We start from the raw sequence: 41,300 nt of genomic DNA, 5'->3' as shown, positions 1-41,300 counted from the left end.
TGATTTTAAATCACCCTAACCTTCCTTCAGTCTTGTCTTATGGTACTCTGGCTGCTTAAAAACTGTCCGGAGTATTGTTAGTAAATGCACATAAATAAAGTCTCTTATTCATAGTAGGCAATCTTCCCTAGAGTTTATGGAGGATTAAGGGCTAAAGCCCTACTACAAAGTAGGCATTAGATAAAATTTAACCTTAAAAGACATTCCCCTGACCAATAGCCTTATAAACTTCACGAATCATGTTATAATCACTGTCGTTAGCGGGCATCAGTTTAGCTCCTTGATACTTATCATTATCTTTCCCAACTAAAATTGCTTCAATTAGCTGATTTTGATTTTCTACCAGGCGATCGCGAATTTTTTCAACAAGAGTATTAGGCAGGTTACTACTAGCAACAAACAAATCACTAGGTAAGGGTTGCCCTGTGGCAATAATCCGAAAATTATTGGTTGATAAACCGTCTGTTTTGAGTAAATCTTTGTATCTATTCACACCAATTGCTAAGGCATCAACTTGGTCTTGTTTGAGAGCCTGCAAGCCCTTTCTTTCCAACATTGAGATTTTGAAGTCGGATTGGGGATTTAAGCCAGCATCCAGGAGAATTTTAATCGGGCCTAGATGACCACCAGTTGCACCTATTTTCCACATAGCTATTGTTTTACCTTTCAATTGTGCTGCTGACTTAATCTCACTATTGGCACGAACAACAATAATTGAGTGATAGTCCGGGCGGGTGATGGCAATGATGGGAACAGCATTTGTCCGGGCCCGCATAATCACATATTCAGATGGCCCTGTTAGAGCTAATTTTAGGCGATCCGACTGGAGAGCTACGGCTGCTGCTATATAGTTATCTACGGGGAACAATTCAATTTTTTTCTCCAAAACTTCCCCAAGAACAGTCCGAAAGGTTTGATAATTTTGCTGCAAATCTTCTGCACCCTGAACATCAGTTACAGCAAATTCAAGGGTTTCAGGTTCACTTACGACCAAACTGGAAGAACTGCGATTAGATTGATTTACTGTTGTAGAACAGCTTGCTACAGACAATAGCGATAACCCAACAAAATGCCGCCGCTTCATGATTTTTAAGAGTTTGAGTGGCAGTTGAAAATTGCATAACTATTATAAGCTATTTGGAAGAAACTGTCATTAAAATAGATTATCCGTTGGTTAAGCTTCAGTCAACTGTTGTGACCAAATTATTAAGAAATTTTTTATCTATAGGTTTTATGGTTGGGAGGATAAGGCAGCGGATCTTGTAAACCTAACTCCTTAAACGCTGGCAGACTTAACTCACAGGAATCGCAAACGCCACCAGCAACTTCATTGCCGTAACAAAACCAAGTTTTTTTCGCAAGGCACTCCCCCATTATTGCCTAATTGATTTAATTATTTATGTCTTCTTTAGCTCAATCAGAAGTATTAAGATAGAGAGTGCATCACGTTCTTTCCCCTATTGTGTCCCTATCCGAAATACTTCTTGAATGGCTTAAATATAATGGGGGTGACAGTCCCGATAGCCGGAATAATCTCAAGTGTTGATAATAATGTAAACGCGCTCGGCGTTGAGAGTTTCGGCCCCGGCGATGCCAAAAGTTAGAAACATTGTATTGCGATCGAGAACGTAGGTGATGGGGAGGCTTTAGGACATTCGATCGAGGGTACAATCCCGTATCACCAGGACGCCTCAAGAGGACTTTGATTGTCTAATTTTTACAAGTTTCGTTTTTTAAGAAGCGACACAAAATTTGTCAAAAGTTTAAATAGCGACAACAAACCTGTTAAAGTCACTGCTGTACTTTGGTGGTCAAAAAAGCTGTTAGAATCTTTATAGAGCGAGCGCTTCAGTTAATGTTATGGAGACGAGATTAATTTTTAAAAGCGACGAATAATATGTTATTCGGCACTAATCGCCATCTCATGTCCGGTAAAAAAACCATGATGTCTGTAGGCGCTGGTTCACCAATATCTGTAATATAAGAATATAAGTTATATATCCCGTAAACCGGCCTAATCGAGACTTCACAACCTTGACTCCCGACACACAAAAACGAAGTCGCCCCGCGTGATATTACGCAGCAACTGGCAAAGTAATCACAAATTCCGTACCCTGTCCTATTTGAGAATTTACCTCAATTTTGCCTTGATGCTTGGCAAGGATTTGATAGGAAATAGCCAATCCTAATCCAGTACCTTTACCGATCGACTTTGTAGTAAAAAATGGGTCAAATATCTGTTGGGTACTTGCGGACGCAATTCCCGGCCCGTTATCCCGAATCTTGACTATGACAGTATTGTCTGCCGTGATTTCCGTGCTAATCCAAATGGTTGGCGAATAGCATTTGTCTGCCTTTTTCACTTCCTCCAGCGCATCTATTGCATTGCTAATAATATTCATAAATACTTGATTCAGTTGCGCGGGATAGCACTCAACCGCAGGCAACTTGCCGTATTGTTTAATAACTTGAATACCTTGTTTGAGTCGGTGATTGAGAATGACGAGGGTGCTATCTATTCCTTCGTGAATGTCGGCTGATTTCATTTTTCCGTCGTCGCATCGCGAAAAATTACGCATGGATACGACAATTTCGCGAATGCGATCGGCTCCCATTTTCATCGAAGATAGGGTTTTTGGTAAATCTTCTCTGAGAAATTCGAGTTCAATGTCTTCAATGCGCTCTACAATGGCATCTGGTGGGTTAGGATAATATTCTTGATAGAGAGTTACCAAACCTGCCAAATCTTCGATGTATTGGTTGGCATAGTCAATGTTTCCGCCGATGAAGTTGACGGGATTGTTGATTTCGTGGGCTATCCCTGCCACCATTTGACCGAGAGATGACATTTTTTCGGTTTGAATTAATTGGGATTGAGTTTCTTTGAGTTCTTTTGTATACTCGCTAACTCGCTGAATTAATTGATTGAAAGAGGCAGCTAAAACTCCGATTTCGTCGTCGGTTGTGACTGGTACTTGCAGGTTAAAATTCGATTCGCGAGCGACTTGCTGAGCGACATTAGTGACGGTTTCGAGGGGTTGGGCGATCGCGCGGCTGGTTTTGTCCGCTAGGGCGGCGGCGATGAGTGCTGAAATTAGCATACTTCCGAGAATAATTCGGTTTCGCAATTTTTCAGATTCTTCTAATGCTTGAGTTCCTTCCTGTTTATGAATTTCTACGGTAGAAATTAGGTCAGTTAAACTTTGAGCAAGGTTATCTAGTACGATCGCCTCTTGACCGCTGCTAGTCCTCAACATTTGTAGCTGTGCGGACTCGATGCTGTTGGGCTGCAAATTCCAAACTTCCGCTTCTTTTAACTGCAATTTAATTAGCTGACCGTAGTAATCAATGACGAGGGCAGATTTCTTCAAGATAGCCTGCAATGTGGCCTCTTCTGTTGCTAGTCGATCGGGATGTTCTCGTGCGAAAGATTCAATTTCTGCAATCAGAATTTTTGCTTGATTGATTTGCCCGAAAAAGCGATCGTGTTCGTATTGCAGCCATACGGCATTTCCCAAAACGACTGGCAATCTCGCCGCGTGCGATCGGGCTTCAAATACGGTATTTTGCAAATTTTGCAGCAGTTGCTGCTGCTGTTGCGCCACATTTACCTGAACTAAAGCTTGCTTGCGAAAGTAGTCTCCGAATCTCATTCCCGCACCAGTTCCCAAAATCGCTATGCCGATAGCTAAAGCATAGCCATAGCTAATCTTTTGACCGATCCGCAAATGCTTGCATTCTGCCTTTAGCCCAGTTATATTAATAGTTGAAGTTTGTAACAAATCTTTTTGAGCATAGTGCTTTTGCTCTACTTTGCTATTCTTGGACTGACTGTGGGTAAATAATAACATTGGAAGTTCCTCCCAAACTAATCAGGAGTAATTGAGCGAAGAAAAGCAGAATGCACTTATGCTGAAGGTCGAAAGCAGTTTTGAGTGTTGAACTTTGAATTTTGAATTATTTCACTCAAAACTCAACGCTTCCCCTAGTATCTCTCTTTTTAGACTAGAGTGTTTGTGATCTCAATCAACAATCTATGTGATTATACGCAAATTTAGAAAACTTAGGGCTACAGCGATTAGTATTTTTAGTCGGTTGGGAAACAAGGCCCAACTACCGCTTCTCCCCGTTTTTCTTTTTTGGCCAGTTCTAGGTTTAATTCCAGCACTTTTGCTAAAATATCGTCGCTGTCAGTAAATCCGTAAGCTTGCATTACATTCGCGATCGAGCTTAGCGTGGAGTTTAAAGAGCTGACTTGTTGGTTCTTCAAAAAAATTATTGTAAAGTTGACTAATTACCCACTTTTTTGCTAACATTTGTTGAGTGGGGTACAGTGAAGTAGCAAGATAGAAGCGCCCTTGCCTTTCTCATTTATAAACATTTTCCATTTTAATACTGTAGCAGGTTCAATCATGGTAAAGTCTCAGTATGAAGAATATTCCATCGGCAAGAAACACACTGTCGCACTCAAAGAAAACTTCGGAAGTTCTAAAGTGTATGCACAAAATGCACAGTCAGTGCTTAACAAAGCTACTGGATTTATCAGTGCTTACGATTTCACGCTAAATCCTTATCGCGGCTGTCAGTACGGATGCAGCTATTGTTATGCTGCTGCTTTTAGCCCTAATTCGCAGATGCGTCAGGATTGGGGAAATTGGGTTATCATCAAAGAAAATGCCACCGATATTTTAAAGAAAGAGTTGCATAGTTGGTACAAGAAAAACCCGGATCGACCACCTAGCATTTACATGAGTAGTGTCACCGATCCGTATCAGCCCATTGAAACTAAAAAACTATTAACTAGGTACTTGTTACAAGTAATGCTTTCCTATCAACCGACGCTAGTTATCCAAACTCGCAGTCCTATGATAACTAGAGATATCGATATTTTACAGAAATTTCAGCGGTTGCGAATTAACATGAGCATTCCCACTGGTAGCGAAAAAGTAAGGAAAGATTTTGAACCAAAGTCGCCGAGTATTCCTGCGAGACTCAAAGCTATGGCAAAACTGAAATACAGCTTTCCTTACCAAGAAAATTGCGAAGTCAGATTTTCTATAACTGTGACGCCACTACTCCCTACCTTACCGGAAGATGAAGCGGATTTTATTAGCAAGCTGGCAGTTGTAGATAGAGTGGTGATTCAGGATTTTCATGCCAGCAACGGGCGATCGCTAATTGCGTCAACTCGCGAGGAAGCATTAGCTCTTAAACACAAGTACGCTTGGTGGTACAATAGCGAACAACAGAGTTATCGCAAGTTTAAAAATAAATTAATTGCGATGCTCCCCGATGTTGAAATTATGGAAGGCAAAGAGGGATTTGGCTATGAATAACTCGCTAGCTAACTGGTGGCGTTCCCATCAGTTTAACGAAGCCGTTAAGAGTCAAAATAATCGACTTGCCAAACAACTGTTAAAACAAATAGAAAATTCCGGGGCAAAACTCTCATGGCAGCAGAAGCTATTTAAAGAGCGCCTACAGCTTGAGAAGTTATTACAGAAAAAAAATGACCGCATCAAAGAAGCCGAGCGGCATTTAGAAGAATTAGAAATGCAACTAAGCTTCGGGCAACTTGACGATTCGCTGGCGCGGATTGATCAATTAACATTGTTTCCCGACACAAAGTTCATTGAACATATTTCAAAATCTTTCAAATTGATAGACTGCGATGAGAGTATGATTCAATGCACTGGCATTGACGACAAAACATTTAATAATTTTGAACAACATTTGGCTGGATTTATTAAGAATGAGCTTAATAAGTTGAGCAGGGAAAAAAACAATATTGATTATTTACTTGAACAAGCTATTGACGATATACAGAAACTGAAAGAAGGACAAGATCCTAAATACAATTTTGAGCTAAGTCCTCACGTCTATTTAATTAGGTATTTCCTAGATAACGTCTACTGTACATATCTAGCTTGGTTCCTGATTTACAAGGCTGGATTATTACCGACTAAAGTTAATATCCTCGATATTGCTGCTGGGCCGGGTACTGTTGCTTACGGACTCGGTTTGTTGCTGCAAAGCAGTAGCGACTTTTTTTCAATGCCACCAATGCACATATCATACTACTCTCTGGAACAGCAAAAAGCTTTTCAATATCGCGGACTCCAGTTTTGGCGGCAGTACATGGAACCCCAGGCGATGAATGCTTACTTTCGTTTTGACACTTCTAGTATATTTGATGGGAAAAATCAATCTCAAAGACTGCCTCAAAAATTCTTTGATTTTATAGTGATTTCTCACTGTTTTTTTAACGATGAGGAGAGAAGAGAAAAATCCCTTCTAATTTACAAGGATATATTTACAAACAGCCTGAATGATTCGGGTTACGCTTTGCTAATTATTCAAGATAAGAAGTTGCTGATCCCATACAATGTTCGTCGAGTTGATGATTGCCAACATGAGCTAAGTGTAGTAAGACAATTTGTTGATGAACTGGGCTTAAACTTAGTTTGGTATAAATATTTAAATTCAATCGGTAGCAGGACATCCCATCCTAATTTTGGCAAGTTTGCTAGAGAAAATCTACCTGTACAGAAATTCATCAGTCCACTTTTCCGCCAGCACCTTAAATTACCTTACGAGCCGCATTATGGGCTTGATGACTATGTAATATTAGCAAAAAAATAATAAGTATACATCTCGAAAGAAATGAAAAAAGTTTCCAATTCAACATTTAATCGTAAAAATCTGTGATTCAAAAATCGACTGAAACACCTACCAAGAACATTCAAACTGGATGGCACGGCAGCCTGAATTTAGCCTACGCTAACCGATCCGGTGCAACTCAAATCATTCACAATCAAATGCAAGCACCCCTAAAGGTGCAGCGCCCGTTTTATCCTGAAGGGAAAGAGATTTGTCACAGCGTCATCTTGCACACGGCTGGGGGAGTTGTCGGGGGCGATCGACTTTCCAGCCATTTTCACCTCCAACCCAAGGCGAAAGCCTTGATTACCAGCGCCGCTGCTAGTAAAATCTATCGCAGCAGCGGACTAGAATCACAACAAAATATTGACATTCAGCTAGATACTGGTGCTAATTTAGAATGGCTGCCACAAGAAACTATAGTTTTTGACGGCGCAATATATCGGCAAAATTTGCGGGTAGAATTAGCACCAACAGCGAGGATTTTACTGTGGGAAATTACCAGATTTGGACGCAGTGCTAGGGGCGAAAAGTTCTTGTCTGGAGAATGGATCTCGCACACCGAAATTTGGCAACAAAACAGCCCTTTATGGATTGACAGACAATTGCTCAAAGGAGGAGAAAAAATGCTCGAAAGTCCTCACGGCCTCGCAGGAAAACCAGTAGTCGCCACCCTCGCTTGGGTAGGCGAACCCGTTACAGCCGAACTCGTGGAAAAAGTGCGAGATTTGCCATCTGAGGCAACAATTTCTCCTGGTAATTCCACCGTCGGCGTGACTCGTATTCCTAACGGTTTGCTGTGCCGATATCGCGGTACATCCACAGCCGCAGCGAGAGACTGGTTTGTCAGCATTTGGCACTTGCTGCGCTTATCTTTTTCAGAACGCCCTTGCTGTTTACCCAGAGTTTGGATAAAATAGGATGATCTTTGAGTTTCAATGTAGAGTTGCCCTGCTAACAAGATTATTCCTGTCTCTCTTTTCTGACTCTGCGCCCTCTGCGCCCTTTGCGGTTTAATCATTCAGAAACAACCGTAAACGATATCATCACCAAATAATGCGATCGCACTTACAAGAATAAAAATGCAACTCACCCCCCAAGAAAAAGACAAACTGCTGATTTTCACCGCCGCCCTGGTAGCAGAACGCCGCAAACAAAGAGGTTTAAAATTAAACTATCCAGAAGCACTCGCCTACATTTCCGCCGCCATTTTAGAAGGAGCGAGAGATGGCCTCACAGTCGCCGATTTAATGAGTTATGGAACAACTCTCCTGACGCGGGAAGATGTGATGGAAGGGATAGCAGAAATGGTGCATGAAGTCCAGGTTGAGGCGACTTTCCCCGACGGAACAAAGTTGGTAACAGTGCACGATCCTATTCGTTAAAAAATCAACCACAGAGACTCAGAGGAGGAAAAGATGATTCCAGGAGAAATGATTGTTTCAGCAGGCGAAATAGAACTAAATGCCGATCGCCCAACGGTGCGGTTGCTTATAGGAAATAAAGGGGATCGGCCAATTCAAATTGGTTCACACTATCACTTTTATGAGGCAAACGAAGCCTTAGAATTCAATCGAGAACAAGCAAAAGGAATGCGGTTGGATATCCCCGCAGGTACAGCAGTCAGGTTTGAACCAGGAGATGAAAGGGAAGTTCAATTAGTGCCGTTTGTTGGTAGTCGTCAAGTCTACGGCTTTAATGGAAAAGTGAACGGTCATCTGGATGCTGAAGTATGAAGCCAGATGACCGTTCACGATTGTTGATTTGGGAATTTGAAAGTTTTTAAATTCAAAGTTCTGCCAGTTTCCAAAAAGAATGCAACTGTAGGAAATATCCACACCATGATAGTAATAAGTCATCCGCAATCCCCAATCTAACATGGTATTACTTGCAGTCCTATGCCTGGAGAGAGACAAAGCCATCTCACAACTTTTTCTCTGCCTTCTGTATAAGTCCTTTCTGTCTTTCTTTTGTTAGTTCAATCTCCGACTTTTGAGCGAGTTACAATCGGCTGTTTGGGATCTACTGTGGTTATTATAACTGCAAAGATAGACAGCAAAAGTGCGTGATGAACCCAAAATTACTTGACCAGATCAAACAGGCATTGAAGCAGAGCTTGCTAGCAACCTCAAGGCGTGTCTGGAGAACCCCGTTAGACCGACGCACCAGCATCAAATTGTTAGATGACAGCATCGTTTATAAAAAGCAGCACCAACCCATCAATATACCTGCATTAACCTCGGTAAAAAAAGTGCCTTCTCGGTTTTTTGCCACGGAAAAAACAGTGTCTTTTGACCCAGATTATGTTTGGAAAATTTCCCTGAATCAAAAAATAAATTCTCTAACTATTTGTACGTCTGGCAACACGCTGCTGAATAACAAGTTGCTTTTAGACTTAGATTTTCGGATTAGCGGTGCGGGCATTCTGGAATGGCCTTACAAACCTAACCAAATTACCTATCCGCTGGTAGTTGCTCCTTGGTCGCATTTGTGGTGCAGTTATTATGATTATGTGATTTTTGTGCTGGCTAAACTTTGTCGAATTGAGGAGGCTTTAGGTAAGGAAATTTGGCAAGAAGCCAAAATTTGTTATCCTTTACGACATACAGATTTTGAGTTGGGCTTTATGACCAAACTCGGTATTCCTGAAAGTTCACTAATCGACACTCAGGCTAGAGATACGGGATATCATGCAGAAAGTGTGGTGGTGGGAAACAATCAAGACTGGTATTTTCCCAGTCCTTACGATATAGAGCTTTTGCGGAAAAAATTCTGTCTTAAGGAAAAGGTAAAGCCTTATAGAAAACTTTATCTGTCGAGAAGCGGCCGGCGCAAGGTTAAAAATGAATTACAAGTGCGAGAGGTTTTGAAAGAATTTGATTTTGAAATTTTGGAAGATATCTCGCGCAGTGTTGATGAACAAATTCGTCTGTTTGCAGAAGCGGCGGTGGTTGTCGGCCCTCACGGGGCAGGTTTTACAAATTTGCTGTGGTGTCAGCCGGGAACGAAAGTATTGGAATTCTTTTATGGAGGGTACACTCCGCCATATTTCTATTACATTTGCCAGCTATTGGGATTAGAATACTCTCGTATGGTTGATGACAACAATGTAGCGGAAGATTGGAGTTTCATTGGCATGGATATGACGGTGGATGTGGAGATTTTGAAAAGGCAAATCCCTAAAATGCTGGAGGAAAGTTGCCCCTTGATAGCCTGTTAGATTTTCGATTGGCAAGAATTGATGCCTATCGGGATTTTAAAGCTTGTCTAATGTTATATTTTTTTTTACGGTTTCAGATTGAGGAACTTGTTACATACTATAATTCAAGTGGGTCTCAACTGCTAACTAAAAATTTATTAATATTAGGAGCGAGCATGAGTTACAGAATGGATCGTCGCGCCTACGCGGAAACCTTCGGGCCGACTGTGGGCGATCGCGTCCGGTTAGCCGATACAGAATTATTCATAGAAGTTGAAAAAGACTTCACAACCTACGGGGATGAAGTTAAATTTGGCGGCGGCAAAGTCATTCGCGACGGCATGGGACAATCGCCGATTTCTAATGCAGACGGCGCTGTTGACACGGTGATTACTAATGCTTTAATATTAGACTGGTGGGGAATTATTAAAGCAGATATCGGCATTAAAGACGGCAAAATTTACAAAATTGGTAAAGCGGGAAATCCTTATATTCAAGATAGGGTAGATATTATTATCGGGCCTGGTACTGAAGTAATTGCCGGTGAAGGAATGATTCTCACCGCTGGGGGAATTGACACTCACATTCATTTTATTTGTCCGCAGCAAATTGAAGTGGCGATCGCCTCTGGAATCACTACAATGATTGGCGGTGGCACAGGCCCTGCAACGGGTACAAACGCCACAACTTGCACTCCGGGGCCTTGGCATATGTACCGAATGCTGCAAGCAGCCGACGCTTTCCCGGTAAACCTAGGATTTTTAGGTAAAGGAAATAGCAGTCAACCCCAAGGATTAATTGAACAAATCTTGGCCGGTGCAATGGGTTTGAAACTCCACGAAGATTGGGGAACTACACCAGCAACGATCGACACTTGTTTGAGTGTAGCTGACGAGTACGATGTGCAAGTTGCAATTCACACGGATACTCTCAATGAAGCGGGATTTGTGGAAGCTACAATTGCTGCTTTCAAAAATCGAGCTATTCATACTTACCATACTGAAGGTGCTGGCGGCGGACACGCACCTGATATTATCAAAGTTTGCGGCCAAGCTAATGTTTTGCCTTCGTCAACTAACCCGACTCGCCCTTACACTGTCAATACTTTAGAAGAACATTTAGATATGTTGATGGTTTGCCACCATTTGGATCGAGGTATTCCTGAAGATGTCGCTTTTGCTGAATCGAGAATTAGAAGGGAAACTATTGCTGCTGAGGATATTTTGCACGATTTAGGTGCGTTTAGTATGATTTCTTCTGACTCGCAGGCGATGGGAAGAGTGGGAGAGGTGATTATTCGGACTTGGCAAACGGCTCATAAAATGAAAGTGCAGCGGGGACATTTACCCCCCCTAACCCCCCCTTACCAAGGGGGGGAACCAGAGGGAGAAAATGATAATTTTCGGGTGAAGCGGTACATTGCCAAATATACAATTAATCCGGCGATTACTCACGGAATTAGTCAGTATGTGGGTTCGGTGGAAGAGGGGAAATTGGCGGATTTGTGTTTGTGGCGGCCGGCTTTTTTTGGGGTGAAACCGGAACTGGTAATTAAAGGAGGGGCGATCGCCTATGGGCAGATGGGAGATGCTAACGCCAGCATTCCCACGCCGCAACCGGTGCATATGCGGCCGATGTTTGGCAGTTTTGGCGGGGCGATTGGGGCGACTTGTCTGACGTTTGTTTCCCAAGCTGCGCGCGATCGAGATATTGCCGCACAGCTCGGTTTGCAAAAGCCCACTGTAGCAGTTTCCGGGACGCGACAAATTAGTAAAAGAGATATGAAACTCAACGATTATTTGCCACAAATGGAAGTCGATCCAGAAACTTATGAAGTTAGGGCGGATGGGGAATTGTTAACTTGCGAACCGGCAACTGTTTTGCCAATGGCGCAGCGATACTTTTTGTTTTAACTGATATCTTGCACCATTTTCAGCAACAGGCAAGATGCCTGTTCCACAATAAAATTTATATTTTGTGGAACAGGCATCTTGACTGTTCATAAAAGGCTAACTAACAATTGTGCAATATCTCAGTTTTAACCGATTATACAATCATGTAGTGGCGGGTTTTACAAACAATATTTGTCAATAATAGATAATCTCAAAAACTCGCCCCCACCCAACAGCAAATCTTCATCTTAGTTCCATTCTGTATTTGAGTTCGTGTTAGAAAAATTGAACGATCGCACTATCAAACCCTGACACACAAACCAAAAATAAAGTGCAATATTAATCCCGCTCAACAGCTTCGGTATTCCCTCCAGCAAGCTCGACACAATCTCGTTTTTTAAGGGCAGCGCTTCTGCAAAAAAGGCAACAAATAACAAACCTACGCCACTCAGCAGTAAAGCATAGGGAGTCGAGGGAATATGCCTCCGAAAAGTTAATCCGTATGCAATTGCGAGCACGGCGTAAAATATGACAATTGTCACTTTCGGAAAACCCGCACGTCCCAGATGAACATGGGTGCGAAAAACTTCATTGAACAGAAAGCAACCTGCAAACAGTGCCGAATATAAAAGAAATCGATTTTCTGGGCGATCTGGTTGAATAATTCTCAGCAATCCAAAGGTAAAAGCGCACACCATTACCGATAAATAAAATAACATTTGAAACGCCAAGAAAAAGAAACCTGCACCCGGATACGTGGCAGAGCAAGGCGGCAAAAATAACCCTTTTACCGAAGAACCGAATAAATTCAGACAAGCCGTCACTATCCCAACTAGCACTAAAGTTAGACTATTGAACAACAATACAGTTCTGTAATTTACCATAATTAATAACTAAAAACTAACAACAGTATATTGCGCGTCAAACCATTTTTTGCTAGGGCTTGTGCATGGGGGTTCAGAAACCGGGTTTTTTACGAAAATACTGGGTTGTGACCCGCAGATTCGCAAAATAACCCGGTTTCTCTGTCGGAGTGCGTAATTCCCGATCGTGTTCTTTGAGTAAAGGTGAGATATTCGGTGAAAGGACAAAGCATTGCTGTGTTTCTACAGCAGGCAATTGAGAATCTACAGATATTTAAACAGAGACGAAATCTTCAGGACCGATGAGATTGGGAGCAACACCTGTCAAAGCAGCTAAAATTTCACCGCTGCTAGCTAATCCAATTAATGTGCCGTTAGTTCCAGCGGAAATTGATAGTTGTCCGAAAGTCAAGCCGTTGATTAATTGAATGGTATCTTGAGCGTTGCCGAAATCAGAGATTGTATCAACTCCCAACCCCGCACCTAAAACAAATACATCGTTGCCCGCGCCGCCGACTAGAATATCGTTTCCCAAACCGCCGTTGAGGGTGTCAAAACCTTTGCCACCAAACAGGTTGTCGCTGCCGCCGCCCCCGACAAGGATATCGTTGCCTTGTCTGCCGATAAGTGCGTCATCGCCGTCAAAACCGTTGATATTATCGCTGCTGGGAGTGCCTATCAGGTTGTCGTTGCCGTTTGTGCCGTTGATGTTGTTACTAGAAGTATTGATGACGCCTGGAGTGTTGGTTAAGTCAACAATAAAGAGGTCTGAGCCATTGTTGGTATCTCCCGGCACGAGGTTGGAGGCCTTAGATGAAAACGCCACTTTCTGCCCGTTGGCGGAGATGGAGGGGCTGTAGGATTCGCCGTTCCCCTGATTGCCCGCCCCTGAAACAGAGACGCGAGTGGTGGTATTGGTTGACAAGTCGCGCACGAAGATGTCAGTGCTATTGTTAGTGTCCCCCCGCACGAGGTTGGAGGCATCAGATTCAAACACCACAAACCGTCCGTCGGCGGAGATCGAACTATAGAGGGAGGAGTCGTTCCCCGGATTGCCTGCTGAGTCAACAGAGACGCAGGTAGTGGTATTGGTTAACAAGTCGCGCACGAAGATGTCGCCGCGATTGTTAGTTTCTCCCGGTACTAGGTTGGTGGCACTAGATACAAACGCCACAAACCGCCCGTCGGCGGAGATGGAGGGAATGCGGGAGGAGTCGTTTCCCTGAATGCCTGCTGAATCTACAGAGACGCGGGTAGTGGTATTCGTTAACAAGTCGCGCACGAAGGTGTCGTTACTATTGTTAGTGTCTCCCGGCACGAGGTTGGAGGCATTCGACGCAAACGCCACAAACCGCCCGTCGGAGATGGAGGGGAACTCGGAAATGCCGTTCCCCTGATTGCCTGCTGAATCTACAGAGACGCGGGTGGTAGTGTTTGTTAACAAGTCACGCACGAAGATATCACGGGTATCGTTAGTGTCTCCCGCCACAAGGTTGGTGGAATCCGATGCAAACGTCACAAACCGCCCGTCGGCGGAGATGGAGGTCAACAAGGAATAGGAAATGCCGTTCCCCTGATTGCCTGCTGAGTCAACAGAGACGCGGGTAGTGATATTCGTTAACAAGTCGCGGACGAAGATGTCGGCTCTACCGTTAGTGTCCCCCGGCACGAGGTTGGAAGCATTCGATGCAAACGCCACAAACCGCCCGTTACCGGAAATGGAGGGGAGGACGGACAAGGCGTTCCCCTGATTGCCTGCTGAGTTAACTGAGACGCGGGTGATGATATTCGTTAACAAGTCGCGCACGAAGATGTCCTTGCTATTGTTAGTGTCCCCCGGCACGAGGTTGGTGGCGTTAGATAAAAACGTCACAAACCGCCCATCGGCAGAGATGGAGGGGATCTCGGAGTCGCCGATCGCCTGATTGCCTGCTGAGTCAACTGAGACGCGATTAATAGTCATACGTCCTCACATTAAAATTGCAAATTTGGTAAATAGACGAGTGTTCGATCGCCCGAAGCTTCTGACAAAACAGATTCGCGCGCTTGTAAGGCGATCGACTAATGTTTCTGAATAGTTGCTGCCTATTTTTTCTAGGCTATTATCTCATTTTGGTTGGCTGTTGCAGTCAAAATTTGCTCAACCTGAGCCGGAGTTAGATTCGGATTGGCATTCAAAACTAAAGCCGCTACACCCGCTACGTGAGGGGCTGCCATCGATGTGCCGCTGTAGGTTTCGTAGGTGTTGTAGGGAGTTGTAGAATAGATGTCTACTCCCGGTGCAACTACGTAATCCAAAGGTCGGCCACCTGCACGGTTAAAGAATTGATCCATCCTGCCATTTATATCAATTCCTCCCACAGCAATTCCGAAGCGATCGGCATATCTAGCTGGATAGTCTGGTTCAGAAAAACCATCATTTCCTGCTGACATGACGACAACAACTCCTTTGTTAGTGGCGTACTGAATTGCCTCATCAACCTCCATGCTAGGCGACCAGCCACCAATACTAACGTTAATTACATTAGCTCCATTATCAGCAGCATAACGAATTCCAGCAGCAAAATTATTAAAGTTCCCAGAGCCAAATGCCGGCAAAACTCTCACAGGCATAATCTTTGCATTGTAGGCAACTCCAGTTATGCCAAAATCATTTCGTTCGGCCGCAATCGCGCCTGCTACGTGAGTCCCATGACCGTCCCAATCCATTGGGTTGTTGTCGTTCCACACAAAATCCCAACCCCGAATATCATCAATATATCCGTTGCGGTCGTCGTCAATTCCGTTATTGGGAATTTCACCCGCATTCTGCCAAATATTGGCATCTAAATCGGGATGGGTGTAGTCAACACCGCTATCGACGACAGCTACAACAATCCCATTTCCGGTAATTCCCCCCTGCCAAACTTCCGGCGCATTTACCATGTCTCTTGCCCAATCATTCCCGCCCAAATTAGGAACTTCGGGGAATTTAACGGGACTGTTAAAAGTGCCGGCTACTGCTGCATTTGCATCTACTAAACCGTATCCGTAATTGCTGCTAAAACCAGTAGCAGGCGTTGCAGCTAGATTCAGGTTGTAATTCTTATAGTCAAAGTAACTATAAACTGCGACATAGTAATCTCCAGGAGTCAGGTTGAAGAAATTTATCTCGCCGGATGCACCGGGCGAGGCATAATCGCTGCCAAGAAGTTCATCATAATCAGCCTCGCCGTTGCGATTCTTATCTTGAATCAACTCGATTCCTGCTCCATTCAAAACATCGATACGCAAGCTTACATCGCTATTGTTGTTAATAGTAAAGCGATAATAATCCTCGTTATCGTCAACTCCGACAAAATCATTGAAGATGAGGGGATTGTTATCAGCAACACCCATGTTGCGTGCAGTGGCTAAGGAGTTGTCTGGGTCTGATAAATTCAACTGATTAGCCGTTCTCGTTCCTGTGAGGGGATCTGTGCCGACAGCGATCGCATCTGAGTTCGATTTTTGTTGAGCAAGAGATGTAATGCTAGCGACTTGATTGTTGGCTGAGTAACTGAGGCTCTCGCTGCTTTGGGTTACTACAAAATCTGCTATTTGTCCTTGTTCGCCGATCGCGCTCGCTGTCAAATTATCAATGTCAAGGCCGTTGCTAGGGATGCTACCGTTAAATTGACTGGATGCAGTGAAAAAATTAAGCTGACCGCTGTTACCAAAGGTTGTTAATGCTGCTGTGAGCTGCTGTTCGCGATCGATTGCAAATATACCGAGCGTACTTTCCATAAATTCACTCCTGATAATTTGAGATTCACTGGTGTTTAGGGGAGACAATGCGTGATTTTAAATTAATTAACATTCTTCCATCGGCGAGATGATAAGTCAATTCATAAATTCATTGCTTGAGTTCATAAAAGTCATAACCCTAATTTCATAAAAGTCATATTTTTCGGCAAGTTATGCCGTTTCAAGCTGAAGCTGTTGTTTTTGCGTCAAAACCATCGCTATGTGTTTTTCGTAATAGGCTGCTTCGTTAATGAATACAGGGAAAACAGTAGATTCTCCTTTATAGTGGAGCGATTCTCCCGTAAATGTGAGAAACATCGGTTCACCGGGATGTAAGGGTTCATAGTCTTTGAACTGAAGTTGGGGATGGATCGCGGCTTGCAGTTCACCTAGTGAATTTCTGGGATAGTCTACTGAGCCGATCGCCTGATATACAGTTAAATATGATGGTATAGGAAGCGGCTTTCCCCGATTTTGTGCGTCGAGATAATCCAGAATGGCGTGGACTAGCATTTCGGTTTGCTGAAGCTGACGGGCGTTAATGACTCCCTGGGCGATGGGCCCAACTTCTATGGTGCCACCGAAAGCAGAGAGCGATCGAAGCATTGGGGCATCCTCACCAGAATGCTCTCCGAAACAAACTCGCAGTGAGGGTTCGATCTCACTCAAATAAGCTAATAATTGCAAATTGAATGGATGTTTGCTAGATGGTAAAATTGTCAGCCCCATGTTGGCCGTTGTGCTGTGAAGGTCAACGATCACATCAGCCCCATGTTCGTCTTTCGGACATAGTTGGGCGGAGATTTCCTTAGCACGTCTGTTCTCGTAACCCATCAAATCTGGGTTAGACAAATCTTCCTCGGCAAAGCAACGGTTCAAATCGCGATCGACATAACGCCGATTGGACTTTACCGCTTGAGGATTAGCTAATAGAGTAACCACCTCAAAGCTCGATCGTTTCAGTAAGTCTGGGAATTGTTGAAACTTCTTAATCAGATAAACCCCAGTCAACTCGTTTCCGTGGGTTCCTCCCACAACTGCAACTCGTCGAATTACTTGCGAAATCATGAATAATCCTCATTAAGCAATACTTAAATAGGTATTTTGTGCCGAAATTTATAACTATTACTTTCAAAATAAAGAAGTTATAGCTATATGTCAAATACTTTTTTATATATAACAATATACTTAAAAAATATAGTATTTAATCCCCGTTACAAAAGAGAATATAACTGTAGGCTCGTGCTCCAAACCATGATAGTAATCATTCATTCCCAATCATTCAATTCTCAAATCTAAAATCGTATAACCTATGGAACTTCGCCATCTTCGTTACTTCATTGCAGTGGCAGACGAACTGAGCTTTAGTCGCGCGGCAAAGCGATTGCACATTGCCCAACCGCCCCTAAGTCAACAAATTAAAGATTTAGAGGCTGAACTGGGTGTGAAGCTATTCGATCGCAAAAGTCACCCGATTCAGCTAACCCCAGCAGGACAGGCGTTTTTAGAAGAAGCTCGCGCAACTTTGGTACAGTTAGAACAAGCGGTACATAAAACCCAGCGCATTCATCAGGGTGAATTGGGTTATTTGACGGTGGGTTTTCCCAGTTCGATCGCGAATGGTGTCTTTCCAGAGATGCTGCGAACTTTTCGACAGCGATATCCAGAGGTAAAACTGATTTTGCAGGAAGAACATAGTGCTTCCCTAATTCAGAGGTTGCGCGATCGCCAGACTGATATCATTTTTCTCTATCTCTACCACGATATTTCTGAAGCCAATGATTTAGAAACGATGTCTCTCACGCAAGAACCACTTGTCGTCGTTTTACCCAAAAACCATCCGCTTACAGCCCAATCCAAAATTTCGCTTTCCGACCTAAAGGATCAAGAATTTGTAATGCCCCTTCATCAGATTGTGGCTGGCTTATCTGAGGAAATTTACCATGTATGTTCGCAAGCAGGGTTTGTTCCTAAAGTTGCTCAAACAGCCGTCTTTATGGTCACAATTTTGGGATTAGTCGCAGGGGAAACAGGTATCAGCATTCTGCCATCTCACGTACAGAATCTTCAACGCGAAGGAGTGGTCTATCGTCAGATTCAGGAACAAACGACAACCACTCAATTAACTGCTGTTTGGCGGCATAATCATTCGTCCACCATTTTGCAGCAATTCCTCAATATTATTAAAACCCTCTCAATTTATAGCAATCCTAAATGATTGGTGAGAAACAGGCCTAGGTAAAAAGCTTTGAAAAGTCAAGCAAGTAAGGTGCGTCGCCATCAACACTCTGCAAGTTTTATCCAAAATCTCGCAGATCCGCACCCTACAGATTAACACCACACAATATAGCTGCTACTGTAGTTCATGAACCAGGAATATGCTGTATTAACTGTTACTTGCCGCAATTGGCGAAAGTAGAAAATCGGTTAAATTTTGTAACTTTCCACGCTTGTCATATCTGCGCGCCAGCAAAAAGACAGTACCTAGTTATGCTTTTATCGCTGTCAACATAACTTTGCCAACTTCATGCAGCAACTGTTGGATACTCCCCTGGTATAGGGATTACTTGCGAGCTCATGTTCCATCCTACTTGCTTGCTAAAATTTTGAATTTGACCTTCACAAGTTCGACAAGTATAAGCGCCGACTTTCTGCCAAATTTCTAACTGCGAAGTCAATCCATATTTGCCATCCATTGCTGGATTGCATCCACATCCCATCCGCGCTGAGGTTCGGACAAAACAGATTCGCGCGGGTGTATGGCGATCGATTAATATTTCTGAATAGTTGCTGCCTATTTTTTCTAGGCTATTATCCCATTTGGTTTGGCTATTGTCGTCAAGATATACTCAACTTGAGCCGGAGTAAGAGTCGGGTTGGCATTCAAAACCAAAGCCGCTACACTCGCTACGTAGAGTCTTAATCGCTCGGTAAACTCAATTTTAATACCTGTCCAACTGATACCTCGTGCTTGTGCGTCGCTACTACCACGGCACCTTCTAATCGCGGATCGTAACATCCCACCCAAGCCGCAGGATGACATTCATGTACTAAATACCCGTACAGCCAAATTGCTCCTCTACCTTCAATGACAATTCCTTGGCTTAATTGAACGTCTTGAGGAAGTTTCAAACCTTGTAAATCATCGGGTGTGATGATACCGTCTTGAGTTGTAATTCGCAAGCGCAAATGTTGGTAAGCTAAACCGTCTTGAGTTTGATGGGGGATTATTTTTAATTCAATAGGATTCATAGGATTCATTGGATGCAAAAATGTTGAATGCTGCGATAAAATCATATACCTTTTAGGGCAAATTGGGAATCCGATCGCCAACTTTGAGTCCCAATTGGGCTGCCCTTCCGCCTCTGAGTTCAATAACTCCATCAACGGGAACATCCGGGCCGTAGTTGGGGCAGGTTTCGCTCAAACACGGCGGTACGTTAGGAATTATTGCCTGCACTACGCCTTCCCGCAGAAAAACCATATCGAGCTCAATAAACACGTTTTTCATCCAAAAACGCACGTTTCGCGCGGGTTCGATGGGGAAAAGCATTCCTCTGTCGTCTGGCAATTCTGTGCGAAACATTAAACCTGTGGCTTGTTCTTGGGGAGTTTGCGCCACTTCTAGTCCGATCGCGCGATCGGCTATAATCGTGTTAACCGAAATTGGCAAAAGCTGACCCCTATCTAGTCCGCCAAACAGCGAAATAAAGTTTGATTCAGTCAGATTAGAATTTCCCAAAATAACTCCTAAATAATTACCAGATTTTTTGTCTTTCATAATAGTTTGGTTGTCGGAAACAGAAAGCTCTAAATCGCTAAACTTCATGCCTTCTGTCAAGACAATTTTATCATTGCCGTTGCCAAAATCTGTAATTATATCCGCTTCAGTAATAGTAGATGCGGCGGTTTTTTCAATCACAAATAAATCATCACCCGCGCCTCCTGTTAAGAGATCCCCGCCTTCGCCGCCTATTAGCAAATCGTTACCCCGATCGCCAAAAATCCAATCGGAGTCTTGTCCTCCATATATTGTATCGCTTCCCTGACCGCCAGACAGCGTATCAGCGCCTTCATTTCCTGCTAGCAAATCATTTTCCCGATCGCCAAAAATTCGGTCATTTCCCCCCAAACCTTGAACAGTATCATTACCCGCAAATCCTCTAATCGTATCGTTGCTGAGAGTTCCCAGGAGAAAATCGAAGCCGAAACTACCGTCGATGTTAACCATTGTGCGTTTAATGATGCGTTTAATAAAATGAAGATTTGGCGATCGGCATCCGCCAACCGGTACCAAAAGCTCGAGCGCTAATTTTCAAACCAGGGGCTGCTTGTCGCCGTTTAAACTCCGCTTGCCTCACTAATTTTACTACACGTTTAACCACCGCTTCATCGTGTCCTGCAGCCACAATTTGTTGAACCGATTCGTAATGTTCTATCAACCGCTGCAAAATGTCATCCAAAACATCGTAATCCGGCAAAGAATCTTGGTCAATTTGCCCCGGTTTTAGTTCAGCACTCGGCGGCTTAGTAATAATATTAACCGGAATAATTTCCTTTCCCAAGTTTGCATGATTTTTAATCTTCTCACTCCCAGAATTCAGCCACCGACAAAGCGAATAAACGCGAGTTTTCGGCACATCAGAAATCACCGCCAATCCCCCATTCATATCGCCGTAGAGAGTGCAGTAACCCACCGCCATTTCCGACTTATTGCCAGTCGAAAGCAGCAAATGTCCGAACTTATTAGAAATTGCCATCAACAGATTGCCTCGAATCCGCGATTGAATATTTTCCTCAGCAATCCCGAAAGTTGTATTGACAAACAAATTGGCGAGAGTGCGATCGTAAGTTTTCATCAAATCGCCGATCGGCAACATTTCGATTGCAATGCCAAGATTTCGTGCTAATTCCAAAGCATCATTAACCGAATGATCCGAACTGTAAGGAGAAGGCATCAACACCCCTAGAACATTTTCGGGCCCGATCGCGCAACTGGCGATCGCAGCCACCAAAGCCGAATCTATCCCGCCACTCAAACCGAGTACAACCTTAGAAAAACCGCACTTGCGGACATAATCTCCTACTCCCAAAACCAAAGCAGCCCAAATTTCTGCATCTCCTTCTGCCGGATGAAAACTTAAATCTGTTGTGGATCGGGCATCTTGCCCATTCCCACCGCTGCCAACTAAATCTTGTTTAGTGGCGTCATATTCCAGCACCGCAAAATCCGTTTCAAAAGAAGCTAATACCTGAATTAAATCACCCTTTCGATTCACACCAAAACTGCTACCATCAAAAATAATATCGTCATTTCCCCCTACCTGATTAGCGTAAATAATCGGTATCCCGCAGCGAATGATGCTGTGCTGCAACATCGCCGATCGCACTCCCCGCTTCCCCGCAGAATAAGGCGATGCCGACAAATTCACCACTAAATCTACACCCAATTTTGCCAGATCGGAAACAGGATCGCCCGCGTAACTGCGTTTACCCCAAAACTCCTCATTGTTCCACAAATCTTCACAAATTGTCACGCCGATTTTGACTTCGCCAATAGAAAAGTAATTGCTGTTTTCTCCCGGTTCAAAATATCTATCTTCATCAAATACATCATAAGTAGGCAACAAGCGTTTATGAAAAACTGTTTTGACGGCGCCATTTTGCAACAAAATAGCACTATTAAACAAGGATTTTCCGCCGAGTTTAACAGCATTAGCATTAGGTAAGGCAGTGCCTACTATGACTGCCAACTCCGGCGGCAAAGCTTGCGCCAGTTGCTGCAACTGTGTACCTGCATCTGCAATGAAACTCGGATTAATTAACAAATCGCGCGGCGGATAACCGATCAGGGAAAGTTCCGGTGTTAGCAATAAGTTTGCGCCCTCAACCTCAGCTTTTTTCGCAGCCTCCAGAATCAGGTTGGAGTTGCCCAAGATATCACCAATAGTAGGGTTGAGTTGTGCGATCGCAATTTTCATCTCACCAAATCACCTAATAAATATTGCTAACAGTCCGCCGGCGCGGACTCACTTTCTTATATTCCTAGATTTGAATGTAGCGAAAGATTACTCAGATTTGTAATGTTTCAACTCTTCCTCAATATAATAATTTACCAAATCCCGGTAAATATTTTCAACCACATCAGGATTCAAACCCGATTCTTGAGCCCACTCGCGCCGCTGCTGTAACATATCGTGAAAGCGATCGAACGATCGAACACTAGCTTCACTCGTTTTGAACCTTGCTGCCGCGATGACGTATTGAAATCTCTTGCTCAAAGCCTCGATCACTTCTCGATCGATAATATCAATTTCCTCCCGAACTTCGTGAATATTAGCGCATTCATCAGGGTCTTTCATCGTCTGCACTCCTTAATAGCTTATATTCTAATGTTACTAAATTGATCCCAGAATGTCATCTAAGGAACAGCTAAATAAACACCAGTGGCTTATTTTTGAAAGGAGCAAAAGCGGCCGCATCAAAGCGGTACAAACTAGCAGGGCGGCCCGCCCCGCGCGAAACCTTAACACCGGTATCGCACAAAAAACCCAATTTCAACAATCGAGCTCTAAAATTAGAATAATCAGAAAAATTTTCTCCCAAAATAGTTGTATAAAGCTGATACAAATCGCTCAAAGTAAAAAGTTCCGGCAAAACTTCAAAAGCTACCGGGCTGTATTCAAGTTTGTTACGCAGTCGCCGATATCCGTATTCGAGAATTTGATTGTGATCGAAGGCCAGCTTAGGAACTTGTTGCACGGGATACCAAGCAATACCGCCGACACGGTGCCCGACACCCGCGACTACACTCCCAGCAATTAACTCAGCTTCCTCAAAGCGTACCAAAGCAAAATAACTAACCGAAAGATAACGATCGCCCCTGGTAATTTCCCGAGGATCGCGCCCGGGTTCTCCAAAAGTATACAATTGCTCCAGATACAAATTTTTTACCCGAATTTTCTCAGACAAAATTCGGTAAGCCGCATTTTCAAGAGACTCGCCCTGACGCACCAAAGTACCGGGAAGACTCCAAGAATCGATAAACGGTTCGTCTTGCCGCATTACCAACAGCACCAACAAGCGGTTCTGCACGGTATCGACGGAAAAAATAACATTATCTACTCCTACTTTAAAGTCAGCTAATGAGCAACCCTCGCTCTTTTTTGTGCCTCGTGCCATGCGTACAAATGCTCCCTATGGATGTAATCTTCGATGGTCGGAGTCAGAGCTTCCCTGTCTCCTTTTTCCCGATAGGAAGTAGAAGAAACATTGGGAGCACTCAAAGATGCGATCGCCACGTCTGCACCCATGCGCCTCAACTGCCACAAATCTATTTGCTCTGATGGATAACCGGGTCGCGGTACTATCAGCAAATCCACTTGTTTTAACAATTGTTCAAATTTGTACCAGCGAGACAGTTGCCCCACCAAGTCAGAACCGATTACCAGCGTCAAATCTGCATCCGGCCACAGCAATCTTGCTTGTTCCACAGTTTCCACAGTCCTCGGACTGCTGAGTTCTGGATGCAAGCAAAGATTGTGTCTGGGCGAATTAATTTCTTGAATCATTAACAGCAGCATTGCCGATCGGTGTTGTAAAGAAGTTTGATGCGACTTAAAAGGATTGTCCGACGCCCAAACTGCTACCCAATCAAAATGTTGCGAAAGCCAACTCAGAATTGTTTTATGTCCCGCTGTGGGCGGATCGGCACTGGTTCCAAAAAGAGCAATCTTCTGCATAGGGAATCGGTAATTGTTGACTGTTGACTGTTGACTGTTGACTGTTGATTGATGACTACTGACTACTGACTACTAACTTCAATCTAAAATCTAAAATCTAAAATCTAAAATCGATTGACTCTTTTTCGTTTTTTCGGTGAGACTCTGCAAATCTGTAGAAATTTCCACTGACGGCGAAATCGGGTTGTCAAGTTGGCGAGTTTCGGGTCGAAGACTGGCGACAGAAGCAGCAGTGCGTTTGGCGATCTCCTCCAAACTTTCCTGGTTATGAACTCGTTTGCCATCCTTGACAACCAACTCCATTAATGGTAAATAATAATCGCAATTGTGAATAGTTTCTCCCGACAATCCCAAATAATCTCCGAGAATTTGCCCATTTTCAATATGTCTAAAAATTTGCTTTCTTCCTGGATATGTTACCTTGCCGCTTGCCTCTTTCATCACCGGAATTCCGTCAATTTCCACCAACTTATAAACACCGTTGATAGGAGAACCGCTGACCAACTTCGTTCCCAAACCGTAACCGTCAATGCAAGCACCGCTACTTTTTAATTTCGCAATTTCTCGATCGTCCAAATCGCCGCTAGCAAAAATTGGAACGCCAGGCAGGATCGATCGAACTTCCCGAGACAGCAGCGCCAAATCGCCCGAATCCAGCCGCACGCCTTCCAACTGCATTTCACCGCTGTTTACTCGATCGGCCAACATCCGCGCCGCCGCCACAGTATCATAAGTATCGATCAGCAGCGGCGCCCCCGGAAAATAGCGGTGAAAAGCTGCAAACGCCTGATTCTCACTGCCTTCGAGGGCAGCCACAGCCATTACCAAAGCATGGGCGATCGTACCGACAGGCTTGCGGCCCAACTTCAAAGCAGCCAAAATATTAGAAGTTCCGTCGAATCCCGCAGCCAGGGCAGCCCTAGCCGCCCAAACAGCAGCTTGAGGCCCAAAAGCCCTGCGCGTCCCGAATTCCAGCAACTTAGCCTCCGGGCCCGCCACATCCCGCAGCCGCGCTGCCCGCGTCGCAATCAAAGTTTGATAATTTATCGCATTCAATAAATAAGTTTCCACTAACTGAGCCTGCCACAGAGGAGCCTCAATTCGCAGCAGAGGCTCGTTAGCAAACACCGCCGTCCCCTCCGGCACCGCCCAAACATCGCCAGTAAAACGAGCTGTGGCGAGTAAAGTCCAAAATCGTTCCGGGGCGTCGGCAAAAATCCCAGTGGACTGCAAAGCCTCAATTTGCGCCGGCGAAAACCGAAATTTTTCCAAATAATCGATAACTTGAGCCAAACCCATCGCGATCGCGTAGCCAAAACCTTCTGGCAGCCTGCGCGCGAATAATTCAAAACTCGCGGCCCGCCCGTCGATCCCTTCCCCGACGTAACAAGCGGACATCGTTAGCTGGTAGAGATCGGTCAAAAGGCTGTAATCTGCTGAAGAAACCGTTAGTTCCTGGTCTTCTAAGATTTCTTCAAAACCTGTGAGCTGCAGGCTTTCTGTCGCAGTTTCCATAAGAAAAACCCCGAACAAACTTCTTTTTTTTAATTATAGTGACAAACACCATATCTTTTTGTAAATTTTTGATAAAGATTGCAGATATTTGTCGGACAAATTCGCTTATTATGCCCTTTAATAGCAGATTTAGGTTGATTTTTCGATTAATATTATGGTAAAAGCAATATAAATACTGAATTTAACAAACTCAGGAATTAAGCACAAACACTCAAGCGTTCCGGGTTTTTTGCGAAAATATTTCCTTGCAGCCTTTGAAGAGAGTTAGACAACCCGGTTTCTGAGCGTCGGGAGGGCGATCGCGAGTGCTTGAGCTGAGCAAGGAAAAATCTACCAGCAAAAGGTCGATCGTCCAAAAATGCGTAATTTCTCAAACCTTCAGCTTGCTTCTATGTTGCAGACCAATAAGTAATTCAAATAAATATTGCTAAACTCATCCACAGCCCAAAAATCCGAGTAATATTAAAAGTATCAGAACTCAGACAAGAGAGGCAGATTCTATGAATCTTTCTAAATCTTTGACAAACGCAATGCGTTACGTTTCGGAAGCAGCGGTGCGGATTTTTAGCCCCAGCGATGACAACTATCCAAATAGTGGAGTTCAACCTTTTGAAGGTAAGCTTTCCAAAAGTTCTAAATCCAAAGAATGAACAGCCATTCCGGCAGTTTCTAGCGAGTTCGGCACAGGGATTCAGTTTAACAGTCAACAGTTAACAATTAACTGTTGGCTGTTAGCTTTTGACTTGGAACTTTTGACTTAGGACTTTGACCAAGAATTTCTTGATGGTATTCGCCACGTGATTTATCCGTGGAATCCATCCAAAATCTCAAATCTCAAATTCTCAACTCCCCGAATTTATCCGTGGGGTCAATCCAAAATCTCAAATCTAAAATCTAAAATCGAATGACTGTGAATAGTAATTGTAGGCGTGGTTTCCCTTCCTTCTACCCCACCTACAATTACCAATCACCAATTACATTTAACTTCCCAAATTGACAAAAGGTATAGCAAAACCATTTGATTTGTAAACAATCGATTCAATCATCACAAGCGTTTCAGGTTGTTCTACATTCACAACTCAAATAAACTTGCTATATATTCAGTGTAGTAAGCTTTTGAAATAAAGATTTTGGCGTTGCTGATTTAAGGTAGGAAAGGCTAAATATGCAAGGCATAGAAACCAATATTCACAAAATTTCGGGATTTTTAAGTGATTTTTTTCATACCCTGATTAAGCAAAGCCTTTTTTGTAGATTTATATAATGATTTAGACGTGCTATGGAGCCAGGATCTGGTTTACAAGATTATTAGTTCTAGTTGATTATGGTTGGTAAAAACCGCCCCTACAGGAATTACGCTCGATTCACACGTATATGATATGAGGTAAATAAAAACCCAGTTTCTTAAATAAACTGGGTTTCCATTGATGTTTTCTGATTGGATGTTTAAACTCAGCGGAAGCGCGATCGCTTATAGTTACAAGCCGCTCATTTCCCGAAATATGACTGCAAGTAGTTAATCAGTTGCGTGGATATGCGGGGCTTTAGATAGTCCGGCACTGGGCCTTCGATTGTGATAGTACGCATACCACCTGCGATCGCTTCGAGTTCCAAGTCGCTCAATTCTCGATAGGTTGAGTTTTCCGGTGTAGATGTTGCTTTTTTTATGATGCTTTCACTCGACATGGAAGTTACTCCTTGTGGATTTTTTACAGCTAGGCTATGGCTGGCCTATGCGTAAATTTAGTTTAGAAAATTCCCTGGCTAAAGTAGCTAGCTCAAAGTTGAGTTTTGAAGGTATAAAAACAACTTAGTTTGAACTAACCTTTGGTTGAGGAGATCACCTGAACTTTTGGCTAGGTATCGCAGATCGCATACAACTATATACTGGTAACACTCTCTGGCAATGACTAAAGCCTGCGTCCCATTCCTGAGTTTCTCCAAGTGATCGCCCCAACGCCCCAACGCCCCAACGCCTAACAAAAACCCCCCACCGCCCATTAAATGCTCAAAAGGTTAAATTCACACGGAGCCTTTACTAATGACCCACTTCGGCATTTTCTGTCCAGCCGGCGACGGCCACCTCAACCCCATGACAACATTAGGCAACGAACTGCTTCGCCGAGGCCATCGAGTTACCGTATTTAACTTCCTCGATGCTAAAACCACCACCTTAGCCAGCGGCTTAGAATTCCAGCCATTAGCTGAAGATGAATTTCCCCCAGGCTCAATGGCAGAAGGCTTGGCCCAACTGGGGAAACTCAGCGGAATGACAGCATTTCGATATACTATCAAAGCATTCACAGAGATTTCGACTGCTATCATCACAGAGGCTCCAACTGCCATTCAAAAAGCCGGTGTAGAAGCTTTACTCGTAGACCAAGTTTCATTCGAGGGAGGAACAATTGCAGAATTTCTCAACCTTCCTTTTGTCACAGTATGCAGTGCTTTGATGGTAAATAGAGACCCTAACATTCCTCCGTTTTGTACTTCTTGGCAATACAATCCAACTTTACCAAACCGCCTACGCAATCAACTCAGCTATCAGTTACTAAATCTGGCAGTCAAACCGATTCGAGAGGTGATTGCTGAGTATCGCCACCAGTGGAAATTACCTTTGTACTCTCACCCGAATGATGGTTACTCTAAACTCGCTCAGCTCAGCCAGCAGCCTGCTGAATTAGAGTTTCCCAGACAAAATTTACCCCCTTATTTCCATTTCACCGGCCCTTATCACAACCCAAAGACGCGCAAACCAGTGCCTTTTCCCTTTGAACAATTAACTGGCCAACCATTGATTTATGCTTCGATGGGAACTATTCAAAATCGCTTGCTGGATGTTTTTCAAACGATCGCCTCTGCTTGTGAAGGATTAGACGCTCAATTGGTGATTTCTCTGGGAGGTGGCGCGAGTCCAGAATCCTTCCCGCAATTGCCGGGAAATCCGATCGTTGTTGGCTATGCACCCCAATTAGAATTGCTGCAAAAAGCAACTCTCACAATTACTCACGCGGGGATGAATACAACCTTGGAATCCTTGAGTAATGGAGTACCGATGGTGGCAATTCCTGTGGCGAACGATCAGCCGGGAGTCGCAGCGCGGATTGCTTATACGGGTGTTGGGGAAGTGGTTCCTTTGAAGGAATTGAGCGTTCCTAAATTGCGATCGGCAATTGTGAAAGTCCTAACCCAAGAGTCGTATAAACAAAGGGCGATCGCGCTGCAAGAGGCGATCGGGCGATCGGGCGGAGTCAAGCGCGCCGCTGACATTATCGAACAGGTTGTGTTGACTGGGAAACCTGTTTTGGCTGGGAAATAATACTTTTTGGCGGTGATTTTAAGCTCCTAGAAGAGCAAAAATAAGCTGTAGCCAAGAGGAGCGATCGCCCCACCTCCCCAACGCCCAACAAAAACCCCTCACACCGCCGATTAAATGCTAAAAAAGGTTGAATTCACACGGAGACTTTACTAATGACTCACTTCGGCATTCTGTGTCCACCCGGTGCCGGCCACCTCAACCCTATGACAACATTAGGCTGCGAACTGCTTCGCAGAGGCCATCGAGTTACAGTATTTGGCTTCCTTGAGGCTCAAGTCACAACCTTAGCCAGCGGATTGGAATTTCAGCCATTAGCTGAAGAAGAGTTTCCCGTCGGCTGGTTCGCAGAAATCCTTTCCCAACGCGGAAAACTTAGCGGACTAGCGGCATTGCAACATACTTTTAAGGAAGTTGCGAAGACTTCAGATGCTATTCTTAGAGAGGCTCCTATCTCTATTAAAAAAGCTGATGTAGAAGCTTTACTCGTAGACCAAGTTTCACTGGAAGGAGGAACAATTGCAGAATTTATAAACATTCCTTTTATCACAGTTTGCAGTGCGTTACTATTAAATCGAGACCCCGACGTTCCACCTATTTGTACCCTTTGGCAGTACGATCCAACTTGGAAAGGACGCTTACGGAATCAAGTCAGCTATCAGTTACTCAGTTTGCTTGCCAGACCGATTCGAGAAGGGATTTCTGAGTATCGCAGAAAGTGGAACTTACCTTTGCAATCCCACCCAAACGATTATTACTCGAAACTAGCTCAAATCACTCAGCAGCCTGCTGAATTTGAATTTCCCAGACAAAATTTACCCTCACATTTCCATTTCACAGGCCCTTATCACAATCCTGCGACGCGCAAACCAGTGCCTTTTCCTTTTGAACAATTAACTGGCCAACCATTGATTTATGCTTCGATGGGAACTATTCAAAATCGCTTGCTGGATGTTTTTCAAACGATCGCCTCTGCTTGTGAAGGATTAGACGCTCAATTGGTGATTTCTCTGGGAGGTGGCGCGAGTCCAGAATCCTTCCCGCAATTGCCGGGAAATCCGATCGTTGTTGGCTATGCACCCCAATTAGAATTGCTGCAAAAAGCAACTCTCACAATTACTCACGCGGGGATGAATACAACCTTGGAATCCTTGAGTAATGGAGTACCGATGGTGGCAATTCCTGTGGCGAACGATCAGCCGGGAGTCGCAGCGCGGATTGCTTATACGGGTGTTGGGGAAGTGGTTCCTTTGAAGGAATTGAGCGTTCCTAAATTGCGATCGGCAATTGTGAAAGTCCTAACCCAAGAGTCGTATAAACAAAGGGCGATCGCGCTGCAAGAGGCGATCGGGCGATCGGGCGGAGTCAAGCGCGCCGCTGACATTATCGAACAGGTTGTATTGACTGGGAAACCTGTTTTGGCAGAAAAATAGTCGCAGACTAAAATCTAAAATCTAAAATCTAAAATCTAAAATCGACTGATGGCTCACGCACCTCTGGTGTGAGGAGCAAATTTATGCTATGTTCGACTGCAAAGTTGACAGCGGTATGAATATGCTGACTCTTCCCGGCGTTGAAATCACAGAGCTCATCTACGAAAGCGCAAACTCTCTGGTTTACCGAGCATTGCGACAGCCCGACAATCAACCCGTCGTCCTCAAAATCCTCAAAGAAAATTATCCCACGCCCCAAGAACTCGCTCGCTATCGCACAGAGTATAAAATTACACAATCTCTGAATCTGAGTGGCTGTATAAAAGCCTATGATTTGCAGCCATATCAAAACACGCTGGTGATGTTTGTGGAGGATTTTGGCGGCGAATCCTTGAAAATTTGGATGCAGCAGCAAAAATTTAGTATTGCAGAATTCTTGCGAATTGCGATCGCCACCACAGAAAGTTTACAACAAATTCACAGCGCCCACATCATTCACAAAGACATTAACCCTTCAAATATTGTCTTCAATCCAGCTAGCGGAGAACTCAAAATTATCGATTTTGGCATTTCCACGCAGTTAACGCGGGAGAATTCTACCCTAAAAAATCCCAACATTTTAGAGGGAACTCTTGCTTATATGTCGCCGGAACAAACCGGCCGAATGAACCGCAGTTTAGATTACCGCACGGATTTTTATTCCCTGGGCGCTACTTTTTACGAACTGCTGACAAACAAATTGCCTTTTGACACTAACGATGTGCTGGAATTAGTACACAGTCATCTCGCTAAACAGCCGTTATCTCCATCTCAGGTGAATCCCGAAATTCCGCAAATTGTTTCCGATATTGTGATGAAGTTGATGGGGAAAAATGCTGAGGAGCGGTATCAAAGTGCGATCGGCATTAAAGCGGATTTAGAAGAATGCTTAAATCAACTGCACAGCAATAACAATATATCCTTTTTTTCCCTAGGATGTCAAGATATTTCTGATCGCTTTCAAATTCCGCAAAAACTTTATGGCAGAGAGCGAGAAATTGATAGTTTACTAACAGCTTTTGAAACAGTCAGCAGTCACAGGCAAGATGCCTGTGCCACAAGCAATCACAGGCAAGATGCCTGTGCCACAAGTTCAATGATGTTGATTTCTGGATATTCTGGTATCGGGAAATCAGCTTTGGTGCAAGAATTATACAAACCGATTACTCAACAGCGCGGTTATTTTATCTCCGGCAAATTTGACCAATACCAGCGCAACATTCCCTACAGCGCAATTGTCAGCGCTTTTCAGGATTTAGCCAAACAACTGTTGACAGAAAGCGCAGCCAATCTCAAAGAATGGCGGGAAAAAATATTATACACCTTGGGAATCAACGGTCAAGTCATTATTGACGTAATTCCTGAAATTGAATTAATTATCGGCAAGCAACCTGCGCCGCCAGAATTGGGTGCGGCAGAAGCGGAAAATCGCTTTAATTTTGTGTTTCAAAACTTCATTAAAGTCTTTACCAAACCCGAACATCCTCTGACAATATTTATCGATGATTTGCAGTGGGCTGACGGGGCATCTCTGAAACTGATGCAACTGCTGATGAATGCTTCGCCAGCGGGACTGTTTTTAATTGGGGCTTATCGGGATAACGAAGTTTCTGCGGCTCATCCGTTAATGCTAACAATTGAAGAGATTGTCAAAACAGGGGCAAAGGTCGATCGCATTTTTCTGTCACCTTTGGATTTATCCTCTGTTACTCAACTGATTTCTGATGCCCTGAATTGCCCGGAAGCAAGAGTCAACTCCCTTGCCGAGTTAGTGTTTTTCAAGACGGGCGGAAATCCTTTCTTTATGAATGAATTTCTCAAATCGCTTTATACAGAAGGACTCTTACAATTTGACTTTACCCCCAGGGCTGTTTCGGGGCAACCACGGGGGGATTGCCCCTACGAAAAACCAGGGTTTTGCAGGGGCGGTGCCCCCGTGCCCGCCCAGCCCATAGACGATGGGGTAGGGGTTTCAGATATCGCGGCAACCACGGGGGGATTGCCCCTACAAGAGAATGAAACAGCCCAGCCTCACCAAGGGGGGACACAGGGGAGTTGGCAGTGGAATTTAGAAGAAATTCAAGCGAGAAATTTCACTGATAATGTTGTCGAATTGATGGCTGGCAAAATTCAACAACTGCCCGATAATACGCAGGAAACTTTAAAGGTGGCAGCCTGCATTGGCAATCAATTCGATCTGAAAACGCTAGCGTCAATTCGCCAAAAAAATCTGAGAGAAACGGCCGATGATTTGTACGAAGCAGTTGCGAAAAATTTAGTTTTCTTGCTGGGGAATATGGGAGATGTCGAATTAGAAATTGCAGGTAAATCAGCCAGTAACCAATCCGTAGAATACAAGTTTGTTCATGACAGAATTCAGCAAGCTGCTTATTCCCTGATTGATGAACAGGATAAGCCGATAGTCCACAGACAAATAGGACAACTGCTGCTGCAAAACACTTCGATCGACAAGCGAGAAGAAAAAATATTTGACATTGTTAATCAACTCAATTTCGGCAGTGAATTAATCGATCGCCAGCAAGAAAAAGATGAACTGGCTCAGTTAAATCTGATTGCTGGCAATAAAGCCAAGGCATCAGCGGCTTATCAGCCAGCTTTTAACTATCTGCAAACAGGGAGAAAATTGCTGGGAGAAAACAGTTGGGTGGTGCAATACCAGCTAAGTTTGCAACTGCATCAAGAAGCCGCAGAGCTAGCTTACATATTGGGCGATTTTGAGCAGATGGAAAGTTTAGGGAACCTCGTGCTAACAAATGCTAAAACAGTGCTCGATCGCGTCAAAGCGATCGAGGTAAAAATGGGTACTCATGCTGCCCAAAATCAACTAGATATGGCACTTAATATGGGGCTCAAAATTCTGAGGCAGTTGGGAGTCAAACTGCCCGCAAAGCCTAACAATCTAGATAGCATAATAGGATTGCTGGAAGTTAAGTTAACCCTAGCTGGGAAACGCATTGAGGATTTAGCCAATCTACCTCAAGGAAGCGATCCTGCTAAACAAGCTGCACTGCGTATCTTGTCATTTATGACTACTGTCGCCTATGGCGTTGCCCCTCAACTGATGCCTTTAATTGTGTTTAAGCAGGTTATTTTATCTGTAAAGTATGGCAACTATCCTGAGTCTCTCCATGCTTATGCAGTTTATGGATTAATTTTGTGCGGAGTGGTGGGAGATATTGAAGGTGGTTATCAATTTGGTCAGCTAGCATTGAGGATGTTGGAACAATTTGGCAAGCCAGAATTAAAAACTAAAGTCCTTATTCCCTTTAATGACTTCATCCGTCATTGGAAAGCACCAGCTAAAGAAAGTTTGCCATCTTTGTTAGAAGCTTACAAAAGCGGATTGGAAACAGGACAAGTTGAAGAACGTGCTTGTGCGTCTCAAACTTATTGCGGTTATTCGTACCTCTTCGGCGCTGAATTGTCAGGGCTGGAACGCGATATTGCTACTTATCGCGATGGGATAGAAAAGTTAAAATTTGATCCAATTATTTGGCAGATTAGACCATTAGATCAGTCGGTTTTAAATTTATTAGGTAAGTCGGATAATCCCTGCTATTTAATTGGGGAAGCCTATGATGAGCGGACTGCGCTATCACTGTTAACGGAAGCTAACGATCGCACTTCGATTTTTGCCCTGCATTTTTATAAAATGATTCTCTGTTATTTATTCGGGCAATATGCTGAAGCGGTATCAAATGCAGCTTCCACAATGCAGTATGTAGATAGTGCCGCTGGAACTCTGCAAGTATCCTACTGCTATTTTTATGAGTCGCTGGCTCAGCTTTCGTTTTATTCTAATGCTTCTCAAAACGAGAAAAAGCACTGTTTAAAAAAAGTCACGGCTAATCAGAAAAAAATGAAAAAATGGGCGCATCACGCTCCGATGAATCACTTGCACAAATTTAATTTAGTTGAGGCAGAAAGATATCGGGTTATTGGTAAAGATGCACGGGCGATCGACTATTACGATCGCGCAATTTCCCTTGCCAAAGAAAACGAGTACATCCACGAAGTCGCCCTCGCTTACGAACTCGCTGCCAAGTTCTATTTATCCAGGGGTAAAGAATTAACAGCCAAAGCTTATATGCAGGAAGCTCGTTACTGCTATCAACTCTGGGGTGCGGTGGCTAAAGTCAAAGATTTAGAAACGCGATATCCGCAGTTATTTACGATCGATCGACCTACAAATAAAAACATTTCAACCACTACATCAACTACGGGTAGCCGTTCGAGTTCTTCCTTGGATATCGCTACAGTCATGAAAGCTTCCGAGGCAATTGCTGGGGAAATTGTACAGGATAAATTACTCTCCAGATTGATGAAAAATTTGATTGAAAATGTCGGCGCTCAAAAAGGATATTTAATTTTAGAAACCCAGGGAAAATTGCTGATAGAAGCTGAAGGTGCCATTAATGATGAACGGATAACAGTGCTGCAATCTGAGCCCGTTGAAAATTGCCAGGAACTTTCCGAAGCTATTATCAATTATGTCGCTCGAACTAAAGAAAATTTAGTGTTAAATGATGCCACTCGTGAAGGTAACTTTACGAATGACCCTTACATCAAAGCACGTCAGCCCAAGTCTATTTTGTGTGCTGCTTTGATGAATCAAGGTCAACTGGCTGCTATTGTTTATCTCGAAAATAACCTTACCGCACAAGCTTTTACTCCCGATCGCCTGGAAGTTTTGCAATTGTTATCGGGACAAGCGGCGATCGCACTTACCAATGCTAAACTCTACGCGGAAGTCAAAGAACGCGAAAACCGACTGACTCAATTTATCGACGCTATGCCGATCGGGGTAGCCGTGCATGATACCACCGGACAGATTACCTACGCAAATCAGACAGCACATCAACTAAGTGCCATTCCTACAATACCCGAAGCAAATACTGAGAAATTAGCAGAAGCTTGTCAACTTTATCTGGCTGGAACTAACGAGTTATATCCCACCGCACAAGTCCCAATCGTGCGTTCTTTGGGGGGTGAAACTGTCAAAGTAGATGATATCGAGTTCCACCGACCTGATAAGATTGTTTCTTTAGAGGTTTCTAGCACTCCAATTGTCGATGAAACTGGCAAGATTAATTATGCGATCGCCACATTTCAAGATATCACCGATCGCAAACAAGCCGAAAAAGTTTTAGCCGACTACAACCGCACTTTAGAACAGCAAGTGAGCGATCGCACTCTCGAACTCCAGCGAGAAATTATCGAGCGACAACGAGCCGAAGACGCCGCACAAGAAGCCAACCGAGCAAAAAGTACATTCCTCGCAAATATGAGCCACGAATTGCGGACTCCCCTCAATGCAATTCTGGGTTTTTCCCAATTAATGAATCGTTCTTCTAACCTATTGCAGGAACAGCAAGAACACCTGAGTATTATCACCCGCAGCGGAGAACATTTGCTGGAACTGATTAACCAAGTATTAGATTTGTCCAAAATAGAAGCGGGACGCACGACTCTCAACGAGACAAATTTTGACCTCCACCGCCTACTGGACGACATCGAAAATATGTTCCAACTTCCGGCACAAAATAAGGGATTGCAGTTATTAGTAGAGCGGATGCCCGACGTTCCCCAATATGTGCGAACTGATGAAATTAAATTGCGCCAAATCTTGATCAACCTGCTTTCTAACGCGATTAAATTTACCTCCGAAGGCGGCATTTATGTGAAAATTAAAAATCAGGATTTGGCTCAGCAAATCTGCTTTGAGATAGAAGACACGGGAGAGGGAATTGATGTTAGTGAATTAGACAAGATATTTGAAGCTTTTGTGCAAACTAAAACAGGGGAAGAATCGCAACAAGGAACAGGATTAGGTTTAACTATCGCACGTTCTTTTGTGCAGTTAATGGGAGGTGAAATGACAGTCAGTTCTCGTGCGGGAGGCGGTACTATTTTCAAATTTGACATTAAAGTTAATTCCGTTGAAAGTGCCGATCGCCAACGGGAACAGCCAACTAGACGAGTTATTGCGATCGCACCCAATCAACCCCGCTATCGAATTCTCGTTGCAGACGACGCTTTTGACAACCGCCAACTGCTAGTTAAACTGCTTTCCGCGATCGGTTTTGAAGTCTACGAAGCCCAAAATGGGAGAGAAGCAATAGAAAAGTGGGAGCAATATTCACCGCACTTAATCTTTATGGATATGCGGATGCCGGTGATGGATGGGTATGAAGCAACCAAACAAATTAAAGAGGGCAACCACAGGGGGATTGCCCCTACGGAAAACGAGGATTTTGTAGGGGTAGTGCCTCCGTGCCTACACCAGACAGCAATTGTTGCTATAACAGCAAGTAGTTTTGAGGAAGACAAAGCTATGGTTCTTTCTATCGGCTGCGATGATTTTATTCGCAAACCATTTAGAGAAGCGAACATATTTGATGTTCTGCACAAACATATCAGGGTGCAATTCGTTTTTGAAGAACTAAATGCTGCCCCCAGTTTCACAGAAAATGAAGTAAATGTATTGACAAAAACCGCTTTTTCTGAATTACCTCCTGAGTTAGTAGCCAATCTCCAGCAAGCCATTAGCAACCTCGATTTGGAACAGATGCAAACAGTCATCAGTCAAATTCGCGAAATCAATCAGCCCTTAGCTAGGGCGAGCGCAGCTTGCATTAAAAATTTTCAGTACGAACAGTTGCTCAATTTAATACACACATTAAGGGATGAGACATGAACAAAAAACTCAGTCTTACCCGCGAAGAAAGTATTTTAGTGATTGATGATTGTCCGGAGAATTTAAAACTTTTAAGTGGCATACTATCGGCCGCTGGCTATAAAGTTAACCTAGCTCCCAGTGGGAAATTAGGTCTTAACTTTATCGATTCCAACTTGCCCGACTTAATTTTACTGGATATTATGATGCCTCACATGGATGGCTACGAAGTCTGCGAGCAGCTTAAAGCTGCTCCAAAAACTCAAAATATCCCAATAATTTTTATCAGCGCTTTGCAAGAAATTTTTGATAAAGTAAAAGCATTTTCTGTGGGCGGAATAGACTACATTACAAAACCTTTTCAACAACAAGAAGTTTTAGTGCGCGTCGAAAACCAATTACGTCTAAAAAGGATGTCTAAACAACTCATAGACCAAAATATTCTCGAAGAGCGCAACCGCATGGCGCGGGAAATTCACGACACTTTAGCGCAAACTTTTGCAGGTATTATCATACATTTGGGAGCTGCTGAACGGGTAATATCAGCAAATCCAGAACAAGCACAAGTACACATGAAAACTCTCTGCGAATTGGCTCGCTCTGGCCTGACTGAAGCGCGGCGATCCGTAGAATCTTTGCGCCCGCAACTGTTAGAAGATGGTGACTTGTATAGCGCTCTCAACCAAATTGCTAAACAAATGTCATCAGATACTGATACGCGCTCTATTTTAGAAGTAGTTGGCACAGCCTATTCCCTACCATTAGAGGTAGAAAATAACCTGTTGCGTATCGGGCAGGAAGCATTAACAAATGCTTTCAAATATGCCAAAGCTACAGCGATCAAAATTGAGTTAGTTTACGAAACATCCAAGTTCCTTTTGCGAGTGCAAGATAACGGAGAGGGATTTGATACGGAAAGTTTCGGTTTTAGGAATGGCTTTGGTTTATTGGGAATGAGAGAACGCGCCGATCGCATTAACGCGCAACTAATTGTAAACAGCAGCCCCGGAAACGGAACAGAAGTTATAGTTTCAGTTAATCGCCAGTAAAGTAAGGTACACATTTCGCACCATACATAGTAAGTTTGTATTGATATTTTCATTTTTTTTTATAAAATTAACAGGGGAAACATGATTAACCAATCCAATATTATTCGCGTTTTAATTGCCGACGATCATTATATTGTGCGGCAAGGTTTAGTGGCGCTGCTGAATCATGAATCAGATGTTAAAGTTGTGGCGCAAGCAAGTAACGGGCAGGAAGCATTAACAATGTTCCGCGAATATCAGCCCGATGTCACCCTTATGGATATGCGGATGCCCCAAATGGATGGAGTCGCCGCCATTGCTGCGATTTGTGCGGAGTTTCCCAGCGCCCGGATTGTGGTGCTGACGACTTATGACGGCGATGAAAACATCTATCGCGGATTGCAAGCTGGTGCTAAGGGCTATCTGCTGAAGGATGCGGAACCAGAGGAGCTTTTAGCAGCAATTCGGGCGGTTTTTGAGGGTAAAAAGTATATTCCGCTGGCAGTGGGTGTTAAGTTAGCCGATCGCCTGAGTGGCCCTGAATTGAGCGATCGCGAATTAGAAGTCATCCGCCTCATAGTCGCGGGTAAAAGCAACAGCGAGATTAGTGAAGTTTTGCACATCAGCGAAAGCACCGTCAAGTTTCACATCAACAATATTTTGAGCAAAATGGGAGTTAGCGATCGCACGCAGGCCGCGATTTCCGCATTAAAACGGGGGATTGTCAGCCTGTAATTTAATTATAAGTATTTCTACTGAAAAATATGACTGTTATGAGGGCAAATAATGATAAATAAGATCTTAAGTTTTACGCCAAAACTTTTTAGTAAGGCTAAGCTGGAACTCCTAGGACAAATTAGCCCTGCTCAAAAAAAATGCTTTATTCATTTTTGTCCAAATCTCAAGTCAAAGTCCGCGTTTTAAAACAGTTTGCAGCCGCTGTTTCGGCGTCTTTAGCTCTTAGTGCAACAACCAGTTTGAAACCTTCACAGGTATTAGCAGCTAGCAATATCCCCCTCCCAAATCAAAGCTCGACTCAGTTAGTCGCAAAACCTGATTCTAGCTTGCAGTTAGGGCAGTTACGCAGCAGTGTTCCCGTGCAGACAATGCAGCTCGATCCGGGCGGATTTATCCCGATCGCGATCGGCGGTATGATAATTATTCTGGTGCTGCCATTATTTTTTGGCGGATTGGTAGTAATTGGCGATCGCGAAGTCGGAATTGTCAGTAAAAAGTTTAGCTTTGGCGGCAAATCTTTACCGCCCGGAGATTTAATTGCCTTAAACGGAGAAGCTGGATATCAAGCTGATACTTTGCCCCCCGGTTGGCACTGGGGTTATTGGCCTTTGCAGTACAACGTTCGCAAAGAGTCTCTAACTGTAGTTCCCCAAGGTGAAATTGCTTTAATTATCGCCGCCGCCGGCGAGTCGATTCCGCCGCAGCGCATCCTCGGCAAAATCACAGAATGCGACAATTTTCAAGATGCTCGCAAATTTCTTAAAAGCGGTGGAGAAAAAGGTCGCCAACTCGGCATTCTGACGGGCGGCAGCTATCGAATAAATACGGCATTATTTACGGTAATTACAGCAGCTAATGCTCCCAAACACGGGATGACAGCGGAACAGTTGAAACTGTACAAAATTGCTCCCGATAAAGTGGGAGTTGTGACAACTTATGACGGCGTTCCGATCCAAGATGGCGAAATTGCAGGGCCAATTATTCCGAATCACGACAACTTCCAAAACGCGCAAAAATTTATCACCGCTGGCGGGCGACGCGGTTTGCAGGAACAGGTTTTGCTTTCCGGTTCGTGGAACTTAAATCCTTGGTTTGTCGGAGTTGACCAAGTGCCGATGACCGAAATCCCGATCGGCTATGTCGGCGCGGTTATTTCTTATGTCGGCAAAACCTCAGAAGATGTGAGCGGCGCTGCTTTTACCCACGGAAATTTAGTAAATGTCGGCAATAAAGGGGTTTGGGTAACTCCCCTTTATCCGGGGAAACATCCGCTGAATACTCGCATTTTGAAAGTAGAGTTAGTGCCGACTACTAATATAGTATTGAATTGGTCTGGTAAAACAGAAAGGCACAGTTACGATTCTCAACTTTCGTCTTTAACCGTGCGTTCTCAAGACGGTTTTGCCTTTGATTTAGAAGTAGCTCAGATTATTCACGTAGGAGCTTTGGATGCTCCAAAAGTGATTTCTCGCGTAGGTTCGATGCAGAATTTAGTAGACCACGTTTTGCAGCCGACAATTGGCAATTATTTCCGCAATTCGGCTCAAGCTTATTCTGTATTAGATTTTCTCTCGGCAAGAAGCGGCAGGCAAGCGGAAGCAGCCGAGTATATCAAAGCAGCTTTGCGAACCTACGACGTGCAGGCAATTGATACTTTAATCGGGGATATTTTGCCACCCGCAGAGTTGATGCAAACTCAGACAGATCGCAAAATTGCTGAGGAACAGTGCAAGACTTATGAGGTGCAGCAATTAGCACAAACTCAGCGGCAACAATTGGTGCGGGAAACGGCGCTGGCTGAGATTCAGCAAGAGATGGTGAAATCGGAACAAGGCGTGAAGATTTCTGAGTTGAAAGCGAATTCTCAGGTGAAGCAAGCTCAAGGCGAAGCTGAGTCGATTCGGGTGAAGGGAAATGCTCAAGCTGAAGCTTATCGCGCGGGTGTTGTAGCTTTGGGAGGTTCGGGTTATACGGCTTTGCAGTTAATGCAAATTATAGGCGATCGCAACGTGCGAGTTGTGCCGGATGTTGCGGTAACAGGCAACGGTAGCGGTGGCGGTTTGGTTGATGGTTTGCTGGGAATGATGATGTGGAATCAAACGAGCAAAAATGGAGAAAATGGCGGGGAGTTACCTGTAGTTAACCTACAGAAATCGGAACCTGCAGCCAAGTTATCAGTAGCCCAGGTGAATTCTGTTAAGCCGTCGGCATCTCGCGCTAATTCCCCTGTTGCGAATTCTGAGGCTGATATTGATTCGCGATTTGATGAATTGCCGTTTGACGATCGATCTTTTAGTTAGGCTGTGCCGTTTGTAGCGAGGACTTCAGTCCTCTCTCAGGGTAAACGCATCTAAATTAATTTGACAAACACCTAAATTTGTGCACTACTAAATAACTAAAAAAACCTTCTAAA

Annotated in this window: 32 protein-coding genes; 15 read left to right on the top strand and 17 right to left on the bottom strand. The window is 43.9% G+C overall.

What is annotated here, in order from left to right; translation table 11 throughout:
• Positions 1–193: 193 nt before the first annotated feature.
• The 3 genes from QT979_RS22225 to QT979_RS22215 form a co-directional block, all read right to left on the bottom strand.
• A complete protein-coding gene (locus QT979_RS22225) occupies positions 194–1,084 on the bottom strand; it encodes a phosphate/phosphite/phosphonate ABC transporter substrate-binding protein (protein WP_333311704.1) in 891 nt (296 codons plus the stop codon).
• A 991-nt stretch (positions 1,085–2,075) separates the two neighbouring features.
• Positions 2,076–3,851, bottom strand: a complete 1,776-nt coding sequence (locus tag QT979_RS22220) for an ATP-binding protein (RefSeq protein WP_333311703.1) — start codon at positions 3,849–3,851, stop codon at positions 2,076–2,078.
• A 236-nt stretch (positions 3,852–4,087) separates the two neighbouring features.
• Positions 4,088–4,270 carry a hypothetical protein gene (locus QT979_RS22215; RefSeq protein ID WP_333215583.1) on the bottom strand — a complete coding sequence of 61 codons (183 nt, stop codon included), beginning with the start codon at positions 4,268–4,270 and terminating at the stop codon, positions 4,088–4,090.
• Between the two features lie 142 nt (positions 4,271–4,412).
• On the opposite strand from QT979_RS22215, the gene QT979_RS22210 reads away from it, so the two are divergent.
• The 7 genes from QT979_RS22210 (at position 4,413) to ureC (ending at position 11,772) form a co-directional block, all read left to right on the top strand.
• Positions 4,413–5,336 carry a radical SAM protein gene (locus QT979_RS22210; RefSeq protein WP_333215581.1) on the top strand — a complete coding sequence of 308 codons (924 nt, stop codon included), beginning with the start codon at positions 4,413–4,415 and terminating at the stop codon, positions 5,334–5,336.
• A complete protein-coding gene (locus QT979_RS22205; protein WP_333311702.1) occupies positions 5,329–6,642 on the top strand; it encodes a photosystem II assembly protein in 1,314 nt (437 codons plus the stop codon). The genes QT979_RS22210 and QT979_RS22205 overlap by 8 nt, the downstream gene beginning before the upstream one ends.
• A 62-nt stretch (positions 6,643–6,704) precedes the next feature.
• Positions 6,705–7,580 (top strand): urease accessory protein UreD, encoded by an 876-nt coding sequence (locus QT979_RS22200; RefSeq protein WP_333311701.1) that lies wholly within the window; start codon positions 6,705–6,707, stop codon positions 7,578–7,580.
• 162 nt (positions 7,581–7,742) lie between these two features.
• Positions 7,743–8,045 carry an urease subunit gamma gene (gene ureA, locus QT979_RS22195; protein WP_006635319.1) on the top strand — a complete coding sequence of 101 codons (303 nt, stop codon included), beginning with the start codon at positions 7,743–7,745 and terminating at the stop codon, positions 8,043–8,045.
• A gap of 33 nt (positions 8,046–8,078) precedes the next feature.
• A complete protein-coding gene (locus QT979_RS22190) occupies positions 8,079–8,396 on the top strand; it encodes an urease subunit beta (RefSeq protein ID WP_333311700.1) in 318 nt (105 codons plus the stop codon).
• 332 nt (positions 8,397–8,728) lie between these two features.
• A complete protein-coding gene (locus QT979_RS22185) occupies positions 8,729–9,880 on the top strand; it encodes a glycosyltransferase family 61 protein (RefSeq protein ID WP_333311699.1) in 1,152 nt (383 codons plus the stop codon).
• A 155-nt stretch (positions 9,881–10,035) separates the two neighbouring features.
• Entirely contained in the window at positions 10,036–11,772 is a 1,737-nt protein-coding gene (gene ureC / locus QT979_RS22180) for an urease subunit alpha (RefSeq protein WP_333311698.1), read from the top strand.
• 227 nt (positions 11,773–11,999) lie between these two features.
• Here ureC and QT979_RS22175 read toward each other — a convergent pair whose 3' ends face one another.
• The 4 genes from QT979_RS22175 to QT979_RS22160 all read right to left on the bottom strand — a co-directional run bounded on the left by QT979_RS22175 (position 12,000) and on the right by QT979_RS22160 (position 17,447).
• A complete protein-coding gene (locus QT979_RS22175; protein WP_333311697.1) occupies positions 12,000–12,635 on the bottom strand; it encodes a hypothetical protein in 636 nt (211 codons plus the stop codon).
• Between the two features lie 253 nt (positions 12,636–12,888).
• Complete coding sequence (locus tag QT979_RS22170) at positions 12,889–14,577, bottom strand: calcium-binding protein (RefSeq protein WP_333230287.1); 1,689 nt, start codon at positions 14,575–14,577, stop codon at positions 12,889–12,891.
• 131 nt (positions 14,578–14,708) lie between these two features.
• Positions 14,709–16,379 (bottom strand): S8 family peptidase, encoded by a 1,671-nt coding sequence (locus QT979_RS22165; protein ID WP_333230285.1) that lies wholly within the window; start codon positions 16,377–16,379, stop codon positions 14,709–14,711.
• Between the two features lie 171 nt (positions 16,380–16,550).
• Positions 16,551–17,447 carry an aspartoacylase gene (locus tag QT979_RS22160; RefSeq protein ID WP_333230283.1) on the bottom strand — a complete coding sequence of 299 codons (897 nt, stop codon included), beginning with the start codon at positions 17,445–17,447 and terminating at the stop codon, positions 16,551–16,553.
• A 244-nt stretch (positions 17,448–17,691) separates the two neighbouring features.
• On the opposite strand from QT979_RS22160, the gene QT979_RS22155 reads away from it, so the two are divergent.
• A complete protein-coding gene (locus QT979_RS22155; protein WP_333083738.1) occupies positions 17,692–18,597 on the top strand; it encodes a LysR substrate-binding domain-containing protein in 906 nt (301 codons plus the stop codon).
• A 307-nt stretch (positions 18,598–18,904) separates the two neighbouring features.
• Here the strand turns inward: QT979_RS22155 and QT979_RS22150 are convergent, their stop codons facing one another.
• From QT979_RS22150 to QT979_RS22110, 9 genes are all read right to left on the bottom strand, one after another.
• Entirely contained in the window at positions 18,905–19,075 is a 171-nt protein-coding gene (locus tag QT979_RS22150; RefSeq protein ID WP_333215090.1) for a hypothetical protein, read from the bottom strand.
• A 223-nt stretch (positions 19,076–19,298) separates the two neighbouring features.
• Positions 19,299–19,631 carry a CRISPR-associated ring nuclease Crn3/Csx3 gene (gene crn3 / locus QT979_RS22145; RefSeq protein ID WP_333083735.1) on the bottom strand — a complete coding sequence of 111 codons (333 nt, stop codon included), beginning with the start codon at positions 19,629–19,631 and terminating at the stop codon, positions 19,299–19,301.
• 52 nt (positions 19,632–19,683) lie between these two features.
• Positions 19,684–20,610 carry a DUF192 domain-containing protein gene (locus tag QT979_RS22140; protein WP_333311696.1) on the bottom strand — a complete coding sequence of 309 codons (927 nt, stop codon included), beginning with the start codon at positions 20,608–20,610 and terminating at the stop codon, positions 19,684–19,686.
• Between the two features lie 19 nt (positions 20,611–20,629).
• Positions 20,630–22,360 carry an NAD+ synthase gene (locus QT979_RS22135; RefSeq protein WP_333311695.1) on the bottom strand — a complete coding sequence of 577 codons (1,731 nt, stop codon included), beginning with the start codon at positions 22,358–22,360 and terminating at the stop codon, positions 20,630–20,632.
• 87 nt (positions 22,361–22,447) lie between these two features.
• On the bottom strand, positions 22,448–22,741 hold the full coding sequence (locus tag QT979_RS22130; protein ID WP_333083730.1) for an isochorismate lyase: 294 nt from the start codon (positions 22,739–22,741) through the stop codon (positions 22,448–22,450).
• A 70-nt stretch (positions 22,742–22,811) separates the two neighbouring features.
• Positions 22,812–23,561, bottom strand: a complete 750-nt coding sequence (locus tag QT979_RS22125) for an NrtR DNA-binding winged helix domain-containing protein (RefSeq protein ID WP_333311694.1) — start codon at positions 23,559–23,561, stop codon at positions 22,812–22,814.
• A complete protein-coding gene (locus QT979_RS22120) occupies positions 23,522–24,121 on the bottom strand; it encodes a nicotinate-nucleotide adenylyltransferase (RefSeq protein ID WP_333215101.1) in 600 nt (199 codons plus the stop codon). Before QT979_RS22120 ends, QT979_RS22125 begins: the two co-directional genes overlap by 40 nt.
• A 90-nt stretch (positions 24,122–24,211) precedes the next feature.
• Positions 24,212–25,636 (bottom strand): nicotinate phosphoribosyltransferase, encoded by a 1,425-nt coding sequence (locus QT979_RS22115; protein ID WP_333311693.1) that lies wholly within the window; start codon positions 25,634–25,636, stop codon positions 24,212–24,214.
• 197 nt (positions 25,637–25,833) lie between these two features.
• Positions 25,834–26,010, bottom strand: a complete 177-nt coding sequence (locus tag QT979_RS22110) for a hypothetical protein (protein WP_333233167.1) — start codon at positions 26,008–26,010, stop codon at positions 25,834–25,836.
• Positions 26,011–26,136: 126 nt separating this feature from the next.
• On the opposite strand from QT979_RS22110, the gene QT979_RS22105 reads away from it, so the two are divergent.
• Positions 26,137–26,286: an isochorismate synthase gene (locus QT979_RS22105; protein ID WP_333083725.1), complete on the top strand. Its 150-nt coding sequence runs from the start codon at positions 26,137–26,139 to the stop codon at positions 26,284–26,286.
• Between the two features lie 838 nt (positions 26,287–27,124).
• Here QT979_RS22105 and QT979_RS22100 read toward each other — a convergent pair.
• Complete coding sequence (locus tag QT979_RS22100; protein ID WP_333083724.1) at positions 27,125–27,322, bottom strand: hypothetical protein; 198 nt, start codon at positions 27,320–27,322, stop codon at positions 27,125–27,127.
• Between the two features lie 355 nt (positions 27,323–27,677).
• Between QT979_RS22100 and QT979_RS22095 the strand changes: the two genes are divergently transcribed.
• The 6 genes from QT979_RS22095 to QT979_RS22070 all read left to right on the top strand — a co-directional run bounded on the left by QT979_RS22095 (position 27,678) and on the right by QT979_RS22070 (position 41,187).
• A complete protein-coding gene (locus QT979_RS22095; RefSeq protein ID WP_333311692.1) occupies positions 27,678–28,955 on the top strand; it encodes a glycosyltransferase in 1,278 nt (425 codons plus the stop codon).
• Positions 28,956–29,107: 152 nt separating this feature from the next.
• Positions 29,108–30,385 (top strand): glycosyltransferase, encoded by a 1,278-nt coding sequence (locus QT979_RS22090; protein ID WP_333311691.1) that lies wholly within the window; start codon positions 29,108–29,110, stop codon positions 30,383–30,385.
• Between the two features lie 121 nt (positions 30,386–30,506).
• Positions 30,507–37,142 (top strand): AAA family ATPase, encoded by a 6,636-nt coding sequence (locus tag QT979_RS22085; protein ID WP_333311705.1) that lies wholly within the window; start codon positions 30,507–30,509, stop codon positions 37,140–37,142.
• On the top strand, positions 37,139–38,170 hold the full coding sequence (locus tag QT979_RS22080; RefSeq protein ID WP_333311690.1) for a response regulator: 1,032 nt from the start codon (positions 37,139–37,141) through the stop codon (positions 38,168–38,170). Before QT979_RS22085 ends, QT979_RS22080 begins: the two co-directional genes overlap by 4 nt.
• An 81-nt stretch (positions 38,171–38,251) precedes the next feature.
• The gene (locus tag QT979_RS22075; protein WP_445304802.1) at positions 38,252–38,884 is read left to right on the top strand and encodes a response regulator; all 633 of its coding nucleotides are present in this window, start codon (positions 38,252–38,254) and stop codon (positions 38,882–38,884) included.
• A 140-nt stretch (positions 38,885–39,024) separates the two neighbouring features.
• Positions 39,025–41,187, top strand: coding sequence for a flotillin family protein (locus QT979_RS22070; RefSeq protein ID WP_333215112.1), 2,163 nt, complete (start codon positions 39,025–39,027; stop codon positions 41,185–41,187).
• Positions 41,188–41,300: the final 113 nt, after the last annotated feature.

The organism is Microcoleus sp. w2-18bC1, from assembly GCF_036700365.1.
GTDB lineage: Bacteria > Cyanobacteriota > Cyanobacteriia > Cyanobacteriales > Microcoleaceae > Microcoleus.
Note: the sequence above shows the minus strand (reverse complement) of the source record. Positions and strands in the feature narration are given on the sequence as shown.

What these genes read in the sequence shown, in the direction of transcription:
- QT979_RS22170 (WP_333230287.1), bottom strand. Translation starts at nt 14,577, where the DNA reads ATGACTATTAATCGCGTCTCAGTTGACTCAGCAGGCAATCAGGCGATC.
- QT979_RS22150 (WP_333215090.1), bottom strand. Translation starts at nt 19,075, where the DNA reads ATGGATGGCAAATATGGATTGACTTCGCAGTTAGAAATTTGGCAGAAA.
- QT979_RS22210 (WP_333215581.1), top strand. Translation starts at nt 4,413, where the DNA reads ATGGTAAAGTCTCAGTATGAAGAATATTCCATCGGCAAGAAACACACT.
- QT979_RS22125 (WP_333311694.1), bottom strand. Translation starts at nt 23,561, where the DNA reads ATGGCACGAGGCACAAAAAAGAGCGAGGGTTGCTCATTAGCTGACTTT.
- QT979_RS22100 (WP_333083724.1), bottom strand. Translation starts at nt 27,322, where the DNA reads ATGTCGAGTGAAAGCATCATAAAAAAAGCAACATCTACACCGGAAAAC.
- QT979_RS22155 (WP_333083738.1), top strand. Translation starts at nt 17,692, where the DNA reads ATGGAACTTCGCCATCTTCGTTACTTCATTGCAGTGGCAGACGAACTG.
- QT979_RS22130 (WP_333083730.1), bottom strand. Translation starts at nt 22,741, where the DNA reads ATGAAAGACCCTGATGAATGCGCTAATATTCACGAAGTTCGGGAGGAA.
- QT979_RS22190 (WP_333311700.1), top strand. Translation starts at nt 8,079, where the DNA reads ATGATTCCAGGAGAAATGATTGTTTCAGCAGGCGAAATAGAACTAAAT.
- QT979_RS22185 (WP_333311699.1), top strand. Translation starts at nt 8,729, where the DNA reads ATGAACCCAAAATTACTTGACCAGATCAAACAGGCATTGAAGCAGAGC.
- QT979_RS22090 (WP_333311691.1), top strand. Translation starts at nt 29,108, where the DNA reads ATGACTCACTTCGGCATTCTGTGTCCACCCGGTGCCGGCCACCTCAAC.
- QT979_RS22140 (WP_333311696.1), bottom strand. Translation starts at nt 20,610, where the DNA reads ATGGTTAACATCGACGGTAGTTTCGGCTTCGATTTTCTCCTGGGAACT.
- QT979_RS22075 (WP_445304802.1), top strand. Translation starts at nt 38,252, where the DNA reads ATGATTAACCAATCCAATATTATTCGCGTTTTAATTGCCGACGATCAT.
- QT979_RS22080 (WP_333311690.1), top strand. Translation starts at nt 37,139, where the DNA reads ATGAACAAAAAACTCAGTCTTACCCGCGAAGAAAGTATTTTAGTGATT.
- QT979_RS22225 (WP_333311704.1), bottom strand. Translation starts at nt 1,084, where the DNA reads ATGAAGCGGCGGCATTTTGTTGGGTTATCGCTATTGTCTGTAGCAAGC.
- QT979_RS22205 (WP_333311702.1), top strand. Translation starts at nt 5,329, where the DNA reads ATGAATAACTCGCTAGCTAACTGGTGGCGTTCCCATCAGTTTAACGAA.
- QT979_RS22115 (WP_333311693.1), bottom strand. Translation starts at nt 25,636, where the DNA reads ATGGAAACTGCGACAGAAAGCCTGCAGCTCACAGGTTTTGAAGAAATC.
- QT979_RS22105 (WP_333083725.1), top strand. Translation starts at nt 26,137, where the DNA reads ATGAATCTTTCTAAATCTTTGACAAACGCAATGCGTTACGTTTCGGAA.
- ureC (WP_333311698.1), top strand. Translation starts at nt 10,036, where the DNA reads ATGAGTTACAGAATGGATCGTCGCGCCTACGCGGAAACCTTCGGGCCG.
- QT979_RS22160 (WP_333230283.1), bottom strand. Translation starts at nt 17,447, where the DNA reads ATGATTTCGCAAGTAATTCGACGAGTTGCAGTTGTGGGAGGAACCCAC.
- QT979_RS22135 (WP_333311695.1), bottom strand. Translation starts at nt 22,360, where the DNA reads ATGAAAATTGCGATCGCACAACTCAACCCTACTATTGGTGATATCTTG.
- QT979_RS22070 (WP_333215112.1), top strand. Translation starts at nt 39,025, where the DNA reads ATGCTTTATTCATTTTTGTCCAAATCTCAAGTCAAAGTCCGCGTTTTA.
- QT979_RS22165 (WP_333230285.1), bottom strand. Translation starts at nt 16,379, where the DNA reads ATGGAAAGTACGCTCGGTATATTTGCAATCGATCGCGAACAGCAGCTC.
- crn3 (WP_333083735.1), bottom strand. Translation starts at nt 19,631, where the DNA reads ATGAATCCTATTGAATTAAAAATAATCCCCCATCAAACTCAAGACGGT.
- QT979_RS22220 (WP_333311703.1), bottom strand. Translation starts at nt 3,851, where the DNA reads ATGTTATTATTTACCCACAGTCAGTCCAAGAATAGCAAAGTAGAGCAA.
- QT979_RS22095 (WP_333311692.1), top strand. Translation starts at nt 27,678, where the DNA reads ATGACCCACTTCGGCATTTTCTGTCCAGCCGGCGACGGCCACCTCAAC.
- QT979_RS22175 (WP_333311697.1), bottom strand. Translation starts at nt 12,635, where the DNA reads ATGGTAAATTACAGAACTGTATTGTTGTTCAATAGTCTAACTTTAGTG.
- ureA (WP_006635319.1), top strand. Translation starts at nt 7,743, where the DNA reads ATGCAACTCACCCCCCAAGAAAAAGACAAACTGCTGATTTTCACCGCC.
- QT979_RS22085 (WP_333311705.1), top strand. Translation starts at nt 30,507, where the DNA reads ATGCTGACTCTTCCCGGCGTTGAAATCACAGAGCTCATCTACGAAAGC.
- QT979_RS22120 (WP_333215101.1), bottom strand. Translation starts at nt 24,121, where the DNA reads ATGCAGAAGATTGCTCTTTTTGGAACCAGTGCCGATCCGCCCACAGCG.